This is a genomic window from Rhodococcus ruber, assembly GCF_027270735.1.
GTDB lineage: Bacteria > Actinomycetota > Actinomycetes > Mycobacteriales > Mycobacteriaceae > Rhodococcoides > Rhodococcoides rubrum_A.
Window position 1 is genome coordinate 689,823 of record NZ_JAPWIJ010000002.1, and the last position, 44,122, is coordinate 733,944.

Consider the following 44,122-nt stretch of genomic DNA (forward strand, 5'->3'; position numbering starts at 1 on the left):
TGACGTCGCCCAGACCCGACGTGCGTACCTCGGCGGCCGCATTGAGCCTGCCGCGCAGACCGATTCGATCGGCCAGGACCAATCCGACCAACGACGCGATCGTCATGATCCCGAATCCGCCGACCTGGATCAGGCCGAGAATCACGCCCTGCCCGAAACCCGACCAGTACACCGGCGTGTCCACCACGATCAGGCCGGTCAAACTGACCGCCGAGGTCGATGTGAACAACGCCTGCAGAAACCCGGACGCGATCCCGGACTGGGTGGCCGTCGGAAGCATCAGCACGCCTGCACCGACCAGGATGGCCAGTGCGAATCCGGACGCCATGAGCCGAACCGGCGTGAGCCGAAAGACCGTGGACCATCGCGATGCCGGGCGAGCGTCTGTCACTCGGCAGACAGTACCGGTGGTAAGAGCCGCTTCGCGGCAGCGCTCCCACGTCAGCGCACCACAGCCTTCGCAACGGTCCATGCGCGTCCCTGCTCGCTCAATGTGAAGCCCAATCCCGGGCGCGCAGACAGATGCATGCGCCCGTCTCGGGTCTCGAGGTGTTCGTCGAACAGTGGGTCCAACCAGTCGAAGTGCTCCACCCAGGTCTGCAGTGGATACACCGCTGCAAGGTGCAGGTGGATCTCCATGGCGAAATGCGGGGCGAGCTGAAGATTGTGGTGCTCGGCCAGCGTCGCCAGTTTCAGGAATTGCGTGATGCCGCCGATGCGGGGAGCGTCCGGCTGCAGGATGTCGACCGAACCTGCCTCGATGAGGCGCACGTGCTCGCCGACGCTGGCCAACATCTCCCCCGTCGCGATGGAGGTGTCGAGGCTGCGAGCGAGCTGAGCATGCCCCTCTGCGTCATAGGCGTCAAGGGGCTCCTCGATCCACACGAGATCGAATTGTTCGAGTATGCGGCCCATACGCTGCGCCGTCGGCCGATCCCATTGCTGATTGGCGTCGACCATCAGGGGGACGTCGTCGCCGAGAAACTCGCGCACGGCGGTGACGCGGGCGATGTCGGTACGCCAATCAGGCTGCCCGACCTTCAGTTTGATGCCGCCGATGCCGTTTGCGAGCGAGATGGCGGCGTTCTCCATGACCTCCTCTATCGGAGTATGGAGAAATCCGCCGGAGGTGTTGTACGTCTGCACCGAATCGCGCGCCGAGCCGATCAGTTTCGCCAGCGGCAACCCCGCACGCTTGGCTTTGAGATCCCACAAGGCGATGTCGATCGCGGCAATCGCCTGCGTCGCAACACCGCTACGCCCCACCGAGGCTCCAGCCCACACGAGCTTGGTCCAGATCTTGCCGATGTCGTTCGGGTCCTCCCCGATGAGTACCGGAGCGATCTCCTGGGCGTGCGTGAATTGGGCCGGCCCGCCCGCGCGCTTGGAGTACCCGAAACCGATTCCCTCATGACCCTGTTCTGTGCGAATCTCGGCGAACAGGAACACCACCTCGGTCATCGCCTTCTGCCTGCCGGTGAGAACCTTGGCGTCACTGATCGGATTCTTCAGCGGCAACACGATCGAGGACAGCGTCACCTCGACGATGCGATCGATACTTGCGGCACCGGGGGCCAGTGCAGCGATCGCAGCATCCGGGGCGGTGAGGCCGCTTGTCGGTTTGTCTGTGGCGATGGTCATCTCTCGGGCTCCTGGTCTCGTCGATTCAGTCTGTCTCACAGACTATTTCGACGAACGATGTGGGTCCAACACCAATTATCGGCCGATCGATGCCGCCAAAGCATCGATGTTCGATGCAATATCGGCCACCCGGCCCACGAACGTGTGATGCGTGACGCCGGACGAGTGGGGCGTCATCAGCACATTGTCGAGATCGCGAAACGGCAACACACTCGGCTCGCCCATCCCGTCCGGCCCCGGGTAGCGGTACCAGACATCGATGGCGGCTGCGGCAATCTCGTTGCGCGACAGAGCGTCGAACAGTGGTTGTTCCTGCACCAAGGGCCCACGACCGACATTGACGAGCACCCCGTCGGGCCCGAGCCTGCGCAGCTCCTCGGCACCGATCATTCCGCGGGTGCGCTCGTTCAGGGGTGCGGAGACCACCAGGACGTCGGCGAAGTCGACCAGTGATCCCAGATCATCTGTGCCCGAAACCCATTCGAGCCCGTCATCCGGAGCCCGTCCGCTTCCGGTGACCGCAGCACCCACTGCGCCGTATGCCCGAAACAACTGCCACGTTCGCCTACCGATGTGCCCGAAGCCGACGAATCCGATGCGGGCACCACTCAGCGACAACGGTTGCGCGATGCTCGGGTCGTAGACGGCGGTGGCGAACACTCCGGAGCGGAGTGCGCGGTCCTGCTCCAGAAACTTGCGGCGCAGCATCACGGTCGCGGCCACGACGTACTCGGCAATCGACTGCTCGTGGTGAAAGGTGTTGCGTACCTGCACATCGGGACCCAATCCGGAGCGATCGACGTTGTCCGTTCCGGCACCCGCGACGTGCACCATACGCAAGTTCGGCGCTGCGGCACCCATGGCCGCACTGAACTTGCCACCGACGTAGACGTCTGCGTCGGCAAGTTCGGCGATGACCCGAGACTCGTCGAACGGCACGCACCAGATCACTTCGGCGTCGGCGGGCAGCCCCGCCTCGAACTGCTCCCGATGGGGCAGCACATTCCGATCGCCGACGACGATCTTCATCAGCGCACCAGAACTCATCGAACCAGGGCCGGCCGCTTGCTGTCGAACGTCCAGCCCTCGATCAGATACTGCATACCGATGGCGTCGTCGCGAGAACCGAGACCCTCCTTCTGGTACAGCTCGTGCGCCGCATCGATCTGCTCGAAGTCGAGTTCGACGCCCAGACCCGGCTTGTCGGGCACGGTGAGGTAGCCGTCCTCGATCCTGAACGGCTCCTTGGTGACTCGCTGCCCGTCCTGCCAGATCCAGTGCGTGTCGATCGCAGTGATGTTCCCGGGAGCGGCCGCGGCCACGTGTGTGAACATCGCCAGTGATACGTCGAAGTGGTTGTTGGAGTGCGAACCCCACGTCAGGCCACAGGCGTCGCACAGCTGCGCGACGCGGACGGAACCGGCCATCGTCCAGAAGTGCGGGTCGGCGAGCGGGATGTCCACCGCGCCGGATCGGATGGTGTGGCCCATCTCGCGCCAGTCGGTGGCGATCATGTTGGTCGCGGTCTGCAATCCGGTGGCGCGCTTGAATTCGGTCATCACTTCGCGGCCCGAGAATCCACCCTCCGGTCCGACGGGGTCCTCGGCATAGGCCAACACATCACGCAGGCCGCGGCAGGTGTCGATCGCATCCTTCAGGAGCCAGCCACCGTTGGGATCCAACGTTATTCGAGCCTCGGGGAATCGCTCGGCCAGCGCGCGCACCGCGGCAGCCTCCTCGGCCGCGGGCAGCGCGCCACCCTTGAGCTTGAAGTCTTGAAACCCGTATCGGGCCTGCGCCGCCTCGGCGAGGCGCACGATCGACTCGGGATCCATGGCCTCCTCGTGCCTGATGCGCAACCAGTCGTCGGCACCGGCGGCCTCGTCCGCTGGACTTCGATAGGCGAGATCGGTCTTGGTGCGATCCGCGACGAAGAACAGGTAGCCCAGTGCCTGAACCTTCTCGCGCTGCTGTCCGTCGCCCAACAACGCCGCGACGCTGACGCCGAGGTGCTGGCCGAGCAGATCCAGTAATGCAGATTCCACCGCGGTCACAGCGTGGATCGCAACCCGCAGATCGAAGGTCTGCGCTCCGCGTCCACCGGCATCACGATCCGCGAAGGCGCGGCGCATCTCGGCGAGAATTGCGTTGTAGCGGCCGACTCCCTGACCCTCGACGAGCACGCGCGCATCCTCGAGAGTCTGCCGAATCGCCTCTCCTCCCGGCACTTCGCCGACGCCGGTGCGCCCGTCCGAGTCGGTGAGCACCACCAGATTGCGGGTGAAGTACGGGGCGTGGGCTCCGCTGAGGTTCAGCAACATGTCGTCGTGCCCTGCGATCGGAATGACGCGCATCTCGGAGACGACGGGGGTGCTGTTCTCGGAGTTCATGATCGGACCCTCTCGGCCGGTGGTGTCGAATGCTATTTGGTCAGGGTGACGGGTGCATCGCGGCCCTCGGTCTCGGCCACCACCCCTCGCGGCTTCTTGATGAGCAGTACGGACAGCGCGGCGAGAGCAGACGCGCCGGCAAGCGCATACAGTCCCCAGGTCACCGAACCGGTGGCCTCCTGGATCAGTCCGAAGCCGAACGGTGCGACGAAGCCGCCGAGGTTGCCCACCGAGTTGATGACGGCGATGGCGGCGGCAAGCACCATCGGATGCAGAGTGGACTGCGGGAAGGACCAGAACAGCGGGCTTGCGCTCTTGAATCCCATAGCAGCGATACACAGGAAGATCAGCGCGATCCACGGTGACGCCACTGCGGCCGCCAAGGTACCCACAGCCGCGGTGAGCAGCGCGATGATCAACAGTGGTCGACGATTGCCGGTGCGGTCGCCGATCTTGGACATGTAGTACATGGCGAACACGGCACAGATCCACGGCAGCGACGACAGCAAGCCGACGGTGATGTCGTTGGTTCCGTCGATCCGTCGGACGATGGACGGGAGCCAGAAAGTGTTCGCGTAGATCGAGAGCTGGATTGCGAAGTAGATCCAGATGAACAGCAGCAGCTTGGGATCGAGCAACATCTTCCAGCGCGAACGCCCGTCGCCCATGCCGGAGGTACGTGCCTTCTCTGCTTCCTCCACCGCGATCGCCGCGTTCAGGTCGTGCTTTTCCTCGTCGGTCAGCCACTTCGCATCCTTGACGTGCGAATCGATGAGGAAGTAGGCGATGATGCCGACGACGACGGACAGCAGGCCCTCGATGCCGAACAGGTATTGCCAGCCTCGGGCCCCGAAGAGTCCGTCGAGAGAAAGCAGCGGACCCGACAGCGGGCCGGAGATCGCAGCGGCCACCGAGGATCCGGCGACGAACAGGGCAGTGGCACGGCCACGGTGGCTGTTGGGCAACCACTTGGCGAAGTAGAAGATGATCGCCGGGAAGAAGCCCGCCTCGGCCGCTCCGAGCAGGAATCGCAGGATGTAGAACATCTCGGGACCGTTGACGAAGGCCATGGCGAACGAGATAGTGCCCCAACTGACCATGATGCGGGTCAGCCAGATCTTGGCACCGAACTTCTCCATCATCACGTTGCTCGGAAGCTCGAAGAGCGCGTAGGCGATGAAGAACACGCCTGCACCGAATCCGTATGCCGCAGCTCCGATACCGACGTCGGCTTCGAGGTATTCGCGGGCGTATCCGATGTTCGATCGGTTCAGCTGATTGCAGATCAGCATGATGATGAACAAGGGCACGACCCGACGGAATATCTTCGCGACGGCAGAGTCGACGGCCGGTGTCGGCGGGAGAGTGATCGGCATCGATCGCTCCGTTCTGTTGCTCGAGCGGTTTCCTCTACCAATGCGTGAATGTGACCGGCACAGGCATGGATCGACCCAGTGATTGGGCTCACATGTGACATTAGGACCTCGAATCGATGCATGTCCAAGACCATCTACGCATCGACCGATGCAGTAGAGGTATCGGCAACGGCAACCGGTGCTCATCGGGCCTGGCAGCAAGATCGATACCGAGACTGAATCAAATGCGACTTTTTTAGACTTGGACATGTATCGATCGGCCTTCTAGCGTGGTGACCTATGAGCCAGGTCACGCCTGGCGTCAGCGCACGCACCGCACCACAGCCTTAGGAGTCACCCCCATGACAGCGTCGACGACACAGTCCACCCACCTCACCGGCCGGATGATCATCGCCGGCATCCCGGTCTTCGGTGGCGGCACGCAGATTCACGGAATCGACCCCAGCACCGGCGCGGACCTCGAACCCGCCTACGGTCACGGTGACAATACCGACGTCGAGAAGGCTTGTGCCGCAGCGGCCGATGCCTTCGCCGACTACCGCGCCACCTCCTCGGAGACTCGTGCACAGTTTCTCGAAACCATCGCCGACAACATCGCAGCTCTCGGCGACACGCTGATCGAGCGCACCGTCGCCGAGTCCGGACTTCCGTTGGCCCGCATCACTGGCGAGGTCGGCCGCACCACCGGGCAGCTCCGCTTGTTCGCTTCGGTTCTGCGCGAGGGTAGTTGGAACGGTGCCCGCATCGATCCGGCGCAACCCGAGCGCTCACCGCTCCCGCGCGCCGACATCCGCCAGCGGCAGATTCCGCTGGGCCCGGTTGCCGTGTTCGGGGCGAGCAACTTCCCGCTCGCCTTCTCCGTCGCCGGCGGCGACACCGCCTCCGCTCTCGCTGCCGGGTGCCCAGTGGTCGTCAAGGCTCACGATGCCCATCCGGGAACGTCCGAACTGGTCGGCCGCGCGATCGCCGAAGCGGTGTCCTCCACCGGAATGCCGTCGGGCACATTCTCTCTGCTGTTCGGCTCCGGCCGTGGACTCGGGACCGCCCTGGTCACCGACCCTCGAATCAAGGCCGTCGGATTCACCGGATCACGTTCGGGTGGAACGGCTCTCGTCGCCGCCGCAGCCGGTCGACGTGAACCGATCCCGGTCTACGCGGAGATGAGCTCCATCAACCCTGTGTTCGTCATGGACGGCGCACTCGCCTCCCGCGGAGCCGAACTCGGCCGCGCCTTCGTCGCGTCGCTGACGATGGGTTCGGGCCAGTTCTGCACCAACCCCGGACTCGTCATCGCCGTGGACGGACCAGGACTGCAGTCCTTCACCGAGGCAGCGACGGCGGCGGTACAGGAATCCGCCCCCACCACGATGCTGACCCCGAACATCGCTTCCAGCTACGCGGACGGTGTCGCCACGCTGACCGATGCAGTTACCGTGGTCGCGCGGGGCTCCGACTCCGACGCCCCGAATGCCTGCCGCGCCGCACTGTTCGAGACCGATGCCGATACGTTCCTCACCTCCGACGCAGCGCAGGCCGAAGTGTTCGGCGCATCGAGTCTCATCGTTCGCTGCACCGACGCACAGCAGGTTCGCGACGTCGCCGCGCTACTCGAAGGTCAGCTCACCGCCACGGTTCACGCCGACGAGTCCGATCACGCCGAAGCAGGAAAGCTCCTCTCGGTTCTCGAACTCAAGGCCGGCCGCATCCTGTTCGACGGATGGCCCACCGGCGTCGAGGTAGGCCACGCAATGGTTCACGGCGGGCCCTTCCCCGCCACCTCCAACTCCCGCACCACCTCGGTCGGATCTCTTGCCATCGAACGATTCCTGCGTCCTGTTTCCTACCAGGATGTTCCGAAATCATTGCTGCCCAATGCAATCGCTGACGGAAACCCCGAGGGAATCTTTCGCCGCATCGACGGCCAGCTCACCCAAGACTGACTCACCCCACCTAGTTCTCGAGGAGACCACCATGCTCGACGGAGTCCTGTTCTTCCCCGTCACCCCGTTCACCGCCTCCGGTGAGGTCGATTACGACCTGCTGGCTGCTCACATCGCGAAGGGTGTCGACGCCGGACCCGGTGGAGTGTTCATCGCCTGCGGCACCGGTGAATTCCACGCCCTCGAAGGCGAGGAGTTCGGCAAGATCGTGCGCACGGCAGTCGACGTCGTCGCAGGCCGCGTGCCGGTGTACGCCGGCGCAGGCGGATCCGTCGCCCAGGCAAAGGCGTTCGCGGCGAGCGCGAAGAGCAACGGAGCCGATGGCATCCTGCTGCTGCCTCCGTACCTGGTGACGATGCCGCAGGCCGGTCTGGTCAACTACACCAAGGCCGTCGCCGCCGCGTCCGATCTGCCGTTGATCGTCTACAACCGCGGCAACGCTCGCTTCACCGAGGACTCGGCCGTCGAGGTGGCGCAGTTGCCCACCGTCGTCGGATTCAAGGACGGCACAGGCGATCTCGATCAGGTCGGCCGCATCGTCCGCGCGGTGCTGGATGCACTCGAGCCGTCGGGCAAGCCCTTCCAGTTCTTCAACGGCCTGCCCACCGCCGAGGTCTCCCAGCAGGCGTACCGAGCGATCGGTGTCACGCTGTACTCCTCTGCGACGTTCGCCTTCGCACCCGAACTGGCGCTGGCGTTCTATCGGTCACTCGACAGTGGTAACGAGAAGCTCACTGCCGCACTGCTTCGCGAGTTCTTCCACCCGCTCGTGCGCTTGCGCGACAAGGTGCCCGGTTACGCCGTCTCCCTCATCAAGGCCGGCGTGACGATGGAGGGTATCGAGGCAGGGCCCGTTCGCCCGCCTCTGGTGGACATCAGCGCACCGCATCTCGAGGAACTCACCGCAATCGTTGCCGCCGGCCGGGCCGTGCTGGCAGACGAGCTCGCGGTGCACTGATGCAGGATCCGGTCCTGATCACCGGCGCTCGAATCACTCCGATCGCCTTCGTCGATCCTCCGTTGCTCAACACCGTCGGCGTGCATCAGCCGTATGCACTGAGAGCGATCATTCAGCTGGATACCGATGCCGGCATCGTCGGACTCGGTGAGACCTACGCCGACACCGCTCATCTGGCTCGTCTCGACGCGGCAACCCATGCCATCACCGGCTTGGACGTGTTCGCACTCAACGAGGTTCGAGATGCCATCGAATCCGTGCTGGGAACGCTGTCGATCACCGGCGGCGACGGTGTCGCCGGAATGATCACCACGGCCAGTACCACCGACCGAGTGTTCTCGCCGTTCGAGATCGCCTGCCTGGACGTGCAGGGCAAGGTGCTCGGCCGGCCGGTGTCCGATCTGCTCGGCGGCAAGGTTCGGGACTCGGTTCCCTTCAGTGCGTACCTGTTCTACAAGTGGGCAGCGCATCCCGGCGCACAGCCGGACGAGTGGGGCGAGGCAGTCGACCCGGCCGGCCTCGTACGGCAAGCCCGAAAGATGATCGACGAGTACGGCTTCGGAGCCATCAAGGTCAAGGGTGGCGTCTTTCCACCCGACGAAGAGATAGCCGGAATCAAGGCGCTCCGCGAGGCATTCCCGGAGCTGCCGCTTCGGCTCGACCCCAACGCCGCGTGGACGGTCGACACATCCATTCGAGTCGCTTCCGAGCTGGACGGCATCGTGGAATACCTCGAAGACCCGACACCCGGGCTCGACGGGATGGCCGAGGTCGCGCGCGAGGCGAAGATGCCACTGGCGACAAACATGTGCGTCGTCGCGTTCGATCATCTGAAGCCGGCCGTGGTGAAGGACTCGGTGCAGGTGGTGTTGTCGGATCACCACTACTGGGGTGGCCTGCAGCGCTCGAGGTTGCTCGCCGGTATCTGTGAGACATTCGAGCTGGGTCTGTCGATGCACTCGAACAGCCACCTCGGCATCAGCCTGGCCGCGATGGTTCACCTTGCCGCAGCAACACCGAACCTCACCTACGCCTGCGACACGCACTGGCCGTGGAAGAGCGAGGACGTCGTCGTGCCGGGAGTGTTGAACTTCGTCGACGGCGCAGTGGCCGTTCCCACCGGGCCCGGTCTGGGCATCGAGATCGACCAGGATGCGCTCGCGGCGCTGCATCAGCAGTACCTCGACTGCGGCATTCGCGACCGTGACGACACCGGCTACATGCAGAGCATCGATTCGAGCTTCGAGAACACCTGCCCGCGGTGGTGATCCGGCGCTACGACTTCAACGGGGCGACGATGTTGGCGAGCATGGTCGCGATGGTGGCCACCACCATGCGACGCTCTGCGACATAATCGCTCTGGTACCAGGTCATGGCAGTGTGGCTGATTCCGCCGATCGCAGCGGTGGCGAGCAGGTCGACATCCAGATCGGGGCCCGACGGTACGTCGCCCGCGAACGTGCGGAGGTAACCGAGCAACAGTGTCCCGAATTCCTGCATCACCGTCAGATAGGTTTGCTCGACGCGAGGACTGACACCGAGCACCTCCATCCATACCACTCGGGCCAGGTGCGGATCTTCGATGACCTGGAAAAAGGGGTCGAGCAATTGCTTCGCAACCTCCCTCAGATCGCCGTCCCGATTCACCTGCACAATCGCGTCGGACACCGAATCGGTGAGGCGTGCAATGCATTCGGCATAGACGGCAAGCAGTAGGTCCTCTGTCTTGTCGAAGTACTGGTAGAAGTGCCGATCGGCGATCTTGGCCTCGCGGCACAGTCCGCGCACGGTCGCGGCGCGGTACCCGCTGCTGCCGAACACCCGCAGTCCCGCATCCAGCAGCTGCCGCCGCCTGCGGTCGTCGCGGTCGGCCGCGCTCTCACCGCCGTAGGCGCGGCCGGCCCCTTCGGACACTGCGCTCATGACCGTCGGGCATCCAGTTCGGCAGTGAGCCGAATCAATTCGGCGTCCCGCTCCATCGCGGCGTCCATGATCGGGTTGACGATCCCGCGCAATATCGAGATCGGAATCCAGCGACCGGGCACGGCGATTCGCGGAGCTCGCCGTGCGATACCTCGAACGGCCACGCGGGCGAGCTTGTCGGGGGTGATCGGGCGGAGCAGCGGTGTGGGGAAGGCGCGGGCGGTCATGGCCGTCGCGACGTCATCGCCGCCGAACGCGACTTCGGCGATCGGCGTCGCGACCCATCCCGGATACAGCACTCCCGCCGTCGCTTTCGTGCCGGCAAGCTCTGTACGCAGAGCACGGCCGAGCTGTTCGACCGCCGCCTTCGACGCCGCATAGGGCGCATTCGCCAGGCCGTTGAGGTACGCGTACGTGGACGAGGTGAGTAGCACATAGCCCCCGGACTCGACGATGTGCGGGAGGGCGGCGCGCACCGTGTTCCACACCCCGATCAGGTTGACGCCGATGACCCGCTCGAACACTCCGTCCTCGATCGACCGAACCGTCGATGCCTGTGCACCGCTTGAGATTCCGGCGTTGGCCATCACGACGTCGAGCTTGCCGAAGGTGTCGATCGCGGTCGCGACGGCCGCGTCGAGCTGCTCCCGCACGGTGACGTCGGCATAGGCGATTGCCGCGCGTTGGTTGCCCAGCTTCGCCGCCACCGACTCGAGATCGGTCGACGCCATGTCGACCAGAACGATCGAGGCACCGCGTCGATGCAGCGCGGTCGCCACGGCAGAACCGATACCGCCTGCTGCTCCGGTGATCAGCGCTACCTGTCCGGTGTGCTTACTCATGCCGAGACCTCGTCCTTCGTCGTCACCTCGGTGGATGACCGGTGGATGTGATGGGCTTCCGGCCGAAAACGTTTGGCCCAGCGGCGGAATGTGAAGCTGAATCCCGGGAACATGGCGACCACGTGCCCGGACTTGGACTGATACCAGCTGTGGCAGCCGCCGTCCTTCCAGACGGTGCCTTCCATCTCGCGATGAATAGTGTCGGTGTACTCCTGCTCGGCGGCGGCAGTGACCTCGATGGCCGTTGCACCCGCCTGCTCCACCGCGTCGACGGCCCGCACGATGTACTCCATCTGTGCCTCGATGAGGAAGATCGCGGAGGTGTGCCCGATTCCGGTGTTCGGTCCGGTGACGACGAACAGGTTGGGAAAGCCGGGAATCGTGGTGCCGAGGTAAGCGCGGGGGTACGGATCCCAGACGTCGGACAGAGCCACGCCGTCTCGGCCGATCACCGGGTACGAGATGACACCGTCGGTGGCGTCGTATCCGGTGGACCACACCAGCAGATCGACATCGACGTGTTCGCCGGTGGTGGTGACGATTCCGGTCTCGGTGATCTCCGAGATGCCGTCGTTCTTGTCGTGCAGAGTGACGTTCGCCTGCCCCAGCGCGGGATAGAGCGTGTTGGACAGCAGCACCCGCTTGCACCCGATGACGTAGTCCGGAGTGACCTTCGCTCGAAGCTCGGAATCGGGAATCTGAGACTCGATGTGCTTCAACGCAGTGCGCTGCGCCACCGCCTTCAACATCGTCCGTGAATACTTGAAGCCGAGGATGCGAGTCTCGAGACTCCAGTAGATCCCCGCGCGGACCAGCCTGCGGATCGGTTCCAGCTTCAGCAATCTGCGCTGCAACGGCGTGAATTCTCGATCGTGGCGTGGCATCACCCAGTGCGGAGTGCGCTGGAAGACGTGCAGCTGCGCCACGTCGGGTTGGATCGCTGGAATCACCTGCGCGGCACTGGCACCACTGCCGACGATGGCGACTCGTTTGCCTGCGTGGTGATACTCGGTGTGCCAGTCGTTCGTGTGGAACTGAGTGCCCTGGAACTTCTCTCGACCGGGGAACGGCGGTACGACGGGTGTACTGAGTGGTCCCGACGCGTTGACGACGAACTTCGCCGCGTAGTCGCCTCGCGACGTCGAGATGGTCCAGTGGTCTCCAGCCCATTCGATCTTCTGGACGTCGGTGTCGACATGTGTGCGCGCCGGTAGACCGTTCGATTCGAGCACGTGGTCGGTGTACCGCTCGAGCTCCTCACGTTCGGCGAACATGCGCGACCACTCGAACGGTTCGGAGGCGATCGAGTACAGCGGACTCTGCACGTCGACGGCCGCCCCGGGGTAGCGATTCTGTTTCCACGTGCCGCCGAGGAAAGGACGCCTCTCGAGGATGACGAAGTCGTCTATCCCCCGATCGAGTAACGCTTTGGCGGCACACTGCCCACCGAAGCCGCTGCCGATGATCACCACTGTGTGAACGTGCATCCTCGAGAACCTCTCCCACGAACGCGGCATCCGATGATGCGCGTCATCACTTTAAAGTGATGACGCGTGATTCCGCAATGGCGAGCGGTACCTATTACGGCATTCGCCCCGGGGATATACGCGGTCCGGAACCCGCCAGCGGTGCCGATCAGATTTCCTTAGCGTGGCACCCATGATTCCTGCCAGCAGCGCTCCGATGGCTTTCGACATAGCTGCCATTCCCTGGGACACGTTCCACGACGACGGCACGCGGTCGGCGACGCTCGTCGGGACCAGAGATCCCGGCATCATGTTCAGCTACGCATTCTTTATCCCCGCCGGAGTATTCGACGCAGCCCACTTCCACAGTGCCGACGTCCACCTGCTTGTCGCTGCCGGCGAGCTCCGGTTGGGTTACGGCACTGCCCTGGACGTGAGCGCCACGAGCCGATTCCCGCCGGGTTCGTTTCTGTGGGTTCCTTCCGGAGCCGCTCACTTCGACGGTGCCGACGAAGACACCGTCATCATCGGCACCGCAGTCGGCCCTTGGGCGACCGACTATCTCAACGAATCCACGTGACGTAGGGAGCGAATTTCCGCGTGTGTTCCCATCATCGACGCAAGACTTCGTACCGCATCAGCGTCGCTCCGGATGAGAATGCTGTGCATTCCGCCAGGCGCAGTTGTTGCGACGGCGTGCCGTCGAACAATCGTTCGCCGCGTCCGCGCGCGTAGGGGAACTGAAACAATCGGTATTCGTCGACGAGGTCCAGGGCGATCAAGTCCCGACACAGGGTGATACTCCCCGTGCATACGATGTCGGAACCATTCATCTCCTTGATTCGCGTGATGTCCTCCAGAAGAGGTCCGGACAGGACGGTCGTGTTCACCCACCCGGGGTCTTCCAGCGTCGAGGACACGACGTACTTCGCGACGCGGTTCAGGTGGTCGGTCACGCCCGTCGTGTCGTCGATCTTCGGAGCCCAGTAATCCCGCATGCCCTCGAACGTCACCCGTCCCACCAAGAATCCATCCGACTCTTCTCGCTGAGCAACCAACGCCGCATCGAGATCGGGATCCTCGCCGACGCTGGAAAACCAATCGTCGGTTGCTTCGATGACACCGTCGACAGTGATGTTCTGCGTGATCATCAACTTGCGCATATGTGACGGTACTTCCGTGCGACCGTGAGAACGACGATAACGGCTACAACGGGCAGCACACGATCCGTGCGTGTGAGATGACCGCTCTCGCACGCGATCACCTGCTGCGCGGCTGACGTTGACGGGCCCACCGAAACCGTGAAGAGTGGCACGAATTCCGAGATCTTGCGACCGGGGTCGAGACCAGGTGGAGAACCCCCCGTAGCGTAAGAGGCATGTCGAGATCACCACGGAACCGCAGATCCCCCGCCGCACCGAGAAAGCGATCCTCCTCCGCGCTGCAGGCAGGGCACCTTCGCGTGATCGCGACCGGCGGTCTCGGCGAGATCGGTCGGAACATGACCGTGTTCGAGTACGACGGAAAACTGCTCATCGTCGACTGCGGCGTCCTGTTCCCCGAAGAGCACCAGCCCGGCGTCGACGTCATCCTCCCCGACTGGAGTTGCATCCGAGATCGTCTCGACGACGTCGTCGCGATCGTCCTCACCCACGGTCACGAGGATCACATCGGCGGCGTGCCGTACCTCCTGCGTGAACGAGGCGACATTCCCGTCATCTCGGCGCGGCTGACACTGAACTTCCTGGCCGCCAAATTCGAGGAGTTCAAGGTCTCGACCACGCTGATCGAGGTCGAAGCAGGCCAGACGCGTCAGGAAGGCCCGTTCGAGCTCGAGTTCATTGCGGTCAACCACTCGATCCCCGACGGTCTGGCCATCGCCATTCGTACCGACGCCGGGCTGGTGCTGCACACCGGCGACTTCAAGATGGACCAGTTCCCGCTCGACGGTCGGATCACCGACCTCCGTAGCTTCGCACGCCTCGGCGAGGAGGGGCTCGACCTACTTCTCGTCGACTCGACCAACGCCGAAGTTCCCGGGTTCATGGTCTCGGAACGCGATCTGGTCCCGGCCATCGAGAAGGTATTCCGCGAAACATCGGGACGCGTGATCGTCTCGAGCTTCGCCAGCCACGTACACCGCATCCAACAGGTTCTGGACGCCGCGCACGCGCAGGGTCGCAAGGTTGCGTTCGTGGGCCGATCGATGGTGCGCAACATGAAGATTGCGACCGATCTGAGCTACCTCGACGTACCCGACGGGCTCGTCGTGGACCTCCCGAAGCTCAACAGGCTTCCGGCGAACAAAATCACGCTGATCTGCACCGGATCGCAGGGCGAGCCCCTGGCGGCGCTCTCGCGGATGGCGTCGGGTGAGCATCAGATCAAGGTGGGCGACGGCGACACCGTGCTGATGGCGAGCAGCCTGATCCCCGGAAACGAGAACGCGATCTACCGCGTCATCAACGGTCTCGTAGACAAGGGTGCGCGCGTGGTGCACAAGGGAAATGCACAGGTGCACGTATCCGGTCACGCCAGCGCCGGCGAGCTCGTCTACTGCTACAACATCCTCGAACCCGCCAATGTGCTTCCCGTACACGGGGAATCGCGACACTTGCGCGCCAACGCCGATCTCGCGATCAAGACCGGAGTTCCTCGTGATCGCGTCCTGATCGCCGAAAACGGCAGCGTCATCGACCTGTTCGACGGCGTCGCGCAGATCACCGGAAGCGTTCCTATCGAGCTGATCTACGTCGACGGCAGTGCTGTCGGTGGGGTTACCGAGGATTCGCTGGCCGAACGTCGCTTGCTGGCGAACGAGGGCGTACTGACTGTCATCGCGATCGTGGATCCCGACACCGGCCTGCTGGTCGACGACGTCGACTTCATCGGACGCGGATTCGCGCACGAGGCCAACGCTTTCGACTCGTTGGCCAAGACGATCGGCAAGACCCTCACGCGTGAGAGCGACGTCAAGGTTGCTTCTCGCGAAAACATCGAGAAGCGCATCGTGCAGGAATCGGCCCGGTGGGCCAAGCAGACCCTGGGCCGTCAGCCCCTCATCGTTCCGGTGGTCGTCGACGGCTAGAGCTGAGCCGCTGCCCCGCGAGTCGACAGAACCTCGGTCAGTTCCTCGGCGTAGGCGAGCTGCCGCCGCAACGTGCGGCAGCTGTCCTCGGCCTTGGTGTGGCACTCGCGAACGAAAGCCGCGGCCGACGATCGAGCATCGTCGGCCGCGTTCTCGTCACCCAGAATGTCGAGAGATTCCAGTAGCTGCTTCATCTCGGCCAACGTGAAGTCGAGGGGCTTCATCCGGCGAATGACGAGCAGGCGTTCGACGTCGGTCTCGGTGTACAACCGAAATCCGCCTGCGGAGCGGGCAGAGGGCGTGACCAGGCCTACGTCGTCGTAGTGACGGACGGTGCGGATGGACAGCTCGGTTTTCTGAGCTACCTGCCCGATCTGCATGTGTATGCCGCCGTCTGCCATGTGCCGCCTCTCTTCGCCCGACCAACCACCCTAGTCAGTGCTCGCCGCCCAGCTTTCCACTGAGACGATCGTGCCGCTCGGTCGACGGCGCGTTCAGGCCGACGATCTCCACCGTCTTTCCCTTGGCCGCGTACTTGGTGGTGATGGCGTCGAGGGTCGCCACTGTGGATGCGTCCCAGATGTGCGACTCGGACATGTCGATGACGATGTTCTCCGGATCTCCGACGTAGTCGAATTGATAGATCAGATCGTTGCTCGACGCGAAGAACAACTCGCCCTTCACCGCGTAGACGCGGGTGTCCTCGTCGGGATGTGCCACATCGACCACCTCGGTCAGATGGGCGACCCTGCGAGCGAACAGCACCATCGCAGTGATCACTCCGACGACGACGCCGTACGCGAGGTTGTGGGTGACGACGGTGACCGCGACGGTGGCGACCATGACGAGGGTCTCGCTCTTGGGCATGCGGCGCAACGTCTTCGGGTTGATGCTGTGCCAGTCGAAGGTTCCGACGGAGACCATGATCATCACCGCGACCAACGCGGCCATCGGGATCAGCGCGACGATGTCGCCGAGAACGACCACCAGAATCAGCAGGAAGACACCGGCGAGGAACGTCGAGATACGGGTGCGGGCACCGGAGACCTTGACGTTGATCATGGTCTGGCCGATCATCGCGCAGCCGCCCATACCGCCGGTGAACCCGGTGACCAGATTCGCCACGCCCTGGCCCCAGCCCTCACGAGTCTTGTTGGAGTGCGAGTCGGTGATGTCGTCGACGAGCTTGGCCGTCATCAGCGATTCGAGCAAACCGACCAGAGCAATGGCCAGTGCGAACGGCGCGATGATCGACAGTGTGTCGAACGTGAACGGCACGTTCGGGATGAGGAACGACGGCAGCGAGGACGGCAGTTCACCTTGGTCGCCCACGTCCGGGACAGCCAGCGCGAAGACGAGCGTGACGGCGGTGAGTATCACGATGGCGATCAGAGGTGCCGGCACGACAGTGGTGATCTTCGGCAGGAAGAACATGATGAGCAGCCCGACAGCGACCATCGGGTAGACCAACCACGGCACCCCGATCAGGTACGGCACCTGTGAGGTGAAGATCAGGATCGCCAGCGCGTTGACGAATCCGACCATGACGCTACGGGGGATGAACCGCATCAGTTTGGCGACGCCGAGAACGCTGAGCAAGACCTGCAGGATTCCGCCGAGAATCACCGCAGCGATGAGGTAGTCGAGGCCGTATTCACGTGCCAACGGGGCGACGACCAGGGCAATCGCTCCGGTGGCCGCGGAGATCATCGCCGGTCGTCCACCGACGATGGAGATGGTGACAGCCATGGTGAACGACGCGAACAGCCCGACGCGGGGATCGACCCCGGCGATGATCGAGAACGAAATGGCTTCCGGAATCAGCGCCAGTGCCACCACCAGGCCCGCCAGAACCTCGGTCTTGAGCCTCCTCGGTGAGCGCAACGCACCCAGCACCGAGACGTCTTCGACGGCGGTGACAGGCACCTGGGCAGCTCGAGACACGACAACTCCGTTCGATGGGTGCGAGGGACTGCGGCAGATACGGCGTCCACTCCGCGGGCAACTCTACTCTTACCGGAGAGAAGGTTGTCAATCGTCTGGGTGCGGCCGGTGAGCTAGATTCATATACAGAGGCACAACAGAACTCACTCCGCGATGCAAGGAATGAATCGATGTTCTCGCTCAACAGGCTCTCCTGCTTCATCGCCGTCGCCGAGGAGCTGCACTTCGGCCGCGCAGCCGAACGGCTGCACATGACACAGCCACCTCTGAGCAGGCAGATCCAACAGCTCGAAAGCGAAGTCGGCGTGCAGCTGATCGACCGCACCAGCCGGTCGGTGACCCTGACGGCAGCGGGCCTGGCTTTCCTTCCCGAGGCCCGACGCATCCTGGACCTCGCCGAGGGCGCATTGCTCACCGTGCGACGCGTACCCACCGGAGACTTGGGGACCGTGGTCGTCGGATTCACCGGCGCATCGGCCCATGCGGTGCTCCCGCAGTTGCTCGACGCCGCGCGCGAGAAGCTACCGGACGTGAAACTCGTTCTGCGCGAGATGGTCTCGGCGGTACAGATGGAATCGTTGGCCGTCGGCGATCTGGATCTCGGATTGGCCAGGCCTCCACTCAAGCGACCGGGCATCGCGTCCCGCCCTGTGCTGCACGAGTCGTTGATCGCGGCGATGCCCGAGCATCACCCACTGGCCGAGAAGGACGAACTGTCGGTGGAGGACTTCGACGAGCAGCCGATCATCATGTACTCACCCGTCGATGCGCGGTACTTCCACGAACTGCTGATCAGCACGTTCACCATCGTCGGGGTGTCCCCGCGCTACGTGCAGTACGTGACCCAGGTGCACACGATGCTGGTGCTGGTTCGCTCCGGCATCGGATTGGCGCTGGTACCGGAGTCGGCGTCGACCATGCGGCCAGAAGGTGTTGTGTTCCGGCCGGTTCGGACCGTGAAGGAACGCCCCGTGGAGCTCGACGCGGCATGGCGCGTGGACAACGACAACCCGGCACTGCACCGCTTCATGACCGATGTGCTGCCGGCGCGTGAGTGGTCGTGACGGCTACCGCGGCGTCCCCACAGGCGGCTTGACGGCCGTCACCGGGCAGTGCGCCTCGAGCAGTACTCGCTGAGAGATGCTGCCCATGAACAACTTCCCCACGGGCGATCGGCGGCGGATACCGATGACGACCAGTTGTGTCTGTTCGTCGAACGACAGGTCGATCAGGTTGTCGGCGTGCGAGCGGCCCGCTTCGTTGTCGTGGATCTTCGTCGTGACGCCGAGCGCCGAGGTCTCCTCGCGAGCCGACTCGACGGTGGCAGCGAAGTCGGCGTCGGCTGCGCTGTTGTCTTCGGCCACGATGAGCAAGTCCGTTCCACGCATGTGCGCCTCGCGAAAAGCGAAGGGCAGCGCGCCTTTTCCTTCGGTGGTCGGCGAATAGCCGACGACGACTGTCACTTCGTCACCGGCGTGACGAGAGTGCCGTCGGCAAGGAAACGATCGAGGTTCTCGAGCGTGAGCGCTTCCATCGCGGCCCGCGTCTCCACGGTCCCGCTGCCCACGTGCGGCAACAGCACCACGTTGTCCATCGCCAGCAGCGCGTCGGGCACGTTCGGTTCGTGGGCGAACACGTCCAGACCGGCTCCGGCCAACTGCCCCGCAGCGAGCAACTCGGTCAACGCCGCCTCGTCCACGACGCTTCCGCGAGCCACGTTGATCAAATAACCCTGCGGCCCCAGCGCTTCGAGCACGGCGCGGTCGACCAGATGAGCAGTTCCCGAGCCGCCCGACGCGGCGATGATCAAGACGTCGACGTTCTCGGCGAGCGCTGTCGGGCTGGCCGCGTAGACGTAAGGCGAACCGTCGATCTCGTTGCGATTGTGGTACGAGATCTCGCAGCGAAACCCGTTGAGCCGATCGGCGATTGCCGACCCGATGCGCCCGAGGCCGATGATTCCGACGCGCTTGCCGGTGACCTGGCGCGTCAGCGGCGTGTTGCCCTCGGCGGGCCATCGGCCGGCACGCACGAACCTCTCGGCGGAGGACAGCCCACGCATGGTGTCGATCACCAGACCGACAGCGAGGTCCGCCACACAGTCGGTCAACACGTCGGGAGTGTTGCTGACGGCGATGCCGCGGTCTGCTGCCGCGTCGACATCGGTGGTGTCGTATCCGACGCCGAAGTTCACCACGGCTCCGAGCTGCGGCAATCGCTCCATCAACGCGGCATCGACGCCGGTGCGGCCGGAGGTCACAACTGCAGTGATCGATTCGCCGTACGCATCGAGGAATGGGTCGCGACCATCCCCTTCGGGCAGTTCCAGCGCGTCGTACTCGGTGACCAACGTGTCCATCAGCGACGGCTTGAGTGGTCCGACTCGGAGCACTCGACCGCCCTGTTGCGAATCCGGTTGAGACACAGAGGAATTCTGCGAGCTGACGGTGACCATTGTTCTCCTCGCGAGATGGTGGAACGTGCGCGTTTCCTGTACGGTATGCCGCTTCTCGAATACCTGTCCAACACGGAAATAACATGGACCGATACCCAAACGGCATGAACAACGCATTGCCGATGCAGGCTTGTCCAGTCTTCCCCATATCCGGCCTGGTCAGCCCCCTACTGATGTGATTCAGGCCTCATCAAAACTGTCTTTGTGACCCACAAAACTGGCCGGAAAGGGCATTTCGTCCGGTTGACGATGAAGACAGCCCGCTCATACCGTGTGTCTACCGTCACAGATTCGGCTGCAACTCGCAGACGCGGATCCTTTTCCCACTGGAGGCCACCATGAGCCCTGCACTCTTCGTGCAGCAGGGACGGACCCACCGCGTCGCCGCAATTGCTGTTGGCGCACTGTCACTTTCACTGATCGTCAGCGGCTGCACCGTCGCCAACTCCAACAACGGCGGAGCCGCCCGCGCAGATACTCTTCGCATCGTTCTGCCCCAGGAACCGCCCACACTCGAGGCCTGCGATGTCTCGCTCACGTCGGTCGGAGTCGTCACTCGCTCGAACATCACCGAGCCGCTGATGGAGCGCAATCCCAGCACCGGTGATCTCGAGCCCAAGCTCGCCGACTCGTGGGAACAAACCTCCGATACCGAATGGACGTTCGCCATCCACCCCGGCGTGACGTTCAGCGACGGGAGCCCCTTCGAGGCCGAGGACGCCGCGTTCTCCATCGACCGCACGGTCAATTCGGAACTGGGCTGCAACGTCGAGGGGTACGTGTTCGGCGACGCGAACCTGGTGGTGACGGCTGTCGACCCGATGACGCTGACCGTGCAGTCGCCGGAACCCGACCCCATCCTGCCGCTGCGCCTGTCGTTCGTGGAGATGGTTCCTCGCACAGCCAGTTACACCGAGCGGGTACGAGAGCCCATCGGAACGGGACCGTTCGCGATCGAGCGCTGGGACTACGGTCAGAAGCTCTCCCTGGTACGGAACGAGACCTACTGGGGCCCGAAGCCCGAGTACGCCAGGGCCGAGTACCAGTGGCGCAGTGAGGGCAGCGTCCGCGCATCGATGGTGACCAACGGCGAGGCCGAGATCGCCACGTCGGTCGGACCGGAGGACGGTGCGGGCGACCTCGGCGTGGCCTACCCCAACAACGAGACAACGGCGCTGCGCGTCCAGGCCGCTCAACCGCCACTCGACGATATCCGGGTGCGGCAGGCGATCAACTACGCGATCAACCGCGACGGCATCGTCAAAGCACTCTTCCGCGGACTCGGCTCGCCTGCAGCGCAACTCATCTCCGAGGGTGTCGTGGGATTCAACGAGGACCTGACGCCGTGGCCATACGACATGGACCAGGCCCGCACGCTGATCGACGAGGCGCGGGCAGACGGGGTACCGGTGGACACCGAGATCCGCCTGATCGGACGCACGGGACAGTTCCCCAAGATCAACGAGACAGTGGAGGTCATCCAGAACTCGCTCTCCAAGATCGGCATGAACGTCAAGATCGAGATGATGGACGCCGCCGGTACCGCCGAATACCAGGAACGCCCGTTCCCGGACGTCGGGCCGTATCTACTGGTGATTCAGCACGGCAATCAGGCCGGCGACTCGGCCTTCACCGTCGACCAGTACTTCACCAGTGACGGATTCCAGAGTGCCTACGGCACAGCGGACTTCGACAAGGAGATCGCTGCCGCCGGCGCACTCACCGGAGAAGACAGGCAGGCCGCGTACGCCCAGGTGTTCGCGGACGAACCGAAGGACATCATGCAGATGGCCTACATCGCGCACATGAACGGGGTGCTCGCCAAGGCCGCCTCGGTCGACTACACGCCGGACTCGGCCACGGTCGACGAAATGCACCTGGCCGCGATGACGCGCGCCGATACCGAGAGGCCCTGACATGTTCAGATTTCTGCGCCGACGGATCTACACGAGCCTGATCCCACTGTTCGTCGTCCTGCTGGGCGTGTTCTTCCTCGCTCGTCTCACCGGCGACCCCACCAGCCTGTACCTGCCCGAGTCGGCCACCCAGGCGCAGCGAGAGGCGTTTCGCGCCACCAACGGCTTCGATCAGCCGGTACTGACGCAGCTACTGGACTACTTCAAAGGCGTCGTGCAACTCGACTTCGGGCAGTCGCTCCGTACCGGTGAGGACGCGTCGGCAATGGCATTGCGCGCCTTCCCCGCAACGCTGCAGCTCGCCTTCGCGACGATGTTCCTCGCCATCCTCGGCGCCGTGATCATCGGCTGCTGGGCTGCGTACCGACCGAACTCGCTGGCCGATCGCATCTCGAGCCTGCTGTCGATGACGGCCGCGTCCATCCCAGACTTCTGGTTCGCCATCATGGGCGTCTACGTCTTCGCCATCGTGTTCGGCTGGCTGCCCACCTCCGGTGTGGACAGCGGAATGCTCTCCTGGGTGTTGCCGATCGCCACGTTGCTCATTCGCCCGCTCGGAGTACTGACACAGGTGGTCCGCGGTGCGATGGTCTCGGCATTGTCGGCACCGTACGTTCGGCTGGCGAGAAGCAAAGGGGCAGGCGATCTTCGGGTCGTCACCCACCACGCTCTGCGCAACGCCGCGGCACCGGCGCTCACGGTCGCAGGTGACCTGATGGTCGGGCTCGTCAACGGCGCGGTGGTCGTCGAAGCCATCTTCGGCTGGCCCGGCATCGGAAAACTGATGATCGACGCCATCCTGCAGCGCGATTTCGCTGTTCTGCAGGCGGCCGTGCTGTTGACGGCGGTGAGCATCTTCGTGCTCAACATCGTCATCGATGCCTGCTATGCACTGCTCGACGCCCGGGTTCGCGACAAGGTGAAGGTCTAAGAACATGTCACTCGACTTCGAAGCACCGAAAACATCCGAGCCCGAGGATGTTCCACCGTCGGCTCCGGTGGAAGCCCGTAAGGCGTCGGCCCCGCTGTGGAAGCTACTCCTGCGGGACAGGGTCGCCACCGTCGCTGCCGCAATCCTGGTGCTGGTCTTTCTCACCGCGATCTTCGGCCCGATGTTGGTCGGTGACGCCGCCACCGACCAGGATCTCGACCGCTCGAACCTGCCACCGTTCACCCTCGACACCGGCTGGATGAACATCCTCGGCACCGATCCATTGGGGCGCAGCATGTTGGCCCGGTTGATCGTGGCCAGCAGAACCACACTCTCGGTGGCCATTCCGGCCGTGATCCTCTCTGCCATCATCGGCTCGTTCATCGGTATGTGGGCCGGTTTCCATCGCGGTTGGCGCGAGACCGCGGCGATGCGCGTCGCCGACGTCATTCTCAGCTTCCCGTCGCTGCTGATGGCCGTCGTCGTGCTCTACGTCTTCTCGCCCAGCGCCGCGAACATCGTTCTGGTCCTGACGGTCACGCGTATCCCGATCTACCTGCGTACCGCCCGCGCCGAGTCCGCCGAATTGCAGAGTCGCTTGTTCGTGGATGCCGCCCGCACGTTCGGCGCGAAGAGCGGATCGGTGATCAGACGCCATGTGGCCCCGATTCTGCTGCCGACCTTGCTCACCGTTGCGACCCTGGACTTCTGCTTCGTCATTCTCGCCGAGTCGTCACTGAGCTTTCTGGGCATCGGCATTCAGCCGCCGGACGTCTCGTGGGGCCTGATGGTCTCGCAGGGCCGCACCTACTTGCAGACTGCATGGTGGCTCTCGTTCTTCCCCGGCCTGGCCATAGTGCTGACGACCGTCTCGGCCACCGTGCTCGCCGCCTGGGCGCGCATCGCCACCGACCCGGCGCAGCGCTGGCGACTCAACGTCCCCCGCTCCAAGCGGTCCCGCCTGCTCCCCGTACGAAAGGTCGTCTCATGAGCGCACCGGCAACTGCACCACAGCGACCGGACACCGGCAGCGTCGCCCTGGACGTACGCGGACTGACCGTCGACCTGCGGACGCCGTCGGGTGTCATTCGCGCCGTCGACAACGTCACCTTCAGCGCGCGCCGCGGTGAAACCCTCGCTCTGCTAGGTGAATCGGGCTGTGGCAAGTCGATGACGGCGCAGGCCATCGTCGGGTTGCTCGAGCCGATCGCCGACATCACCAGTGGCTCGGTCGAGATGGGTGAGGTGGACCTGGTGACCGCCAAGACCAAGGTGCGACGCACCATCGCGGCCACCGAACTCGCCATCGTCTTCCAGGATGCGCTGACGGCACTCAATCCCGTCTACACCGTGGGAACTCAACTGGCCGAGCCGTTTCGGATCCACCGGGGCATGTCGGCCAAACAGGCCCGAGCCGAAGCCATCGCGCTGATGACCCGGGTCGGTATCCCGGAACCGGAGTCGCGAGCCGACTCCTACCCGCACCAGTTCTCCGGTGGCATGCGCCAGCGTCTGTTGATCGCGATGGCCGTGGCCCTGAGCCCGTCTGTGTTGTTGGCCGACGAACCCACCACCGCGCTCGACGTGACAGTGCAGGCTCAGATCATGGCTCTGCTCAAAGAATTGCGCACCGAGCACGATATGGCCGTCGTGCTGATCACCCACGATCTCGCGCTGGTGGCCGAGGAGGCCGACCGTGTCGCGATCATGTACGCGGGCAACGTCGTCGAGACCGGACCGGTGTCCGAAGTGTTCGGCGAACCGCGCCACCCGTACACCAAGGGCTTGCTGGACTCGGTGCCTGTACACGCCGTCCGCGGTGAGGATCTGAAGTCGATCGGCGGCACTCCGCCGGATCTGCATTCCATCCCCGACGGGTGCGTCTATCAGGCCCGCTGCCCCTTGGCCCGCGAGATCTGCATCAGCACTCGCCCGCCGCTCGAATCCGTCGGCACCGGCCGCATGTCGGCATGCCACTTCCCGAACGAGGTAACCAGCCATGTCTGAGCAACTGCTGACCGTGCGCGGACTGAACAAGACCTTCGACGTCGGCCGCGGCAAGCTCCGTGCCCTCGACGCCATCGACCTGGATCTGCGGCGCGGTGAGACCCTCGGCCTGGTGGGTGAATCCGGCTGTGGCAAATCCACTCTCGCTCGCACGCTGATGATGCTCGAACGACCCGACTCGGGGACCGTCGCCTTCGACGGCATCGATCCCTTCGCTCTGCGCGGCAAGGAACTTCTCGCGTGGCGTCGACGGGTACAGATGGTGTTCCAGGACCCGTACGGTTCACTGAACTCGCGGATGACGGCAGGTGACATCATCGGCGAGCCATGGCGAACTCACAAGGGCCTGTACAAGACTCGGCGTGATCGTTCTGCGCGAGTGCGCGAGCTACTGCATCTGGTCGGCTTGCGACCGAGCGACGAGAACCGCTTCCCGCAGGAATTCTCGGGCGGCCAACGCCAACGCCTCGGCATCGCGCGGGCTCTGGCGCTGAACCCCGACGTGATCATCTGCGACGAGCCGGTCTCCGCTCTCGATCTCTCGGTACAGGCGCAGGTGCTCAACCTGCTCAACGACCTGCAGAAGCAACTCGGCATCTCGTACGTGTTCATCTCGCACGATCTGTCGGTCGTCCGACACGTCGCCGACCGGGTCGCGGTGATGTACCTGGGCCGTATCGTCGAATCCGGCGCTACCGAAGCAGTATTCGAGCGTCCCGCGCACCCGTACACCGCGGCACTGATGTCGGCCGCACCCACACTCGACGCGTCGAGCCGCGGGACGAAAATCCTGCTGAAGGGCGAGGTACCGTCACCGCTGAATCCGCCGTCGGGATGCCGGTTCCGCACACGCTGCTGGAAAGCAACCGAACTGTGCGCCAGTGAGGCACCCCCGGTGGCGCTCGACGCCGACGAGGCCGATCACATCGCCGAATGCCACTATCCGCTCGTCGCAGGCAATCTCGGCCTCGTCGCTGCCGGGACGTGATGGCGACACACCTGAGCATCACCGGGTTCGTCGTCATCGCACTGGCCATCTTCTTCGCATCGGCGATGCAGGCGTCCATCGGATTCGGTATGGGCATGCTCGCTGCGCCCATCGTGGCCATCGTCGACCCCGGCCTCATCCCGGCGACGCTGATCATGCTCGCCGTCGTCGTCAGTGTGCTCGTTCTGGTTCGTGATCGCACTGCCCTCGACCTGTCCGGCGCAGGGTGGGCGCTCGCCGGTCGCCTACCCGGTTCGGCGGTGGGCGCATTGCTGCTCGTCCTGTTGCCCGAACGCGGACTGGCCATCCTGCTCGCGCTCGTGGTGCTGGGCGGCGTGGCACTGACCTCCTTCGGTTGGGTCCCTTTGCCGCACAGACGAAATCTGGTGGTGGCCGGGGCCGCGTCGGGAATTCTGGGAACGGCCACCTCCATCGGCGGGCCCCCGATGGCCCTGGTGTGGCAGCGCAACACCGGAGCCGAACTGCGCAGCACCATGAGCTGCTTCTTCCTCGTCGGCTCGTTGATCTCGCTGGCGGTACTGGCGGTGGCGGGCGCAGTGGACGCCCATACCGCGACGCTGTTCGTGTTCCTGGCCCCGGCGACGATTCTCGGTTTCCTGCTCTCGCGAGTGGTCAATCGTGTTCTCGACCGTCGACGCCTGCGCATCACCGCAATCAGCGTCTCCACTGCCGGCGCACTCGTTCTCGTCGGACAGCAGGTACTCGCCCTGATGTGAGGGCCGTGTCACGTGTTGCATCGGTCGCATTGGGTAACCGTTCACGATGACTACGAACACCACGCGCGCGCTGATCGTCGGTGCCACCGGAATCTCCGGGCAGGCCCTGTGCCACGCTGCACTCGATGCAGGCTGGACCACCTACGGACTGAGTCGCAGCGGGAGTACCCCCGTCGACGGCGTCGTGCCGGTGGCTGCGGATCTGCTCGACGTGACCTCGCTCGAGGAGGCCCTGCAGGACATTCGCCCCGAGATCGTGTTCTTCACAGCATGGATGAAGAAGGACTCCGAGCAGGAGAACATCGAGGTCAACTCGGCCACTCTCCGCAATGTGCTGAACGTTCTCGGCCCCCTCGATTCGGTGAAGCATGTCGCGCTGATGACCGGCCTCAAGCACTACCTCGGACCCTTCGATGCCTACGGTGAGGCAGTGATGGCCGAGACGCCGTTCCACGAGACCGAGGACCGCCTCGACACCCCGAACTTCTACTACGCGCAGGAAGACGAACTGTTCGCCGGTGCCGAGAAGTTCGGATTCGGCTGGAGCGTGCACCGCGCGCACACCATCTCGGGGTTCGCCGTGGGCAACGCGATGAACATGATGCTGACGCTGTCCGTGTACGCGTCGATCTGCAAGGAACTGGGCGAGAAGTTCGTCTTCCCCGGTTCCGAGACCCAGTGGAACGGGCTCACCGACCTCACCGACGCCGACCTGCTCGCCGAGCAGATGGTCTGGGCCGCAACCGATGACCATGCGCACAACGAGGCGTTCAACATCGCCAACGGTGACGTCTTTCGCTGGCGCTGGCTGTGGCCGCAGTTCGCCGCACACTTCGGCGTCGAGCCCGAGGGCTTCGACACCGAACCGCGTCCCCTCGAACCCCGCATGTCCGACGCGGCTGCTGCGTGGAAACGCATCGCCGAGAAGCACGATCTGGTGGAGAGCGACGTCTCCCGGCTGGCGTCGTGGTGGCACACCGACGGTGACCTCGGCCGCGACATGGAATGCCTGACGGACATGAACAAGTCCAAGAAGGCCGGCTTCATCGGCTTCCGATCCACCCCGGATGCCATCGCCTCGGTGATCCAGCGCTACCGAGACGCGCGCCTGATTCCCTAGAGCGGCTGCGCCGCATGTGAGCGCGGAGCCTGCGGTCGTTCCGCAGGCTCCACTCCGAACTCGACCCCTGCTACGAGTTTCCACTCACATGGCGTTGGTGCCCTCGGTCAGATCCCGCACCTCGGCGTAGCGTTCGCGCACCGCCGGGGTCGAGTCTGCCTCGTAGGTCTTCGACGCTGCCTGTGCCCAGGTCGGCGGCTCGCTGGTTCCGGCCAGTGTCCACGCCGCCTGGCGCGCGGCACCGTCGGCGACGTATTCACCCGGCTCGGGCACGATCACCGGAACTCCTAGAATCGCCGGGGCCAACTCTCGTAACGCAGCAGATTTTGCGCCGCCGCCGATGAGCAACACCCGCTTCGCCTCGACGCCTTGTGCTCGCAGATGATCGATGCCGTCGGCCAAGCCGCACAGCAGTCCCTCGATTGCCGCCCGCGCCAGGTGACCCGGCGTCGAATTGTGCAGTCGCAGACCGTGAATCGCACCGGATGCATCGGGACGATTCGGGGTGCGCTCACCCTCGAGGTAGGGCACCAACACCAGGCCCTCACTTGCCGTCGACAGTGCCAACCGGGACAGCTCGTCGTGGTCGACGCCCAGCAGCCGCGCCGTCGCATCGAGGACACGAGCAGCGTTGAGCGTGCACACCAACGGCAGTTGACGGCCGGTGGCGTCGGCGAATCCAGCGACCAGACCCGAACCGTCCGCTGCGGCAACCGAGGTCACCGCCGATACGACGCCGGAGGTGCCCACCGATACGACCACGTCACCGGGCTGCGCATCGAGGGCAAGCGCCGCCGCGGCATTGTCTCCCGTTCCCGGCCCGATCAGCGCACCGCTCGACGTGTGGCCTATTGCCTCGTTCGGCGCAGCCACGCGCGGCAGCATCGGGTTGCGCCCACGAAAGCCCAACTGCAACAAATCCGTTCGATACTCGCCGGACGCCGCAGAGAAATACCCGGTGCCACTCGCGTCACCGCGATCGGTGGCCAAGGCGTCGAGCCCCGACGCGCCACCGAGCTGCCAACCGATCCAATCGTGCGGAAGGCACACCGCCGCAGTGCGATCGGCGTTGTCTGGCTCGTGGTCGGCCAGCCACCGCAATTTGGCAACCGTGATCGAGGCCAACGGAACCACTCCGACGGCGTCGGCCCAGGCTTGCCCGCCGTCGCCGCCGGTCTGCTCGCCCAACTCCGCAATCAGATCGTCTGCCGCCTGAGCTGACCGAGTATCGTTCCACAGCAATGCTTTACGGACAACGGCTCCCGCATCGTCGAGGCAGACCATGCCGTGCTGCTGCGCACCGACCGACACCGCGTCCACGTCGTCGAGCCCGCCTGCATCGGCGACCGCCTCGTCGAGCGCATCCTTCCACCGCTGCGGATCGATCTCGGTGCCGTCGGGATGACCGGCTCGGCCCTGGCGGACCAACTCCCCCGACTCGGCATCACGAACGTAAACTTTGCACGATTGGGTGGAGGAGTCGATTCCGGCAACGAGAGCCACGATGAGCTGGTCCTTTCCTACGCAAGTGTGATCTACGACCCTACCCGCGAGGAGTGGTTGCCTCCGTCACCAGCGTTCGCGCGTAGGCAATGGCCTGCGGAGTGGTGTCGAAGACGCGTCGAGCATCGTCGTCCTTGGTGGTGAACACACCCAACGCCGCGAGGGGACGCAGATGTTCGGGTTTGGCTCCGGAGATGAGAACAACGATGTGGCGGTGTTCGAGTTCGGTGATCGTGTCCTTGAGGACGATGGCCCCGGTGGCGTCGATCGTGGTCACCCGTGACATGCGCAGGATCACCACCTTGACGTCCGAGACGTCGGCGAGTTCGAGCAGGAAGCTGTGCGCGGCACCGAAGAACAACGCACCGTCGATTCGGTACGCGACGATGTGTTCGCGCAGCAGGTCGCCTTCTTCTTCCGAGACCGCGTCGAGTGCGTCCAAGGGGACCTGCTCCATCGTGGCGGATCGCGCTACAGCGCGCAAGGCCAGTACGGCGGCGAACCCGACCCCGACCGCCACTGCCGTCACCAAGTCCAAGACGACCGTGACGAGGAACGTTGCCGCCATCACCACGGTGTCGCCGCGCCCGGCGCGGCTGATCGCTCGGATCGACGCAGTCTCGACCATGCGCACCGTGGTCGCCAGCAGGACCCCGGCCAGGGCCGCGAGTGGGATGTGGGCCACCAGCCCGGCGGCGGAGTACATGATCGCGGCGAGAATCACGGCGTGGGTGAGGGCGGCGAGCCTGGTACGGGCCCCGGATCGAACGTTGACGGCAGTGCGGGCGATGGCGCCGGTAGCGGGAATCCCGCCGAACAAGGGAGCGGCGATATTTGCGAGCCCCTGTCCGAACAGTTCCCGGTCGGGGTTGTGTCGTGCTCCGACGCCCATCGAGTCCGCAGCAGTGGCGGACAGCAACGATTCCAAGGCCGCCAGCGCGGCGACGGCACACGCGGGAGCCAGCAGGGCCGCCACGTCACCCAGGTGAAAGAAGCCGAGGGACGGGACGGACAACGATGACGGGATGGTTCCGATTCTGGCGATGTCGAGGTCGAACAGCTGTGTGGCCACAGTCGCCCCGGCGACCGCGACCAACGAGAACGGAATCTTCGGTGCCAGGCGGCCACCGACCAGCATGACGACGGCGACGGCGATGGCGACTGCGGGGGTCACGATGTTCGCGTGCGCGACGAACGACCGGACCGCGTCGAACGCGGACTGCCACACCTTCTCGCCTCTGGCGTCGGTGATTCCGAGCGCGGCCGGAATCTGTTGCAGCGCAATCACAACGGCGATGCCTGCGGTGAATCCTTCGATGACGGGAGCGGGCATGTACCGCACCGCTCGTCCGACGCCTGCACCCGCGAGCGCCAGCAGCATGACCCCGGCCATGAGACCGACGGCGAGCACACCGGTGGGCCCGTACTCGGCGACGATCGGTACGAGTACCACCGTCATGGCACCGGTAGGACCCGAAACCTGAAAGCGGGAGCCCCCGAACACCGCGGCGACGACACCGGCGACGATCGCTGTCGCCAGGCCGGCTGCGGCACCCAGGCCCGTGCTGACGCCGAATCCGAGGGCCAGGGGCAGTGCGACCAATGCCACGATCAGGCCTGCCAACAGATCTGCGCCGGGTGCGCGGAACGCGGGCTTCCACTCGCTCCACCGGGGCAGGAGCGCGGATACGGCCGTCAGTGCGTCGTTCGCGCGGGCGTGTTTCGTCGGTTCGGACATGCGACGCTTCCTGACAACTCATCGAACCTGGTCAACCTGATTGCTAAGTTTAGCAAGTAATGAATCAAGAAGACAGGGAGATGCTCGACACCGTTCCGGACCGTCGGGTCAGGTGCGCAATCCGGACTCACCATCCAGCTGTTCGACCTGATTGGCCACCACCCCGGACAGTATCTCTCGGGCCACCACCAGTAGGTCTGCCACTTTCGGGGACGTCAGCGTGTACGTCACGGACAACCCCTCACGAGTCCCCTCGATGAGGCCCGCACGTCGCAGAATCGACAACTGCTGCGACAGATTCGCCGGTTCGATGCCCACCTCCAGCAGCATCTCGGACACCGCGTGTTCGCGTTCGCTCAACAACTCCAGCACTCGAATGCGTGCGGGATGCGCCAACGTCTTGAAGAAGTCGGCCTTCATTCGGTACAGCGGTCGACTCGAATCCGTGGCCATGACTTCCCTCCGTGCCACCCACCGCCGCGCGACAGGCTACTTGCGAACACTAGCAATCAGCCGACGCGACGAGTGCCATCCCTGCCCTTACCGAAACTCCGCTACCTTCACTGACATGCGCGGAGAACCCGACGAATCCACCGACTTCAGACTGACCGTGGCCACGGCGGCTCTCGACCTCTTCTCGGTCAAGGGTTACGAGTCGACGACGGTGGACGACATCGCCGGAGCCGCCGGAATCTCGCGACGGACGTTCTTTCGTCAGTTCCGTGCCAAGGAAGACGTCGTATTCGCCGATCACGAAATACTGCTCGAGCAGGCAGGCGCATTTCTCGACTCGAACGAAGGCGATCCCTGGCAGGCGGTGTGCGACGCCGCGCAGCAGGTGTACGAGCGATTCTCCGACTGGCTGGAGATGTCGCGCCTGCGCTATCAGGTGGTGCACCGCAACCCTGCGCTGCGCGATCGAGAGATCGTCACCGTGTTTCGCTACGACCGACTGTTCGTCGAATATCTGCAGCGAGTGCGGCCGGATCATTCGCACCTGGAGATTCTGCAGTTCTCGGCTTCGGTGACCGCAACACACAACTACATCCTCCGACGGATGATTCGCGACGGGCTGCCCACGTCGGTCAGCGACCTGCGGTCCGCGCTGGCGCAGGTACGCGCGCAATTCCTCGGCGAGATCGTCGTCGCGTCGTTCCCACGGGGCATGTCCGTCGCGAAAGTCGTCGACGCGTTGGCCGATCACACAACAGACTGACTCACCCGACGGTGTGGCACTCAGTGCCGCATAACGTGGACCCACCCTTGAAACGAGCGAGCTGCGGACGTACGATGGGTGCATCCTTGGCACTGAGTGCCCTGATCGGTCAGTGCTGATCCCCCTACATTCAAGGAGCGTGGCCGATATGGCCGGAAATCCCGACTTCGATCTGTATCAATCGCCCGAGGAGCACGACGAACTGCGTGCGGCCATCCGGGCACTGTCGGAGAAGGAGATCGCTCCGTACGCCAAAGAGGTCGACGAGGACTCACGCTTCCCGGAAGAGGCATTGAAGGCCCTCAACGCCTCCGGCTTCAACGCCATCCACGTTCCCGAGGAATACGACGGTCAGGGTGCCGACTCGGTCGCAGCCTGCATCGTCATCGAAGAGGTCGCCCGCGTCTGCGGCTCGTCCTCGCTGATCCCCGCCGTCAACAAGCTCGGCACGATGGGACTGATCCTCAAGGGCTCCGAGGAGCTCAAGAAGCAGGTCCTACCATCCCTCGCCGGCGGTGCGATGGCGTCGTACGCCCTGTCCGAGCGGGAAGCGGGCTCCGACGCAGCGGGAATGCGTACTCGCGCCAAGGCCGACGGTGACGACTGGATCCTCAACGGCTCCAAGTGTTGGATCACCAACGGCGGCAAGTCCGATTGGTACACCGTCATGGCAGTGACCGACCCCGACAAGGGTGCCAACGGCATCTCCGCGTTCATCGTGCACAAGGACGACGAGGGATTCGTCGTCGGTCCCAAGGAGAAGAAGCTCGGCATCAAGGGCTCCCCGACGGCCGAGCTGTACTTCGAGAACTGCAAGGTCCCCGGCGATCGCATCATCGGCGAGCCCGGCACCGGCTTCAAGACTGCTCTCGAAACCCTCGATCACACCCGTCCGACCATCGGCGCGCAGGCCGTCGGCCTGGCACAGGGTGCCCTCGACGCAGCCATCGCGTACACCAAGGACCGCAAGCAGTTCGGCACCGCGATCTCGAGCTTCCAGGCCGTGCAGTTCATGCTCGCCGACATGGCCATGAAGGTCGAAGCCGCACGCCTTATGGTCTACAGCTCCGCAGCCCGCGCCGAGCGCGGCGAGAAGAACCTCGGATTCATCTCCGCGGCAGCGAAATGCTTCGCGTCCGACGTGGCCATGGAGGTCACCACCGACGCCGTGCAGCTCTTCGGCGGTGCCGGATACACCACCGACTTCCCGGTCGAGCGCATGATGCGCGACGCCAAGATCACCCAGATCTACGAGGGCACCAACCAGATTCAGCGTGTCGTCATGTCGCGGGCGCTGCTCAAATGAGCGGTATCGAACTCGTAGGCGTCATCGGCGGCGGCACCATGGGTGCCGGTATCGCCGAAATGTGCGCTCGCTCCGGCAGTTCCGTACTGATCCTCGAGACGAGCCAGGCGACGGCCGACGCCGCAGAAGCTCGCTTGGACAAGTCCTTCGCTCGCGCCGTCAAATCCGGCCGCATCGAAGCCGATGCGGCCGAGAAGGCGCGGGCTGCAATCACGTTGACGCTCGACATCAACGACTTCGCAGACCGCGACCTCGTGGTCGAGGCCGCACCGGAGATCGAATCGCTCAAGCTCGATCTGTTCGGCAAGCTCGATTCCATCGTCAAGCCCGAGGGAATCCTGGCCACGAACACCTCGTCGATCCCGGTCATCAAGATGGCCAACGCGACGAAGCGTCCCGACAAGGTAGTCGGGGTGCACTTCTTCAACCCCGTGCCGGTGCTGCCGTTGGTGGAAATCGTCGTCAGCCTGCTCACCAGCGAAGAAACCGTTGCAGCGGTGACAGACTACGCGGGCAACACGTTGGGCAAGAAGACGATTCGCGCCGGTGATCGCGCCGGATTCATCGTCAACGCATTGCTCATTCCGTACATGGTCTCGGCCATCCGCATGCTCGAATCCGGCTTCGCCAGCGCGGAGGACATCGACGAGGGCATGGTCAACGGCTGTGCGCACCCCATGGGACCGTTGCGTCTGACCGACACCGTCGGCCTCGACGTCACCCTCGCGGTGGCAGAGTCGCTCTACGCGGAGTTCCGCGAACCGCACTATGCTCCGCCGCCGCTGCTGCAGCGCATGGTGGACGCCGGAATGCTGGGCCGCAAAACCGGCAAGGGTTTCTACACGTATTCGTAGTAGTCCCCCGAGTCTGCGTGAATGGTCCATTCACCCCCGTCAGGGCCGGTGAATGGACCATTCGCGTCTTCGGGGAGGCGCACACTGGAGTCGTTCCACAACACTTGGAGGCTCCATGAACATCGATCTCGACGGCCGAACCGCATTGATCTCCGGCTCCAGCCAGGGCATCGGACTGGCGATTGCCACCGAATTGGCCCGTGCCGGTGCGCGCGTCGTTCTCAACGGTCGTAGCGCATCCGCGCTCGATTCGGCCGAGGAACAACTGCTCACCGAGGTACCCGGCGCACGAGTGATTGTCGTGGCAGCTGATCTCGCGACGGCCGAAGGGGTCGAGACGCTGCTTGCCACGGTCCCGGTGGTCGACATTCTGGTGAACAACCTCGGAATCTTCGGAGCCAAGCCGGCCCTCGATATCGACGACGACGAGTGGCGTCGCTACTTCGAGGTGAACGTGCTGTCGGCCATCAGACTCATCAGGACGTATTTGCCGGCGATGACCGAAGCCGGTTGGGGCCGAATCCAGAACATCTGCAGCGATTCCGCGGTGGTGATTCCCGAGGAAATGATCCACTACGGAATGACGAAAACCGCGCTGCTGGCGGTGACCCGCGGATTCGCGAAAGCTGCTGCAGGAACTGGCGTTACGGTTAACTCCGTGATCGTCGGGCCCACTCACACCGAGGGCGTCGAGAAGTTCGTCGCAGAACTCGTCGGCGACGAACTGCCGTGGGACGAGGCTCAGGCGACATTCATGAAGGAACACCGTCCGCAATCGCTCATCGGACGGTTGATCGAGCCGAAGGAAATCGGCAACATGATCGTGTACCTGAGCTCGGAACAGGCCTCCGCGACCACCGGTGGCGCATTACGCGTCGACGGCGGCTACGTCGACTCGATACTGCCATGAGTTCCGGCCCCGTTCGCGTGCCCTTCTCTGCGGCACCGTAAGGCCGGTCCGGTCGGTCACAGTTTGTGGCCGACCGGTTCGGGGCATGCGTGAAGCACACAGGATCAAGCAAAGGTTCTTCACGCATTTCACCGCATTCGGAGAAGATTCGACAGTGAGCGATCAGTACACCTTCACCAACCCCGTCACGCAGTACCGTCAGGACGGCTTCCCTGAGCAGCATCAGGATCCGCCCGGTCTGGCAGCAGACCTCGAGCCCCTCGCCGACCACGGTGAGGACAGCTATCGCGGGTCCGGTCGTCTGACCGGCCGCAAAGCGCTCGTCACCGGTGCCGACTCCGGAATCGGTCGAGCAGCAGCGATTGCCATCGCCCGCGAGGGTGCCGACGTGGTGCTCAACTACCTGCCGTCGGAGGAGAAGGACGCACAGGAGGTTGCGCAATTGGTCCGCGACGCCGGACGCACCGCAGTCTTGGCTCCGGCCGATATCACCGACGAGCAGGCCGCACGCGGAATCGTTCGGACCGCCGTCGACGAGCTCGGTGGGCTCGACCTGCTGATCAACGTGGCAGGTAAACAGCAGTTCGTCGAGGATCTGGCGGATCTGACCTCGGAGCAGTTCGACCAGACGTTCAAGACCAACGTCTACGCATTGTTCTGGATCATCCAGGAAGCCGTGCCGCACATGCTCGCCGGGTCCACCATCGTCAACACCAGTTCGATACAGGCGTACACACCCTCACCCGGTCTGGTGGATTACGCAACCACGAAGATGGCCATCAACACCATCAGCAAGGCCCTTGCGCAGCAGTTGGCGCCCAAGGGGATTCGCGTCAATGTTGTTGCGCCGGGCCCGTTCTGGACACCACTGCAGGCTGCCGGCGGTCAGCCGACGTCGGCGTTGCCGGAATTCGGCAAGGAAACTCCGCTCGGACGTGCGGGGCAACCCGCCGAAATCGCCGGTGCCTACGTCTACCTGTCGTCGGCCGAGTCGGGTTACGTCTCCGGCGAGACATTGAACGTCAACGGCGGCATGCCGACGCCGTAGTCGACATCCGTTCTGCGTGAATGGACCATTCGCACCCGTCTGGGCTCATGAATGGTCCATTCACGCATCTGGAGAGATCAGTCCTTCGGACCACCGGCGGCGTAGACGACCTGGCCCGAGATGAAGCCGGCGCCCTCGCTGACGAAGAACGAAGCCAAGTGCGCGATGTCGTCGGGGTGTCCGACGCGATTGACCGGAATCTGCGACGCTGCAGCAGCTTTGAAGTCCTCGAACGGCATTCCGACGCGTTCTGCCGTCGCCGCTGTCATTTCGGTCTCGATGAATCCGGGAGCAATAGCGTTGGCCGTGACGCCGAACTTGCCGAGTTCGATAGCGAGGGTCTTGGTGAATCCCTGCATACCGGCCTTGGCGGCGGAGTAGTTGGCCTGGCCACGGTTACCGAGCGCGGACGTGCTCGAAAGGTTGACGATGCGGCCCCACTTGGCGTCGATCATGTGCTTCTGCACCGCGCGAGTCATCAGGAACGATCCACGTAGATGCACACCGAGAACGGAATCCCAATCCTGCACCGTCATCTTGAACAGCAGATTGTCGCGAGTGATACCGGCATTGTTGATCAGCACGGTCGGCGCACCGAACTCACTCGCGATGCGATCGACTGCGGTCTGGACCGATTCCTCGTCGGCGACGTTGGCCCCGATGGCCACTGCCTGGCCACCTGCGGCCTGGATCGCACCGACGGTGTCACTGCACGCGCCCTCGTCGAGGTCCACCACGGCAACTCCGAAACCGTCCTTGGCCAGCCGCTTCGCCACCGCAGCGCCGATTCCACGTGCACTGCCGGTGACGATGGCCGTCTTGATCTGATCGCTCACGAATATCTCCTAGGAACACGCCGAATCGAATTACCTGTCATCTGTTTCTACCAACCTCGGTGTCGCAGTCAGTACGCAGCCACCGCCCCGTCGAGTGCCTTCTGCATTCCCTCTGCCACCACTCGGGTGATGTCGATCGGCTTCTCGGGCAGTTCGGTGATGGGCGTATCGATGTACACGCTCGCCTGTTTGACCTTCGTCGTTGGGCCGTAGCTCAACCCGATACAGACCAGCACCGGCTCGACGCCGAGCTTGCGGGCGCGCATCGCGATGTGGCCGATGCCACTGCCGACGTGCTGCACCGTCGTCGGATCCTCCAGGTTGCAGGTGCCCTCGGGGAACACTGCGAGGTCGTCGCCCCGCTTCATGCGCTCGGCACTGACATCCATCATGCGGTTACCCGCAGCGCTGACGGCGCGCATTCCATGATTCTTGCCACGGAAGACCGGGATGCCGCCCATCATGTCGATTCGCCTGCGCTGCTTGGGTTCCTGGAACAACTCGTCCTTGGCCAATACCCTCGTACGACCGATCACCGGACGCAGCGGCGACGCCCAGGCCGCCGCTGCGAGGGTGTAAGGATCGTTCTCGGTCAGATGATTGACCGCGATGAGCAGACGAGTGTTGTCGTACACCAGACGACGCAATTCCTCACGAGCACCGTCGGGATACGACACCCGCGGGCGGAAGCGCCTGGCCAAGGTGGCGTACGCCAGCCTCGCAACCTGACGATTCTGCTGGTGACGCAGGTAGAAGTCGTACACGGTCACATCGTTTTCGAGAATTACCGCAGGCCGATCCATGACGCGAGCTTAGCCTCACACCCGCGAAGAACCCATAGCCCGGATCCCGACGGCAAGTCCGACTGCCGCGGTGGCTGCGGCAGCAACGACACCTGCCGTCACCGTCGAACTGGTGAACTCGCCCGCGAACAGTGCACGTTCTGCGTCGACCAGATACCCGAGAGGGTTGATGTTCACCAAGAACTGCATCCATCCCGGGGCCGCGGTCAACGGAAGCATGGTGCCCGAGAGGATGAGCAGGGGGAACATCAATGTCTGCTGGATAGACCAGAACACCCAATCCTGTCCGCGCACAGCCAAAGCCAGCGTGTAGGACAACGCGCCGAGCCCGACACCGAACACACCGAGCAGCGCGATTCCCACGACCGCGCCGACGGGATTCACCGACAACCCCAGCGGCAATGCCACCAGGACGATCAGCACGGCTTGAGCGGCCAGCGGCACCATTTCCTTGAACGCGCGACCGACGAGCAGAGACGACCTCGGGAGCGGCGTCACCAACATCCGTTCGTGTGAACCCTGCTGCAATTCGGCCAGCAGGTTCGAGCCAGTCATCGACGTTCCGAAGATGGTGATCATTGCGAGCACCCCTGGAACGAACCAGTCCCACACGCTGCCGCTGCCGAGACCCGGGACCTCGGTGAGAAGCGGGCCGAACAGCGCCAGCAGGATCAAGGGCTGCACGAGACTGAAGATGACGGTGAAGGGATCCCGCACCATCGGCCGCAGTTCGCGGCCCATCACCAGGGCGCTTCCCGAGAGTACGTTCATCGGAGTTCTCCTGCCACGCCTGCGGTTTCGCGTGAAGAGTTGCCTGCTGCGGCGCTCTCACGAAGACTGCGCCCGGTGAGACCGAGGAACACATCGTCGAGGGTAGGACGCGTCATGTCCGCCGTGTGCACCGTGATTCCATGAGACTCGCTGAGCCGTAGTAGATCCGGAAGAACCACCTCGGCCCGCTCGACCCGAATGTTCAACCGCGAACCCGCAACCGTCACGTCTCTGACTCCGGCAACACCTCCGAGGAGCGCACCCAGCGCCGACGCGTCGGACACGGTGAGGACGATCAGGTCACCGGCCAGTTCCGATTTGAGGGCCGTGGCTGTGTCGTCGGCGATGACGGTGCCGCGATCGACAACGATCACCCGCTCGGCCATCGAATCGGCCTCGTCGAGGTAGTGCGTGGTGAGCACGATGGTGGTGCCCATCTCCCGTCTGAGCCGCAGAATGTGATCCCACAGATTCGCTCGGCTCTGCGGGTCCATACCGGTGGTCGGTTCGTCGAGGAACAGCAACGGTGGACGGTGCACCAACCCCAAGGCGATGTCGAGTCGGCGTCGCTGCCCACCGGACAGCGTGGACACGGTGCGAGCCGCGAGCTCGCCGAGTTCGAGCGCCTCGATCAATTCGTCTGCGCGAGTGCGTGATCGTCGACGCGTCATGCCGTAGCACAACCCCTGCACAACCAGTTCGTCTCGGACGCGCTGATTGTGGCCTGCACCGTTGCCCTGGCCGACATAGCCGAGACAACGTCGAACACGGTCCCGATCCTTCGCCACATCGAATCCGGCGATCCGCGCCGAGCCCGACGTCGGTGCCAGCAACGTCGTCAACATGCGCAGAGTGGTCGATTTACCAGCCCCGTTCGGGCCGAGCAGAGCCACCAGCTCTCCCTCACCGATCGTCAGATCGATGCCGCGCACCGCCTCCACGGTCTTCTTGCCCTGCCGAAAAGTCTTGGTCAGTCCTGATGTTTCGATCATCTGTGACGCCCCTCGTCGCACTGAGTGAATGAGTACGAGAAAGACGTTAGGAACGAACGCGGTCAGCTTCGGTCCGCGTTGCCACGACAGCCGAAATCAACCGAAGACGGGGAACTTCCGCTTGCGGGCCAGGGCATCCATCCCGGATTGGATGCTCGAGCGCACCTCCTCGTACTTCGCGTCGACGTAGGCCTCGTCGTCGCACCGTGCCGGATCGTGGTCGAGTTCGACCGGCGGCATGAATCGGGTTCGAATCTTCGCGGGCAACGGAATTTGCGGAAGCGCCGCGGGGGCAATGATCCACGGCAGCGAGATCGCGATCGGAAAGACCTTCAACCGCGCAATCTTGTCCAGCTTCAACGCTTTCGACAGCTTGTCGCCGCGAATGAGTACCGGCATGGCGTCGGCGCCGCCCACTGTTGCCACCGGCACGATCGGTACGCCCATTCGAATGGCGAGCTTGATGAAACCGGTCCGCCCACCGAGCGTCGCCTCGTCTCGCTTGCTCCAGGGCCGCAGAGAATCGACCTCACCACCCGGCCACACGATGACGTCTCGACCCTCGGCCAATGCGGTCGACATCGAGTCCGGCGCAGCAGGAAGCACACCCATGGATCGAAAGACCTTGCCGATCAACGGGAACGCCATCAGGGCATCGTGCGCGGTTCCGTGCAGAATGCGCTTCTCGCCGAAGTGTCGCCACCACTGTGCGCCGACGGTCCACGCATCCCACACGAACGGCGCACCCGAATGCACCCCGACGACGAGAACCGGTGACTCGGGGATGGTCTCCCAGCCGTCGATCTCCATCCGGAAATAGCGATCCATCACGCCGTTCCACAGCTTTTGCTGACGGTCCATCGCCACGGTGTTCTGATCGTCGAGGTCCCAGTCGCCCGCACGTTCGGCGACCACCGCTCCGAGACCACCGGACGCCTTCTCGCGACGCTCCTTCATCTTCAGCCGGGCCGCCGCTGCGTAGCGCTGTGCTTGCTCGCGTAATTGCCCCTTCGCCTGGTCCCCCGTCGAACCTCCAGTGCCGTCCCCACCCATTACGTGATCCCCATCACTCATACCCGCACGGTACTCCACCCGCCCACCGCCGACCGACAACCAGCGCTCGTTACCCCACGCGACGTCCTACCTGTCCGTTATGGTCGAAATTCGAGCCGAACGAACGAGGTACACCGATGGATCCGATCGAACCGGCCTACGGCACGACGGCACTGCTGCTGATCGCCGCCGCAGCCGTGGCAATCCTGCTCTTCCTCATCATGAAGGTGAAACTGCACGCCTTCGTCTCCCTGGTCCTGGTCAGTGCGGTCACCGCCGTCGCCGCGGGAATCCCACTTGCAGACGTCCCCGATGCGTTGCTCTCCGGTTTCAGTTCCACCCTCGGTTCGGTCGCACTACTGGTGGCACTGGGCGTGATGGTCGGGCGTCTGCTCGAAATCACCGGTGGCGCACAAGTATTGGCCGACACTCTGATCAACCGATTCGGAGCCAAACGGGCACCACTCGCACTCGGTGTCGCCGCGCTCATCTTCGGCTTCCCCATCTTCTTCGACGCCGGCCTCGTCGTCTTTCTGCCGATCATCTTCACCGTTGCCAAACGATTCGGCGGATCGGTTCTGCTGTACGCCCTCCCCACCGCGGGGGCCTTTGCCGCGATGCACGCCATCGTCCCGCCGCACCCCGGCCCGGTCGCTGCCACCGAACTGCTCGGCGGAGACATCGGTTCGGTACTGCTCATCGGCGTTCCCGTCGCCGTCGTCTCCTGGTTCGTCGGCTCGTACCTCGTCGGTACCCAGCTCGGCAAACGATTCGTCACCATGCCCGCAGACCTCTTCGCAGACGGATCGCAGAACACCGAGGACCACGACAAGGAGATGGCCGCGCTCCGCGACCCGGCCCCGAAGTTCGCTGCAGTGTTGTTCATTCTCTTGACGCCACTGGTGCTCATCTCGCTCAACACCGTCGTCAACACTCTGACCACCTCGGGTGTGCTGACCGGAGACGAAACCTGGGCGGCTGCCCTGACTCTCATCGGCCAGACGCCCATCGCGCTGCTGATCACCTTGCTGCTGGCGCTGTTCATCCTCGCCCCCGGACGCTTCCCGGTGGCCGAGGGTGCCAAGTACATGGACCAGGCCCTCGGGCCCATCTGCTCGATCATCCTGATCACCGGTGCCGGCGGCATGTTCGGTGGAGTGCTGCGAGCCAGCGGCATCGGGCAGTCCCTGACGGCCTCGTTGTCCGACCTCGGATTGCCGATTCTGCTGCAGGCCTTCCTGATCGCCACCGCGCTGCGCGTCGCGCAGGGTTCGGCCACCGTCGCTCTCACCACCACCGCCGGGTTGATCTCGGTGCAGGTCGCCGAGCTCGATCTGAGCAACTTCAAGATCGCGCTGCTGGTGTTCGCACTCGCCGCAGGAGCCACCGTGCTCTCCCACGTCAACGATTCCGGCTTCTGGCTCGTCAGCCGCTTCTTCGGCATGGACGAGAAGACGACCCTCAAGACGTGGACCCTCATGGAAACGACACTGGGACTGGCGATCTTCGCCGTCGCATCACTGCTGTGGGTGGTGTTCTAGCACGGACCTCACTCGTCCACTTCGAGCCTGCATCCCCCTGGCGGAATTTCCAGGACGATGACCTCGTGTCCCTCTCCGGTGACGAGTGCGGTGAAGATGGTCTCCGCTCCGTCCATCGACACCCACCAGTTCATGTTCGCACCCCGCAGACGCGGCACCTGACGATAGACCGCTCGGGCGTCCTCGATCAGCGCGTGCGGATGCAGCCTCCGAGCAGCGGCGATAACGGTCCGACGCACGTGGTCGAGATCGATCAGGTCGTCGTCGTCCGACAGCTGTGATGGTCGAAAATCAATGAGTGCGAATGGTATTCGGACGATTGGAAGCGTCGCAGCGTACGCCATCGATCCCTCGGAAAGCTCTGGGTAACGCCAGTCGAGCACGCCGTCGTCGAACGTGGGTCGCAGGTCGTCGTAGATCGCCGATCCGGTCTCGGCGCTGCGATTCAACGCTGCGATGTACTCGGTCAAAGAGTCGAACCAAGGCGCACTCCCGTCGGCGGCCTCAGCCGAGAACATTCGAACGCAACCGCGCCGCCTACCCCGGCGGGTATCTATGAAAGTGGTTGCGCCCGTTTCGTCATCGGCAATCGGAAGATAGGCGGGTAGAAACATCTCGGCAGTCTCACCTGCCTTTTGGCTACGGATCGTGGCCGGCCAGTCATCACCCAGATAGTCGACGGAGTGCGGATTTTCGAGACCGAACCTGTGTCGAGCGACAACCTCGTCCAACGACAGTAACTTCGTGTCCGGCAGCACCGAACCGACCGGGACGTAGTCCTCACCCAGGGGAACGTGCTGCCCGTCGTGCAGTCCGTAGAACTCGCGCAGTTCCTCCGTCCACGGCGTTGTCGCATGTTCGGCGGCCTCGCGCTCACTCGCAGACCGTGGCGGCCGAATCGACGCGGCGGTGATCGGCGCGCGCTCGCGGATCGTCGCCATGTACGCCGTCCATATTTCGGTGAAGTTCACGGCTCGAACCTAGACGAGCGTCACTGCACCGGCATCAGAATTCGCCACGCGCCCAGTACCAATGAGCCGACGGTGACAAGCAGGAACAGCCCGACCCAGACGATGCCGGGCAGGAAGGTCAGTCGAGCGAGTTGATCGGCATCGGAATCCCGTGCCCGTCCGGCGCTGCGTGATTTCTGCAGTTCGAGAACAGGCCGCGGGCCGGCGATCAACAGGAAGAAGGTGATGAAGTACGCCGCCGCGACCTGCTGTTCGCCGGTGCCCCACCAGGACACCACGAACAGTGCAGCACCGACGACGACGAGCGACAGCAAGCCGTAGATATTGCGAATCATCAACAGCATCAATGCAATCGAGATGACGCCGATCCACAGCACCGCCACCGCATGCTGGGTGCCGAGCACGAACGCGGCACCCAGGCCGAGAAGCGAGGGCCCCACGTAGCCGGCGAAGGTCATCGCGATGACGCCGAGGCCGGTGGGCTTGCCCTTCGAGATCGCAACGCCCGAGGTATCGGAGTGCAGTCGCAGCCCCATCAGCTGTCGACCGGTGATCAGTGCGACGAACAAGTGCGCACCCTCGTGCGCAATGGTGACCACGTTGCGCGCGATCCGCCACGTCTGCGGCAACACGACGATGACGAGTGCAACAAGAGCCGCAACTTGGACGATCCACACCGGTGGATCAGGACTCACCGCGGAGATGCGGTCCCAGAATTCGTTCACACCCAAGTATGCGGCTTCGGCGCAGTGGCATGGTTAAGTGCCGCTGAGGGGACTCAACCGCACCACTGCCGCAGGCGCTACGACGCGCGTGCTTCGGCCTTGGCGCGTTCGCGGGCGAGGGAGCGGTCTCGCA

42 protein-coding genes (1 of these 42 running past the window's edge) are annotated in these 44,122 nt (G+C 64.0%); 19 read left to right on the forward strand and 23 right to left on the reverse strand.

Annotated elements, in window-relative coordinates; translation table 11 throughout:
- The 5 genes from O4220_RS06955 to O4220_RS06975 all read right to left on the reverse strand — a co-directional run.
- Positions 1 to 328 carry the 5' portion of a TrkH family potassium uptake protein gene (locus tag O4220_RS06955; RefSeq protein ID WP_269602991.1) on the reverse strand. It extends 986 nt beyond the left edge of the window, so 328 of the gene's 1,314 nt are visible here — the first part of the coding sequence; it begins with the start codon at positions 326 to 328; the stop codon falls past the left edge of the window.
- Between the two features lie 113 nt (positions 329 to 441).
- Complete coding sequence (locus tag O4220_RS06960; RefSeq protein ID WP_269602935.1) at positions 442 to 1,641, reverse strand: L-talarate/galactarate dehydratase; 1,200 nt, start codon at positions 1,639 to 1,641, stop codon at positions 442 to 444.
- Between the two features lie 75 nt (positions 1,642 to 1,716).
- Complete coding sequence (locus O4220_RS06965; protein WP_269602992.1) at positions 1,717 to 2,670, reverse strand: 2-hydroxyacid dehydrogenase; 954 nt, start codon at positions 2,668 to 2,670, stop codon at positions 1,717 to 1,719.
- A 14-nt stretch (positions 2,671 to 2,684) separates the two neighbouring features.
- Positions 2,685 to 4,031, reverse strand: a complete 1,347-nt coding sequence (locus O4220_RS06970; protein WP_269602936.1) for an enolase C-terminal domain-like protein — start codon at positions 4,029 to 4,031, stop codon at positions 2,685 to 2,687.
- 32 nt (positions 4,032 to 4,063) lie between these two features.
- On the reverse strand, positions 4,064 to 5,407 hold the full coding sequence (locus tag O4220_RS06975; RefSeq protein WP_269602937.1) for an MFS transporter: 1,344 nt from the start codon (positions 5,405 to 5,407) through the stop codon (positions 4,064 to 4,066).
- A gap of 341 nt (positions 5,408 to 5,748) precedes the next feature.
- Here O4220_RS06975 and O4220_RS06980 point away from each other — a divergent pair, with 341 nt between their 5' ends.
- The 3 genes from O4220_RS06980 to O4220_RS06990 are packed head-to-tail and all read left to right on the forward strand — an operon-like array spanning position 5,749 to position 9,573.
- Positions 5,749 to 7,347, forward strand: coding sequence for an aldehyde dehydrogenase (NADP(+)) (locus O4220_RS06980; RefSeq protein ID WP_269602938.1), 1,599 nt, complete (start codon positions 5,749 to 5,751; stop codon positions 7,345 to 7,347).
- Between the two features lie 31 nt (positions 7,348 to 7,378).
- Positions 7,379 to 8,305: a 5-dehydro-4-deoxyglucarate dehydratase gene (locus O4220_RS06985; protein ID WP_032405225.1), complete on the forward strand. Its 927-nt coding sequence runs from the start codon at positions 7,379 to 7,381 to the stop codon at positions 8,303 to 8,305.
- Positions 8,305 to 9,573, forward strand: coding sequence for a glucarate dehydratase family protein (locus tag O4220_RS06990; protein ID WP_420030324.1), 1,269 nt, complete (start codon positions 8,305 to 8,307; stop codon positions 9,571 to 9,573). The genes O4220_RS06985 and O4220_RS06990 overlap by 1 nt, the downstream gene beginning before the upstream one ends.
- Before the next feature lie 7 nt (positions 9,574 to 9,580).
- On the opposite strand, the gene O4220_RS06995 is transcribed toward O4220_RS06990, so the two are convergent.
- Genes O4220_RS06995 through O4220_RS07005 form a run of 3 tightly spaced genes read right to left on the reverse strand, consistent with a single transcriptional unit; the run spans position 9,581 to position 12,557 of the window.
- The gene (locus O4220_RS06995) at positions 9,581 to 10,228 is read right to left on the reverse strand and encodes a TetR/AcrR family transcriptional regulator (RefSeq protein WP_269602939.1); all 648 of its coding nucleotides are present in this window, start codon (positions 10,226 to 10,228) and stop codon (positions 9,581 to 9,583) included.
- A complete protein-coding gene (locus O4220_RS07000) occupies positions 10,225 to 11,070 on the reverse strand; it encodes an SDR family NAD(P)-dependent oxidoreductase (RefSeq protein WP_269602940.1) in 846 nt (281 codons plus the stop codon). The genes O4220_RS06995 and O4220_RS07000 overlap by 4 nt, the downstream gene beginning before the upstream one ends.
- The gene (locus O4220_RS07005) at positions 11,067 to 12,557 is read right to left on the reverse strand and encodes a flavin-containing monooxygenase (protein WP_269602941.1); all 1,491 of its coding nucleotides are present in this window, start codon (positions 12,555 to 12,557) and stop codon (positions 11,067 to 11,069) included. The genes O4220_RS07000 and O4220_RS07005 overlap by 4 nt, the downstream gene beginning before the upstream one ends.
- A 172-nt stretch (positions 12,558 to 12,729) precedes the next feature.
- Here O4220_RS07005 and O4220_RS07010 point away from each other — a divergent pair, with 172 nt between their 5' ends.
- Positions 12,730 to 13,116 carry a cupin domain-containing protein gene (locus O4220_RS07010; protein ID WP_269602942.1) on the forward strand — a complete coding sequence of 129 codons (387 nt, stop codon included), beginning with the start codon at positions 12,730 to 12,732 and terminating at the stop codon, positions 13,114 to 13,116.
- Positions 13,117 to 13,147: 31 nt separating this feature from the next.
- Here O4220_RS07010 and O4220_RS07015 read toward each other — a convergent pair whose 3' ends face one another.
- Complete coding sequence (locus tag O4220_RS07015; protein WP_269602943.1) at positions 13,148 to 13,699, reverse strand: dihydrofolate reductase family protein; 552 nt, start codon at positions 13,697 to 13,699, stop codon at positions 13,148 to 13,150.
- Positions 13,700 to 13,914: 215 nt separating this feature from the next.
- On the opposite strand from O4220_RS07015, the gene O4220_RS07020 reads away from it, so the two are divergent.
- Positions 13,915 to 15,624 carry a ribonuclease J gene (locus O4220_RS07020; RefSeq protein WP_269602944.1) on the forward strand — a complete coding sequence of 570 codons (1,710 nt, stop codon included), beginning with the start codon at positions 13,915 to 13,917 and terminating at the stop codon, positions 15,622 to 15,624.
- Here the strand turns inward: O4220_RS07020 and O4220_RS07025 are convergent.
- Both O4220_RS07025 and O4220_RS07030 read right to left on the reverse strand, forming a co-directional pair.
- Positions 15,621 to 16,025, reverse strand: coding sequence for a MerR family transcriptional regulator (locus O4220_RS07025; protein WP_269602945.1), 405 nt, complete (start codon positions 16,023 to 16,025; stop codon positions 15,621 to 15,623). The two genes, O4220_RS07020 and O4220_RS07025, sit on opposite strands and share 4 nt — an antisense overlap.
- Before the next feature lie 34 nt (positions 16,026 to 16,059).
- On the reverse strand, positions 16,060 to 17,568 hold the full coding sequence (locus O4220_RS07030; protein ID WP_332112802.1) for a SulP family inorganic anion transporter: 1,509 nt from the start codon (positions 17,566 to 17,568) through the stop codon (positions 16,060 to 16,062).
- 170 nt (positions 17,569 to 17,738) lie between these two features.
- Between O4220_RS07030 and O4220_RS07035 the strand changes: the two genes are divergently transcribed.
- On the forward strand, positions 17,739 to 18,632 hold the full coding sequence (locus O4220_RS07035; RefSeq protein ID WP_032405210.1) for a LysR substrate-binding domain-containing protein: 894 nt from the start codon (positions 17,739 to 17,741) through the stop codon (positions 18,630 to 18,632).
- Between the two features lie 3 nt (positions 18,633 to 18,635).
- Here the strand turns inward: O4220_RS07035 and O4220_RS07040 are convergent, their stop codons facing one another.
- Positions 18,636 to 19,031 (reverse strand): universal stress protein, encoded by a 396-nt coding sequence (locus tag O4220_RS07040; protein ID WP_269602946.1) that lies wholly within the window; start codon positions 19,029 to 19,031, stop codon positions 18,636 to 18,638.
- Positions 19,028 to 20,023, reverse strand: a complete 996-nt coding sequence (locus O4220_RS07045) for a 2-hydroxyacid dehydrogenase (protein ID WP_269602947.1) — start codon at positions 20,021 to 20,023, stop codon at positions 19,028 to 19,030. The genes O4220_RS07040 and O4220_RS07045 overlap by 4 nt, the downstream gene beginning before the upstream one ends.
- Positions 20,024 to 20,361: 338 nt before the next feature.
- Between O4220_RS07045 and O4220_RS07050 the strand changes: the two genes are divergently transcribed.
- From O4220_RS07050 to O4220_RS07080, 7 genes are read left to right on the forward strand one after another with little or no spacing between them, the layout of a single operon-like run.
- Positions 20,362 to 21,939, forward strand: coding sequence for an ABC transporter substrate-binding protein (locus O4220_RS07050; RefSeq protein WP_269602948.1), 1,578 nt, complete (start codon positions 20,362 to 20,364; stop codon positions 21,937 to 21,939).
- 1 nt (position 21,940) lies between these two features.
- Positions 21,941 to 22,870 (forward strand): ABC transporter permease, encoded by a 930-nt coding sequence (locus tag O4220_RS07055; protein WP_032377499.1) that lies wholly within the window; start codon positions 21,941 to 21,943, stop codon positions 22,868 to 22,870.
- Positions 22,871 to 22,874: 4 nt separating this feature from the next.
- On the forward strand, positions 22,875 to 23,861 hold the full coding sequence (locus O4220_RS07060; protein WP_037171043.1) for an ABC transporter permease: 987 nt from the start codon (positions 22,875 to 22,877) through the stop codon (positions 23,859 to 23,861).
- Positions 23,858 to 24,877, forward strand: a complete 1,020-nt coding sequence (locus O4220_RS07065; RefSeq protein ID WP_269602949.1) for an ABC transporter ATP-binding protein — start codon at positions 23,858 to 23,860, stop codon at positions 24,875 to 24,877. The genes O4220_RS07060 and O4220_RS07065 overlap by 4 nt, the downstream gene beginning before the upstream one ends.
- Positions 24,870 to 25,865 (forward strand): ABC transporter ATP-binding protein, encoded by a 996-nt coding sequence (locus O4220_RS07070; protein WP_269602950.1) that lies wholly within the window; start codon positions 24,870 to 24,872, stop codon positions 25,863 to 25,865. The genes O4220_RS07065 and O4220_RS07070 overlap by 8 nt, the downstream gene beginning before the upstream one ends.
- Positions 25,865 to 26,602 carry a sulfite exporter TauE/SafE family protein gene (locus tag O4220_RS07075; RefSeq protein WP_420030325.1) on the forward strand — a complete coding sequence of 246 codons (738 nt, stop codon included), beginning with the start codon at positions 25,865 to 25,867 and terminating at the stop codon, positions 26,600 to 26,602. Before O4220_RS07070 ends, O4220_RS07075 begins: the two co-directional genes overlap by 1 nt.
- A gap of 46 nt (positions 26,603 to 26,648) precedes the next feature.
- Positions 26,649 to 27,722, forward strand: a complete 1,074-nt coding sequence (locus O4220_RS07080; protein ID WP_269602951.1) for an SDR family oxidoreductase — start codon at positions 26,649 to 26,651, stop codon at positions 27,720 to 27,722.
- An 84-nt stretch (positions 27,723 to 27,806) separates the two neighbouring features.
- Here the strand turns inward: O4220_RS07080 and O4220_RS07085 are convergent, their stop codons facing one another.
- From O4220_RS07085 to O4220_RS07095, 3 genes are all read right to left on the reverse strand, one after another.
- On the reverse strand, positions 27,807 to 29,225 hold the full coding sequence (locus O4220_RS07085) for an FGGY family carbohydrate kinase (RefSeq protein ID WP_269602952.1): 1,419 nt from the start codon (positions 29,223 to 29,225) through the stop codon (positions 27,807 to 27,809).
- A gap of 40 nt (positions 29,226 to 29,265) precedes the next feature.
- Positions 29,266 to 30,963 carry a SulP family inorganic anion transporter gene (locus O4220_RS07090; protein WP_269602953.1) on the reverse strand — a complete coding sequence of 566 codons (1,698 nt, stop codon included), beginning with the start codon at positions 30,961 to 30,963 and terminating at the stop codon, positions 29,266 to 29,268.
- A gap of 108 nt (positions 30,964 to 31,071) precedes the next feature.
- Positions 31,072 to 31,416, reverse strand: coding sequence for an ArsR/SmtB family transcription factor (locus O4220_RS07095; RefSeq protein WP_269602954.1), 345 nt, complete (start codon positions 31,414 to 31,416; stop codon positions 31,072 to 31,074).
- Positions 31,417 to 31,531: 115 nt separating this feature from the next.
- On the opposite strand from O4220_RS07095, the gene O4220_RS07100 reads away from it, so the two are divergent.
- The 5 genes from O4220_RS07100 to O4220_RS07120 all read left to right on the forward strand — a co-directional run bounded on the left by O4220_RS07100 (position 31,532) and on the right by O4220_RS07120 (position 36,297).
- On the forward strand, positions 31,532 to 32,179 hold the full coding sequence (locus tag O4220_RS07100) for a TetR family transcriptional regulator (protein ID WP_032377491.1): 648 nt from the start codon (positions 31,532 to 31,534) through the stop codon (positions 32,177 to 32,179).
- Positions 32,180 to 32,327: 148 nt separating this feature from the next.
- Positions 32,328 to 33,485, forward strand: coding sequence for an acyl-CoA dehydrogenase (locus tag O4220_RS07105; protein ID WP_032378347.1), 1,158 nt, complete (start codon positions 32,328 to 32,330; stop codon positions 33,483 to 33,485).
- Between the two features lie 5 nt (positions 33,486 to 33,490).
- The gene (locus O4220_RS07110; protein ID WP_269602996.1) at positions 33,491 to 34,339 is read left to right on the forward strand and encodes a 3-hydroxybutyryl-CoA dehydrogenase; all 849 of its coding nucleotides are present in this window, start codon (positions 33,491 to 33,493) and stop codon (positions 34,337 to 34,339) included.
- A gap of 115 nt (positions 34,340 to 34,454) precedes the next feature.
- Positions 34,455 to 35,249, forward strand: a complete 795-nt coding sequence (locus tag O4220_RS07115) for an SDR family NAD(P)-dependent oxidoreductase (protein WP_094617118.1) — start codon at positions 34,455 to 34,457, stop codon at positions 35,247 to 35,249.
- 154 nt (positions 35,250 to 35,403) lie between these two features.
- Complete coding sequence (locus O4220_RS07120) at positions 35,404 to 36,297, forward strand: glucose 1-dehydrogenase (RefSeq protein WP_269602955.1); 894 nt, start codon at positions 35,404 to 35,406, stop codon at positions 36,295 to 36,297.
- A 77-nt stretch (positions 36,298 to 36,374) separates the two neighbouring features.
- Here the strand turns inward: O4220_RS07120 and O4220_RS07125 are convergent, their stop codons facing one another.
- The 5 genes from O4220_RS07125 to O4220_RS07145 form a co-directional block, all read right to left on the reverse strand.
- Positions 36,375 to 37,133, reverse strand: a complete 759-nt coding sequence (locus O4220_RS07125) for an SDR family oxidoreductase (RefSeq protein ID WP_269602956.1) — start codon at positions 37,131 to 37,133, stop codon at positions 36,375 to 36,377.
- Positions 37,134 to 37,201: 68 nt separating this feature from the next.
- Positions 37,202 to 37,936, reverse strand: coding sequence for a 1-acyl-sn-glycerol-3-phosphate acyltransferase (locus O4220_RS07130; protein ID WP_269602957.1), 735 nt, complete (start codon positions 37,934 to 37,936; stop codon positions 37,202 to 37,204).
- A gap of 15 nt (positions 37,937 to 37,951) precedes the next feature.
- A complete protein-coding gene (locus O4220_RS07135; RefSeq protein ID WP_269602958.1) occupies positions 37,952 to 38,707 on the reverse strand; it encodes an ABC transporter permease in 756 nt (251 codons plus the stop codon).
- On the reverse strand, positions 38,704 to 39,699 hold the full coding sequence (locus tag O4220_RS07140) for an ABC transporter ATP-binding protein (protein ID WP_269602959.1): 996 nt from the start codon (positions 39,697 to 39,699) through the stop codon (positions 38,704 to 38,706). Before O4220_RS07140 ends, O4220_RS07135 begins: the two co-directional genes overlap by 4 nt.
- A gap of 96 nt (positions 39,700 to 39,795) precedes the next feature.
- Positions 39,796 to 40,752 (reverse strand): lysophospholipid acyltransferase family protein, encoded by a 957-nt coding sequence (locus O4220_RS07145; protein WP_420030335.1) that lies wholly within the window; start codon positions 40,750 to 40,752, stop codon positions 39,796 to 39,798.
- 137 nt (positions 40,753 to 40,889) lie between these two features.
- Between O4220_RS07145 and O4220_RS07150 the strand changes: the two genes are divergently transcribed.
- Positions 40,890 to 42,293: a GntP family permease gene (locus O4220_RS07150; protein WP_269602960.1), complete on the forward strand. Its 1,404-nt coding sequence runs from the start codon at positions 40,890 to 40,892 to the stop codon at positions 42,291 to 42,293.
- A gap of 8 nt (positions 42,294 to 42,301) precedes the next feature.
- On the opposite strand, the gene O4220_RS07155 is transcribed toward O4220_RS07150, so the two are convergent.
- Positions 42,302 to 43,264 (reverse strand): SMI1/KNR4 family protein, encoded by a 963-nt coding sequence (locus O4220_RS07155; RefSeq protein WP_269602961.1) that lies wholly within the window; start codon positions 43,262 to 43,264, stop codon positions 42,302 to 42,304.
- 20 nt (positions 43,265 to 43,284) lie between these two features.
- Positions 43,285 to 43,989, reverse strand: a complete 705-nt coding sequence (locus tag O4220_RS07160) for a M50 family metallopeptidase (RefSeq protein WP_269602962.1) — start codon at positions 43,987 to 43,989, stop codon at positions 43,285 to 43,287.
- Between the last annotated feature and the right edge of the window lie 133 nt (positions 43,990 to 44,122).

Excerpts from the sequence above, each read along its gene's own strand:
- O4220_RS07055 (WP_032377499.1), top strand. The coding sequence starts at position 21,941 with ATGTTCAGATTTCTGCGCCGACGGATCTACACGAGCCTGATCCCACTG.
- O4220_RS07145 (WP_420030335.1), bottom strand. The coding sequence starts at position 40,752 with ATGGGTGGGGACGGCACTGGAGGTTCGACGGGGGACCAGGCGAAGGGG.
- O4220_RS06980 (WP_269602938.1), top strand. The coding sequence starts at position 5,749 with ATGACAGCGTCGACGACACAGTCCACCCACCTCACCGGCCGGATGATC.
- O4220_RS06970 (WP_269602936.1), bottom strand. The coding sequence starts at position 4,031 with ATGAACTCCGAGAACAGCACCCCCGTCGTCTCCGAGATGCGCGTCATT.
- O4220_RS06975 (WP_269602937.1), bottom strand. The coding sequence starts at position 5,407 with ATGCCGATCACTCTCCCGCCGACACCGGCCGTCGACTCTGCCGTCGCG.
- O4220_RS07025 (WP_269602945.1), bottom strand. The coding sequence starts at position 16,025 with ATGGCAGACGGCGGCATACACATGCAGATCGGGCAGGTAGCTCAGAAA.
- O4220_RS07075 (WP_420030325.1), top strand. The coding sequence starts at position 25,865 with ATGGCGACACACCTGAGCATCACCGGGTTCGTCGTCATCGCACTGGCC.
- O4220_RS06965 (WP_269602992.1), bottom strand. The coding sequence starts at position 2,670 with ATGAAGATCGTCGTCGGCGATCGGAATGTGCTGCCCCATCGGGAGCAG.
- O4220_RS06960 (WP_269602935.1), bottom strand. The coding sequence starts at position 1,641 with ATGACCATCGCCACAGACAAACCGACAAGCGGCCTCACCGCCCCGGAT.
- O4220_RS07100 (WP_032377491.1), top strand. The coding sequence starts at position 31,532 with ATGCGCGGAGAACCCGACGAATCCACCGACTTCAGACTGACCGTGGCC.
- O4220_RS07135 (WP_269602958.1), bottom strand. The coding sequence starts at position 38,707 with ATGAACGTACTCTCGGGAAGCGCCCTGGTGATGGGCCGCGAACTGCGG.
- O4220_RS07015 (WP_269602943.1), bottom strand. The coding sequence starts at position 13,699 with ATGCGCAAGTTGATGATCACGCAGAACATCACTGTCGACGGTGTCATC.
- O4220_RS07045 (WP_269602947.1), bottom strand. The coding sequence starts at position 20,023 with ATGGTCACCGTCAGCTCGCAGAATTCCTCTGTGTCTCAACCGGATTCG.
- O4220_RS07140 (WP_269602959.1), bottom strand. The coding sequence starts at position 39,699 with ATGATCGAAACATCAGGACTGACCAAGACTTTTCGGCAGGGCAAGAAG.
- O4220_RS07010 (WP_269602942.1), top strand. The coding sequence starts at position 12,730 with ATGATTCCTGCCAGCAGCGCTCCGATGGCTTTCGACATAGCTGCCATT.
- O4220_RS07115 (WP_094617118.1), top strand. The coding sequence starts at position 34,455 with ATGAACATCGATCTCGACGGCCGAACCGCATTGATCTCCGGCTCCAGC.
- O4220_RS07065 (WP_269602949.1), top strand. The coding sequence starts at position 23,858 with ATGAGCGCACCGGCAACTGCACCACAGCGACCGGACACCGGCAGCGTC.
- O4220_RS07035 (WP_032405210.1), top strand. The coding sequence starts at position 17,739 with ATGTTCTCGCTCAACAGGCTCTCCTGCTTCATCGCCGTCGCCGAGGAG.
- O4220_RS06995 (WP_269602939.1), bottom strand. The coding sequence starts at position 10,228 with ATGAGCGCAGTGTCCGAAGGGGCCGGCCGCGCCTACGGCGGTGAGAGC.
- O4220_RS07090 (WP_269602953.1), bottom strand. The coding sequence starts at position 30,963 with ATGTCCGAACCGACGAAACACGCCCGCGCGAACGACGCACTGACGGCC.
- O4220_RS06985 (WP_032405225.1), top strand. The coding sequence starts at position 7,379 with ATGCTCGACGGAGTCCTGTTCTTCCCCGTCACCCCGTTCACCGCCTCC.
- O4220_RS07060 (WP_037171043.1), top strand. The coding sequence starts at position 22,875 with ATGTCACTCGACTTCGAAGCACCGAAAACATCCGAGCCCGAGGATGTT.
- O4220_RS07000 (WP_269602940.1), bottom strand. The coding sequence starts at position 11,070 with ATGAGTAAGCACACCGGACAGGTAGCGCTGATCACCGGAGCAGCAGGC.
- O4220_RS07150 (WP_269602960.1), top strand. The coding sequence starts at position 40,890 with ATGGATCCGATCGAACCGGCCTACGGCACGACGGCACTGCTGCTGATC.
- O4220_RS07050 (WP_269602948.1), top strand. The coding sequence starts at position 20,362 with ATGAGCCCTGCACTCTTCGTGCAGCAGGGACGGACCCACCGCGTCGCC.
- O4220_RS07095 (WP_269602954.1), bottom strand. The coding sequence starts at position 31,416 with ATGGCCACGGATTCGAGTCGACCGCTGTACCGAATGAAGGCCGACTTC.
- O4220_RS07105 (WP_032378347.1), top strand. The coding sequence starts at position 32,328 with ATGGCCGGAAATCCCGACTTCGATCTGTATCAATCGCCCGAGGAGCAC.
- O4220_RS07070 (WP_269602950.1), top strand. The coding sequence starts at position 24,870 with ATGTCTGAGCAACTGCTGACCGTGCGCGGACTGAACAAGACCTTCGAC.
- O4220_RS07130 (WP_269602957.1), bottom strand. The coding sequence starts at position 37,936 with ATGGATCGGCCTGCGGTAATTCTCGAAAACGATGTGACCGTGTACGAC.
- O4220_RS07080 (WP_269602951.1), top strand. The coding sequence starts at position 26,649 with ATGACTACGAACACCACGCGCGCGCTGATCGTCGGTGCCACCGGAATC.
- O4220_RS07020 (WP_269602944.1), top strand. The coding sequence starts at position 13,915 with ATGTCGAGATCACCACGGAACCGCAGATCCCCCGCCGCACCGAGAAAG.
- O4220_RS07005 (WP_269602941.1), bottom strand. The coding sequence starts at position 12,557 with ATGCACGTTCACACAGTGGTGATCATCGGCAGCGGCTTCGGTGGGCAG.
- O4220_RS06990 (WP_420030324.1), top strand. The coding sequence starts at position 8,305 with ATGCAGGATCCGGTCCTGATCACCGGCGCTCGAATCACTCCGATCGCC.